Raw genomic sequence first — 50,915 nt, 5'->3', positions numbered from 1 at the left:
ATCGCCAATTTCCCCGTGAAATTTCTTATTTGGCGATCCACATATCCGCCAAATATCCAGGCAGGCCCGGCGATGGCTCTTTAGCAGTCAGGCTGCAAGCGGCCACAAATCCTGCTTTATGCTAATTCTTGGGCGTAAAATCCGCAAGGGTAGGCCCCCAAAACCCCTGTTGGGCGGGTAAAATCTTTCCGGAGGGCAACTGTCACAAGCCCACTTGGCTTGGGTATAATGATAGTAGTTTGACCAATCCCTTTCCACGAGGCGTTACGATGATTCGCAAAATTGTCACCTTTTTGGTCCTGGCCACCTGTTCCAGCGTCAGTCTGCCGAGCTTGACCCCGTCAGCCTCGGCGCAGGTCTTTTTTCCGGCGCAGCCAGTCTTTGTTCAGCCAGCGCCCGTGTTTGTGCAACCGGCTCCGGTGGTGTGGAGCGCGCCCCGGCGGGTGACGACTTTTTATAGCCCCGCGCCCGTCGTCGCTGGGCCTGCATTTGTAAGTCAACCGGCATTTCCGGTGGTCCAGGCGGCCCCCGTGACCACGTTTTATGCCCCGCCGGTTCGCCAGACAACGTTCTTTGCCCCCGCCCCCGTTGTCGTACAACCGTCCCCGGTCTTTGTCTCGCCCGGCGTGGTCAACAGCCGCACCGTCTATCGCCGTGGCTGGCCGGTCCGCAGTACGACCCGCTGGGGCTGGTAGGGGGGTACGTAGTAGGCACCGTCCCGGTGCCGTAAACTTCTTGGCAAGAGACGCTACGAAGCAGGCACCGTCCCGGTGCCGTAAACTTTCTTGGCAAGAGACGCTACGAAGCAGGCACCGTCCCGGTGCCGTCAACTTCTTGGCAAGAGACCGTACGTAGCAGGCACCGTCCCGGTGCCGTAAACTTTCTTGGCAAGAGGCGGTACGTAGCAGGCACCGTCCCGGTGCCGTCAACTTTCTTGGCAAGAGGCGGTACGTAGCAGGCACCGTCCCGGTGCCGTCAACTTTCTTGGCAAGAGACCGTACGTAGCAGGCACCGTCCCGGTGCCGTCAACTTCTTGGCAACAGACGCTACGTAGCAGGCACCGTCCCGGTGCCGTCAACTTCTTGGCAAGAGACCGTACGTAGTAGGCACCGTCCCGGTGCTGTCAACTTTCTTGGTAAGTGACCTTAGACAAACAAAGCCGCCAATGGCAGCGGCGAATGGTCGGTATCTGAGTCTCAACAAAAACACGGACCTGGTAAGACGGTAATTATTCTAATGATTTTTCAAACAGCCTTATAATGGCGTTTTCCGTATCACTAATTACATCATCTATTAAAAACATTTTGTCTCGCCAATCTCACGCCCAATTAACCCCTACCACCCGCAAATTCTCACTTCCCGGCCCGGTGCTCATATCGGCGGGGCACCCGGTTCGATAAAGATTCCAGGGACCCGTGCGCGCCAGTCGCGTTGTTGACAAACGTGCCTTTGGCCCCGTTTTGGTCAGTATCTCGCCCCGACTCGGCATACCAGTAACACCACCCAGCCGCCCATTCTTAATTTTTAATTCCTAATTCTTAATTGAACCCCCCCCATGATCGTCATCGTCGGCTTTATCGTGGTGATCGGCTCGGTCTTGGGCGGCTTTACCATGGCCGGGGGAGAGATTGGCGCGCTGATCCACCCGTCCGAAATTGTCACCATCGGCGGGGCAGCGTTTGGCGGGATGCTGGTGAGTTCCTCGCCCAAGGTCGTGATTGATCTGTTTAAGATGATACTCGCCAGCATGGGGGGGAATCCCTTTAGCAAGGCGGCGTACCGCGATCTGATGATGTGCATGTACGACCTGCTCAAGACCGCCCGCCGCGAGGGGCTGCTGGCGCTGGAATCGCACATTTCGCATCCGCATGACAGCGCGATTTTTCAAAAATATCCCCTAGTGGCCAAGAACCACCACTTGTCGGAATTTATCAGCGGCGCGCTTTCAACCGTGATCGACGGTTCGGCCAGCCCACAGCAGCTTTCCGCGATGCTGGATAAAGAGCTCAAAGTCATGGAGGACGAGCACCATATTCCGTTGATTGTACTAACTAAAACCGCGGACGCCCTGCCGGGGTTTGGGATCGTGGCGGCGGTGTTGGGCATCGTGATCACGATGGGGGCGATCAGCGGACCGGTCGAAGAGATCGGCCACAAAGTCGGTGCCGCGCTCGTGGGGACGTTTTTGGGGATTTTGATGTCTTACGGTTTTTTGGCCCCCTTGGCCGCGCAACTAGAACTGCGGGGGATGGCGGAATTTGCATTTTTTCGCACGACCGCCGCGATCATTTTGGCCTTTGTGGATAACGTCCCCCCCCGCGTGGCGATCGAGCAAGCCCGCCGCGGCCTGACTAGCGATGTCCGACCGAACCGCGAGGAACTGGACAAGATGCTGGCCGAGGTGGACGCGGCGGGGAAATAGGCGGCGAGATGCGGGGCGAGGGACGAGGGACGAGGGGCGAGTGGTGGGAGGTGAGAGACGGGAGATGGGAGATGGGAGGCGGGAGATGGGAGACGAGAGACGGGAGACGGGAGGAGAGGGATAAAATTTGGCGAGCGGCGGACGTTAGTCCGCCGGTAAGTGCTGGGGGGCGGAGGGGCACGCAGAGAGAGTTGTAGGAGGCGACTCTGTCGCCGAATGGCACGCTATAGAATTTTGTATTGATTTCGCATTTCGTAATTCGCACTTAGTCATTGAATTAACAGAAGGCACGACTCATGGCTGGAAAGGGGGGGGGAGCTTGGAAAGTGGCCTACGCCGACTTTGTGACGGCGATGATGGCCTTTTTTATGGTGATGTGGCTCGTTTCCCAAAATAAACCGGTCAAGGAGGCGGTCGCCCAGTATTTTAGCGATCCCTATGGAACGAAAGATCGGCCCGCGGGCAGCCCTTTGCCCCAGTTTCGCAAAAACCTGCATCCCGGCGGCAGCCGCATCAAACAACAGACCAAAACCAATAGCTCGGCCGAGCCAACCGACAAACCCCCTCCCGACACAATTGTGATCCGTGGTGACAGCCTGAAGGTGATTCCCCCTCTGATGCCGTTCGCGGGCCAGCGATCCAGCGTCGGCACGATGATCCCCTTTGAAGAATTCTCCACCGAACTCACCCCCGACCAGCAGCGTCAACTGCAAGCCTTTACGCCACTGCTCTTGGGCAAGACCAACCGCATCGAAATTCGGGGGCATACAGGACGCCGCGCGCTTCCCGCTGACAGCGCACACGGCAGCTCCTGGGAATTGGCCTATGCCCGTTGCGACACGGTCATGCGGTTGTTATTGGAGGCGGGGATTGATCCGCGCCGGATTCGCCTCAGCCAATCGGCCAGTTATGAACCGCTGCCGTTTCAATCCAACGCCGAATGGCTCAACCATAGCTCGCGAGTGGAGATTTACCTGCTCAATGAGTTGATCGAGGATGTCAGCCAAGCCCACGCGCCAGCGGGCGAACAGGGAAACACTCATGAGTCGCCTGCCCACGGAGAGGGGCATGGCCACGAAGCGGAACATGCGCACGAAAAGGGACATGGGCACGCGTCTGATGACGGACATGGGCACGCAGAGGGACACACCAATGCGGCCTCCAGCGGGGAGCATTCCCAGACTGATCATTAAAGTGGTGGTCTATGGTTGCCAAATTTGAGATTTTTGGATTTCAAATTTGAGGTGTTAGGGCGGAAAGTTTTCCCTTGCGAACCGCCTCCCTTGTTCGGAAATCCACGCTCCGCCGCGTGTCGCGGCAAACCATCGATTCCACACACGGTTTGAATCTCGTCACACCATCACACTGTTTGGATTTCATCACACGGAGTGTGATGAGTACATTAATGCCGAAAGTGCTTGATCCGCTCTCCCCGGCTGCCAATTTCGGTCATCGCCTCGATGCCAATGTCGATGTGCACATCAGACCAATTATGGGTCACCAAGCGGTCGGATTCCTCGGTCTTGACCCCATCAGGCGTCGTGGGCACATCAGAGACCAACAACAACGCTCCGCGGCTGATTTCGTTATAGTGGCCCACGATAAAGATCGTGGCGGTCTCCATATCGATGCCAATGCATGTCAGTCGTTCCAACCGCCGACGAAACTCTTCATCATGTTCCCATAAACGGCGGTTGGTGGTGTAGATGACACCGGTGCGGTATTCTAAGTTGCGCTCGACGATCCTGTCCGAGACAAACTTGTGCAGCTTGAATGACGGCAACGCGGGGACCTCGGGCGGAAAGTAATCGCTGCTGGTCCCTTCTCCCCGGATCGCGGCAATGGGCAATATAAAATGGCCGATTTCCGTGGATTTCTTTAGCCCCCCGCATTTCCCCAGAAACAACACCCCCTTGGGGGGGATGGCCGACAACAAATCCATAACCGTGGCGGCATTGGCGGAACCGATGCCAAAGTTAATCAGCGTCAGTCCGGCGGAATTCGTCACCGCCTGCATCGGGCGGCCATCCCCATAGACCCGCGCCGCAAACTTATTGGCAAACCGTTCCACGTAATACTGAAAATTGGTGAGCAGGATGTACTCGCCAAATTCGGCCAGCGGCATGCCGGTATACCGCGGGAGCCAATTACGGGCAATGTCCAGGCGGTCTTTCATGGGTTTTCCCCGTCATGGCGGATAGAGTGGGGAGATATTGGCAAGGAGAATGGCTATCCCGCCAACGCCTCCATTTCATCCCTGCATTGAATCGGGCCACCGGCAAAACCGCAAGAGAAGTTTGCCCCGCTCCACGAAGTGCCGCCAAATTTTCGGTCATGACCGGGAAAGCAGGTTAGGCAGGCTTTGTTTCATTGTCATTTCCGTCATTCCAAGATTCCCACTCGCGAACACCTTCCGCTTCCAAATGTTCAAAGCGGGGATTTTCCAGGATGGGACCGGTTACTTGGCCCGGCAAGTGGTCTTTTAGCTTTCCCGCAAAGGCGGCGATCATTTGATTCCAGCGATTGATTTGCTGGACCAGCTTATCGAGATCACGGTGATCCCAATAATCACTCTCGTCGACCACCCGGACCTGCATGCCGGGGATTTGACCCGCCCGATCAAAAATGGCCACCAGGCCCAGATGGCAGCGCAAAAAATTCTCGATCCCGCCATGCCGCGGATCGCTGGCATATTGGGTTTTACAAAAGCCGTTCCAGAACCAAGAGTACTCACCGTTTGCCCCGGGTTGTTCATCAAAACGCGCCAATCCAATTTCGGCGGATTCGCTCCCTTCACCGGGATCCGTAACAAATGCGTGCAGTTCGCGCAACGGAGTTTTGATTTTGTGCAGATAGCGGATGGAAAAAATACCGATAAATCCGCCGGGATACTCCTCGTCCGGCGGCGGATCAAGGACCGTGGTAACTTCCAAGAGGGTCGGGAACTTTTGCTGTTCCGCCGTTGCGAATAATGTTTCCACCACGGTCAACGCGGCCGCGCTGGTCCCTTGAAACTTAAATTCAAAATGGATGGTTAGTCCCATAAATGTCCGCCAGCATACTCAGGAATGATCCTCGCTGCTGGTTATTAGACATTTCACCGGGGATAATATCCAGTTATTTTCGCCGTTCCGCGGCTAAACATTCCGCCGGGGTAATGATGCCATCCCCATTCGCGTCAATTCGCATGAATTCGGCCGCTTTTTCGTTGCTGTAACTCGCCGCGTATTCCGACATGCTCACCTGGCCATCGCCATTCGTGTCATTACGCAAAAAGTAACCGGGCAACCCCTCGGGCAGGCGTTCCGTCGGGGTCAAATGTCGCAACGGTTTGCCATTGGCCCCCACACTGGGCTTGCTGGCATAGCCTCCGCCCCCCCCATAACCGCCGCCACCAGGACCAGGACCGGCCCCCCCCCCTCCCATTCCTTCGCGGCTTTTTTCAACCAGCCGATCAGTCAACTCATCATGGGTGATAATGCCATCTTTGTTGTAGTCGGCATTGGAGGGATCGCCGCGAAATTTATCCCATTCCCCTTCGGCTTTGCTCAGGACATCATCTTTATTTTTGTCGTATTGCTTAATCATACTGCGGGCGGCTTCTTTCGTTTTTTCCCGGCGTTCGCGATCTTCTCGCTCACGGTCGCGTCCCGGCCCGGGCCCGCCCCCCGGTCCACCCCGAGGTCCTCCGGGTGCTGGATTGCCGGGGTTGGTAACGACTTCCCGGTTTTCACGATCGCGGTTTTCACGGGGGCCATCGCGGTTTTCACGATTTTCCGGGGGTGGATCACGTCCCACGTCAGATTTGTCGGCGGCGGCGCTCTGGAGCGCACCACCAAAACCCTTTATTTCTGGTATCTCACGTGCCACGCCAAAACCCGGAACTCCAGGAGCCTCTCCGGATGATTTGCGTTCAGATTTCTTTCCCCCTCCCGACCCACTCTCGCTAGCGTTATCGCGGTTGCGTTCGCGATCACCGCCCCACGGTCCACCTTCGCCGCCGCCAGGTCCACCACGGCCTCCCCAGGGGCCACCTTCGCCGCCAGGTCCACCACGGCCTCCCCACGGTCCACCTTCGCCGCCACCCGGTCCACCACGGCCTCCCCAGGGACCTCCGCCGGGACCGCCACCTCCCCAGGGTCCACCACCTCCGGGCCCACCCCCCCCCGGTCCGCCACCAAATCCTCCTCCTCCTCCCCCCGCATCAATATTCCAGCGGCCTTCCTTGACCATGTCGTTTTTATAACGCAACATGACCGTTTTGGCCTTGGCAATGGGTAGGGAAGCCTGATTTTGGCTTACTTGACGGTCCTTGATTCCCCGTTCAATGGCGTTTTTTAGGGTACGCCCGTTGGCGATTTCCTCTGGTTCTAGCATCCCGTTTTGGTTTTCATCCTTGCGGGACAAGTACGTATCTAAATCCGCATCCTGGGCAAAAACCGGTGCTGGCCCCGCGCTTAGGAAAAACAGCAACGTGGCACCCATCAGACCCAGGTAATTCCCCCACATGGCGTCGGGACCAGTGAAAAACAGCCATTTGTTACGTGTCAGCATGGAAATAAGCAATAAAAAAATGGATTTTTCGCGTGGACGGAAAGCATCAGGAAGACATATTCAGAGAAAACTCATCTAATTTGATGATAATTTAACCCCGCGCGCCGAGGAAAGTTCCATTTTATGATAATTCGCGCTTTAGGCCGGATAATGTCAAATTATATCGGAAAACCGCGAAACCTCTGATTCACGTGGGTGTTTATCAGAACCAGAGTGGCAAACATGCCCTTAAACTTATCGCATTTTCCATTAGCAGGAGTTATTTATGTCCGCACGCACGTTCGTGTTAAGCGTTGCTATCGCCTGTGGCTTGGCATTGGCCAGCCAGAGCGCAGTTTTTGCCCAACCTGGTGGTGGCCGGGGCTTTGGCGGGCCTGGCGGCTTTGGGGGGTTTGGGGGCCCTGGGGGAGGATTTGGCGGGCCTGGTGGTAACAATGTGATGCTGCTGCAGAACGAACAACTGCAAAAAGAACTGGCCATTACCGAGGATCAAATCGCCAAAATCAAAGAAATTGGCGAGGAATCCCGCACCGCCATGCAAGAGGCCTTTGGCGACATGCGTGAAAAAATGCGCGACGCCAGTGACGAAGAACGCCGCACCATGATGGAAGACATGCGCAAAAAGATGGAGCCAAAGACTAAGGAACTGCAAACCAAGCTAGAGGGGGTGCTGGATGACAAGCAAAAAACCCGCCTCAAGGAAATCAGCATCCAAATGCAGGGCGTCCGCGCGTTGCAAAACCCCGAAGTGGCGACCGCTCTCAAAATCACTGACGAACAAAAGACCAAGCTCGAAGAAATTAGCACTGAAATTCGTGAGGAAATCAGCAAGTTATTCGGTCGCGGGGGTCCTGGCGGACGGGGTGGTCCGGGAGGGGGCGGTCCTGGCGGCGGCAACCGTGAAGCCATGCAAGAACTGCAAAAAGAACTGGAATCCCGCTCGATGGCTGTCCTGACTGACGATCAAAAATCCAGCCTGGAAAAAATGAAAGGCGCTAAGTTTGAAATGGACTTTGCCCAATTTGGCCGCGGCGGACGTGGTGGTCGGGGTGGTCCTGGGGGTCCCGGCGGACGTGGTCCCGGCGGAGGTGAAGGGGGTGGTCCTGGCGGTGGCGAAGGGGGTGGTCCCGCACGGCCCCCGGTCGATGGCCCGGAACTCTAATCTCTCAGACTAAAACTTAGCCAACATTCGCGTTGTAAACTTTGCCACCGGTCTAGGGCACCTACATGCTCTGGCCGGTGGTTTTTTTATTTCACGGGAATTTTTATATGTGCAAAGTTTGTCGGTTGGAATTTGAACATCTGGCTAAAAACCTGTAAAATTCGCCGCATTTCCGGGGTTCAACCGAAACTGGCGGGAATTTGCTTGGTTAATTAGTATGAATATGAGAGAATTCCTGTTGGGGATATGGCAAAAATGACTTAGCACGCGCGACACAGCCCTTGCTATTGCATCTAAGTCATTAAGGGATTTAGGCTTAATGCGATATCCCGCCTAATTCGCGAATTTGCTATGGGGATATTATTCTGCCAGTTTGGTCAGATTACCGTACGGGGGGGAGAGAGACTTTCCCTCTGGCCATGAGTCCCCAGCGGAAATGATTCCCCGACGTTTGCGACACGCCTGCACGTTTCGCGACGCTGCACCCCGCCGACCCCCACCCACCTTTTTTAATAAGTGTATCCGCCATGGAAGCCGGAGAAATCCTGCTCAAACGAGGATTGCTGGACACGCAGCAGGTCGCACAATTGCGAGCCTTGCAGCATAACGGCACGCGCCTTGATCAAATCGCCGTGGAAAAAGGGATTTTGACCGAGGAACAAGCCCTGCGCGCCATCGGAGCGGAGGTCGGGCTGGATTTTATCGACTTGGCCGAGGCCAAATTTGACGAATCGCTGCTGGCCAACTTTCCCGTAAAATTGTTGCACCGTCAGGCCCTTTATCCCATTCGGCGGGAAAACGGCAGCATGATCGTCGCCACCAGCGACCCGTTTGACCTGTATCCGCTGGACGAACTGGGGGCTAGCACCGGATTAAATATTATTCCCGTCCTGGCCAGCCGCGCCGAAATTGCCAAGCTGATCAAATCCCGCCTGGGCGTTGGCAGCGAAACGGTAACCAACCTGATCGCCAATACCGATGAGCAGGTGCAGTTGCTGGAAGACCTGGTCACCGACGGGTCGGAGCTATCCAACGAAGCCCAAGAACCCTCCGTGGTGCGGCTGGTAAACGAAATCCTCATCGAGGCGATCGAAACGCGCGCGAGCGACGTCCACCTCGAGTCACAGGGGGATGGGCTGCATATTCGCTACCGGATCGACGGTATCTTGAACACCCAACCCACGCCGCCTGAGCTATCACGATTTCAGGCGGCGATTATCAGCCGCCTCAAAATCATGTCGCGGCTGAACATCGCCGAAAAACGTTTGCCGCAGGATGGCCGGATCCAGCTGAAGATCAAAGGACGCGAAGTGGACGTGCGCGTTAGCGTCATCCCGATGATTCATGGCGAGGGGATCGTCATGCGTATTCTGGACAAAGGACGCATGGAATTTTCCCTGCGCAAGCTGGGCATGGGGCCGGAACTGTACGCCCGCTATCAAGAACTGATCCGCCTGCCGCACGGAATCATCCTGGTTACGGGACCGACTGGCTCCGGCAAAACGACCACGTTGTACAGTTCGCTGGTGGAAATTCGGGACGACACGACCAAAATCATCACGACCGAAGACCCGGTCGAATACCAACTGCCGGGTATCAACCAGATCCAGGTCCATCCCAAGATCGGCCTGACGTTTGGCGCGTCGCTACGCAGTATCTTGCGGCATGACCCGGATATCGTGCTGGTGGGGGAAATCCGCGATTTGGAAACGGCCGAAAACGCCATCCAGGCGTCCTTGACCGGGCACTTGGTCTTTAGCACGCTCCACACCAACGACGCCGCCGGGGCCTACACTCGTTTGGTGGACATGGGCGTGGAGCCATTTTTGGTATCGAGCACGGTAGAGGCCGTCATGGCCCAGCGGTTGGTTCGGCGGTTATGCCCCCACTGCAAAGTCCCTTATCAACCGGCGGCCGATGAAATGCCGCGCGACTTTCCCTGGGAAAAATTTCGCGAACTGGGCCAAACGTTGTACAAGCACGTTGGCTGCCGCTTATGCCGGAACCTGGGCTACCAGGGGCGGTTTGGTATTTATGAATTACTGGTCAATAGCGACCGCATTCGGCAGATATCACAGGAAAGGATTGGCACGCTGGCGATCAAGCAGGCGGCCCTGGCCGAGGGGATGCTGACGCTGCGTCAAGATGGCTGGCTAAAGGTGCTGGCTGGCGATACATCCGTGGATGAAATTTTACGCGCGACCAAGGGAGACTGAGTCAAATGCAGAAGTATGAATGAAGAATGAAGAATGAGAAGAATTGATAAGCGTGTTTATCATTACTCCACCGCTCCAAACTCCAATACTCTAAACTCCACTCCTCCAATTCACCGCCGATGCCATCGGCGGCTTTGCTTCCCCCCACTCCCCCGTTCCCCATCCCCTGTTCCCTGACCCCTCGCATTTCCCCGCATGCCCGATTTTGCCTATATTGCCCGAGATAAGTCAGGTCAGCGCGTGACCGGCACGATCAGCGCCGCCAACCAGCGGGAAGTGCTGGCGACGCTCTCGACGCGCGCGCTGTTTCCGCTGCATGTCGATACCAAAGCACAACAGGTCGCGCAACAGGTCGCGGGGCGACGGGTCAAGCCGCAGTTGATGGCCACGTTTTACAATCAACTGGCCAGTTTGTTAAAAAGCGGCGTGCCTCTATTGCGATCGCTGGAGGTCCTTAAAAAGCAATCGACAAATCCCGCCCTAACAGAGGTCCTCACCCAGGTGCACGCCACCGTGGAAGATGGGACCAGCCTGGGGGACGCGATGGCCCGCTATCCACGGACATTTAGCGACATGGCGATCAACATGGTCCGGGCGGGGAGCGAAGGGGGTTTTTTAGAGGACGCCCTCAAACGTGTCTCCCAATTCACCGAACAACAGGCCGACCTAAAAAGCCGCACAATCGGCGCTTTGGTTTATCCGCTGGTACTGATTAGCATCGGCCTGTTGGTGGTCGCGGGGCTGTTGATTTTTATCGTTCCCGGTTTTGAAGAGCATTTTAACCGCCTCCGCGCGAAGGGGGCCTTGCCCCTGGTGACTGAAGTTTTACTCTACATGAGCGGCTTTTTGGCTAGTTACTGGTGGCTGATCGCGCTGGTGATCATTGGCGTGGTCTGGAGTATTAAGCACTATTTTAGCACGCCCGCTGGAAAATATTTACGCGATAAATGGTCAATTCGCATCCCCGGGGCGGGAGGGATATTACTGAACCTCAGTGTGGCTCAATTTTGCCGCGTGCTGGGGACGCTATTGCACAATGGCGTACCGATTATCCGCTCATTGCAGATCAGCGCCGAAGCGGCCGGCAATCAGGTGCTGACCGCCGCCATCAACGCCGCCAGCGAAAACATCACCGCCGGGCAATCCCTGGCCAAACCCCTCACCGCCAGCGGACACTTTCCCCCCACGATTACCGAGATGATCGCCGTAGCGGAAGAGTCCAACACGCTGGATACGGTGCTGGTGGAGATCGCCGACGGAGTGGAAAAGCAGACCTGGCGGCAACTCGACTTGTTTATCAAGCTCTTGGAACCGCTGCTGTTGGTCGTGCTGGCGGGGTTGGTCCTGTTTGTGGTGGTGGCGTTGCTCTTGCCGATGTTCAAGATTTCGGCGGGAGGATGAGTCAAAGTAAGAAGTATGAATGAAGAATGAAGAATTGCGGACAGTTGTATCGCTGGAACTTGATTCAACTTACCAACAAGTTAATACTTTTTTTTGAGGAGCAAGAGACCATGTCGCGTGATCGTCAAGTTCGTTTTCGTCAGTACAGCTTGTATCGCGGGGGTTCCCGCACACACGCGCGGCGGGCCGCGTTTACGCTGATCGAAGTTTTGCTGGTCCTGGCGATTTTGGTCATTCTGGCCGGGATGGCGATCGGCGTGTACACCGGCGTGCAGGCCGGGGCCGACATCGACAACGCCAAGATCGAAGTCAAAGCCATCGCCGACGCCATGCTGCTGTATAAAACCCGCCACAAGCAATGGCCCGAAAGCCTGGATGTGTTGGTCAATGTACCCAGCGGGATGGATGTCGCCACCTGGCGCGGACCGTACCTCAACAGTGTCAAACCCGATCCCTGGGGCAGCGACTACATCATCGGCCAGCCCGACCAGTATGACAGCAAAATCGAAGTGCTCAGCGCCGGTCCCGACCGCAGCCAAGGGACCGAGGACGACATTTCAAGTTTTAATTAAGGGCCTTGTAGGAGGCAACTCCGTTGCCGATACGTACCCGTTGCCGATACGAAGGCACAGAGTACACAAGGAAATTCACAGAGCGGGAAGATCTGTGGATTAAGATTTTTTAGCCACGGATTTTCACAGATGATACGCGGATATTTTCAGTAGGAATCTGTGTTAGTTCAGTGCTGAAATCCCTTAAGAAATCCCGCTTTTGGCATTGTAAGGATGATCGCTTTGTGAACCGCCGATGACGCTGATATGTTTCAGAACTTCCCATCCGCGCAAATCAATTCAATTTGTGTAACACCACGGGGTCGGGAGTCTGACGCGGTGAATACGCTTTTGGTAAACAGGCTTGATCGCGGAAGACTCCCGACCCCCTTTAGCTTCCGTGTTTCCTCCGTGTCAATCCGTGGCTATAAGAACTTTTTGCAATGACGACAACAATGATGAATCGGGCCGTTGGCCCTGTCAATTTTGTACAACGATTTACCTAGGGCGACGCTGCGCTTGCCCTAGGCTGAGATAGGTCGGGCCTTTGGCCCGCAAAGAATCAAATGCCTTTGACCCGCAACTTACAACGCTCTTGATATCCAAGTCGAATTCTATGCCCCACCGATCACGCCCTTACCAGTGCAGGACTTCCCGCTCGGCGTTTACGCTGGTGGAGCTGCTGCTTGTGGTTGCGCTAGGGGTAATTTTGGTTTCCTTGACGTTGCCGGTCCTCTTTGGCGTGGCCAGCTCGGCCCGGTTGGGGTCCGCCGCGGACCAACTGCGCATCGCCATGTCCACCGCCCGCGCGCGGGCCATCACCAGTGGGCAGGCCCATACGTTGACGTTTGGTCCGACCGCCAGCCAATACTCGGTTCAGCCACTGAGTGGCTTTACCGATAGCGTCGAGGCCAATCCCGGCACCCAGGTATTTACAGAGCAATTTACCCTGCCGGATGGTGTGACCTATGCCGAACTAGCAAGCGTGGAGGATCAACGCAGCTCCACCGCCGCGGCAACCGCCGAAGGGGCCAACGCCGCTAATCAATCCGCCACTGGCAGCGGGAACGGCACAAACGCCGGTACCGGCCAGCAACTCTACTTTTATCCCGACGGCAGCACCTCCACCGCTGAAGTCCAGCTTGTCAACGAAACCGGCTTGGCGATCAAAATCCAGTTGCGCGGTCTGACCGGCACAGCGCTCGTGTCCGAAATGTACGCCAGCGGCAATCCTCCCGCGCCAGCGGCCACGGGGGGGAATTTATGAATCCATTCTCCCCGCCAGCACCCTCCCTGACGCTTGACTTGACAACGAAACGGTCAACTTTGCTATCCAGCACAAAACCGCGATCCATCGCGCGCACGGCGGGTTTTTCGCTGTTGGAGGTCCTCTTGGCGATTGCCATCCTGGGCATGTCGCTGGTGGTGATTAGCGGTTTGGTCATCGGCGGGCTGCGTAATATCGAATCCTCTCAATACGAGGTGCAGGCAGCACTTATCGCTGAAAGCAAATTAAGCGAAATCGCCAGCGGTATCATGCTGCCGGAAAGCGTCGCGAATGCCACTTACGAAAACGACTCGAACTGGGTATACACCGTCAACGTCGAACAGACCGATGTGGCTGGCCTGCTAACTGTGCAGGTGATCGTGGCCCGCAATGTGCCGGACAACCAGCCTAATTATCGCGCGGTGCTGTCGCAGTGGATGTGCGACCCCGCGGTGGTCGAGCAGGAAAAAGCCGATCGCCAGGCGGAGTTGGACGCCATCGCCCAGCAAAAAGAAAGCGCTGCTAGCTCGAGCGGGTCTTCTAGTTCCAGCGGCGGTTCCAACACCGGCTCTAACTCTGGCGGAGGATCCTAATCATGCGCCGCACGAACGCTGGTTGGACGCTGTTGGAGTTGATGTTGGGGTTGGCCCTGACCGCCATTGTGCTGTTGGGCATCAATACCGCGATCAACGTTTATTATACTTCCCTGACAAAGACCCAGGCTCAGGCCGAGCGTGATCAATTGGCGCGGGTGCTGTTGCGGCGAATGGCGGATGATATTCGCGCGACAGTGCAATTTCAAAAATTTGACACCAGCGGCTTTATGGGAGCGGCGGGGGGGTCGGCCTCATCCGTCCAGAGCGCCCTGGGAGCGGCAGGGGGCAGTGGAGGCACCGGCGCTAATGCGGGGAGCGGCGGCAGTGGCTCCGGTGGCTCCGGTGGCTCCAGTGGCTCTAGCGGAGCAAGTTCCAGTGGAAGTGGTTCAGCAGGTAGTGGGTCAGCGGGCAGCGGGTCAAGTAGTAGCGGTTCAAGTAGTAGCGGCAGTTCGAGTGGGGGCAGTCGTTCCAGCGGCTCTGGCGGTAGTGGCAGTTCTGGGAGTGGGAGTGGGGGGAGCGGCGGGAGCGGTTCCGGGAGCGGCGGTTCCAGTAGCTCTGGTGAGGCAGAATCGGACGACACGACACCCCCGGTCCCCGGCGTGTATGGCGATGCCGCCACCTTGCAACTGGATATTTGCCGCATCCCCCGACCCGACGAATACCAGGGCCTAGGGACGGCGGGGCAGGGGGGAATCGCCAGCGATGTCCGCACCATTACCTACGCCATTACCACGACCGAGACCGACGCGACACCCGGCCTGGTCCGCACTGAGCAAGGCCGCGCGACGACTGTTTTTTCCCTGGAGAACGGCAACACCCCCGCCAGTAACGGTCAAAATCTGGCTTCGGAAGTGACCGAACTCGAGTTTCAATATTTTGACGGGACGCAGCTTCTATCCTCCTGGGATACCGAAACCAACGGCGGCCTGCCGATGGCCATTCTCATTCGGATGGTTGTTTCCTCCCCACGGCTGCAAAACCTGGGGACGGACAATGACCCCACGGATCCTTACTCCACGACAGATAACGGCAACGATCCCGCCACTGATGCGGATTCCGCCGTCTTTTACCTCACGGTGAATTTGCCCGCGGCGATCCCTCTGGAAACGAGCGAGGAATCCGGCGAATCGGGTAGTGGCTCCACGGGCGATGGCAATTCGAGTGGCAGCAATTCTAGCGGGAGCGGCGCCTCATCGGGTAGTTCCAGTGGCTCCGGCAGTAGTTCTTCCAGCAGCGGTCGTTCTAATAGCGGCTCTAGTAACAGCGGCCCGATGGGTGGCGGCGGACCGATGGGTGGCGGTGGTGGTGGCGGACGTGGCGGTTCGGGCGGCGGCGGTCCAGGAGGAGGCGGCCCAGGAGGAGGCGGTCCAGGAGGAGGCGGTCCAGGAGGAGGTGGTGGCAACCCGGGTGGTGGCGGCTCCGGCGGGGGTGCCCCCGCTGGCGGTCAACCCATGAGTACACCCATGACGGACACCGATATGACGGGAGGCATGTAGAATGCCCATGTATGGCAATAAAAAGCGTCGGGGGGGCATCCTCATCATCGTGCTGGTGGTGGTGGTCATGCTCTCGCTGGGAGCGCTGACATTTTCCCAACTTTCATTTACCGAACTGCGGGCGACGCAAATCAGCCAGCGGCAGGGACAGGCCCGCGCGCTGACCGATTCGGGCGTGGAACTGTTAAAAAGGCTGCTGGTACAAGAATCGACCGCTTTGTTAGAAGCGGGGGGCCTTTATGACAATCCCGATCTATTTCAAAACCGCATCGTTTTGCCGGGAGAAACCGCCGCTAACCAAGGGGCGTTTTCGATCGTTTCCCAATCCATCGAAAATGGCGAAGTCGCTGGCCTGCGTTATGGGCTAGAGGATGAATCGACCAAGCTTAACATCAATATCCTGGCTTTTGCCGACCAGCAGCAGCCCGGCGCGGGACAAAGCCTGCTGATGACCCTGCCTGGCATGACCGAGGATCTGGCCGATAAAATTTTGGATTATCTCGACGAGGACGACAGTCCCCGCGAACTGGGGGCCGAGTCCGACGTCTACAGCGCGCTGGATCCCCCTTATTCCTGCAAGAACGCCCCGCTCGAGACGATCGATGAACTGTTGCTGGTGCAGGGGGTTACTCCCGAATTGCTCTACGGGGCGGACACCAACCGCAACGGCCTGATCGACGAAAGCGAAGCCGCCAATCCCCGTATCTCCGACACGGCCGAGGCCCCCGCCGAGGCGGACCGCGGCTGGGCGGCCTACTTGACGCTTTACAGCCTGGAAGGCAACCTTCAACCGGATAAGACGCCCAAGATCGATCTGAATAGCGACGATCTGCAGACGCTTTATGACGACATCTCCACCGCGTTTAACACGACGTATGCCACGTATGTGATTGCCTATCGCCAGAATGGACCTTACACGGGTAGCCGGGCTGGTTCGCAACAATCCAACGCCCCGCTGGACATGAAAAAACCCTCTAAAGTCAAATTTACCAGTATATTGGATTTGATCGGGTCCAAGGTGCAAATTAGCAATGAGATGCAGGCGGCCAGCGGTCGGGGCGGGAACTCTGACAGCGGCGTAGTCTTGGAATCCCCTTTTCCCAACGAGCCAGGTCTCTTGAGCGCGGCGTTGCCGGACTTTTTGGACAAGGTCACCACCAATTCCGCCGCCACCATCCCCGGGAGGGTCAATATCAACCAGGCGTCGGAAATGATCCTCAAGGGGATTCCCGGCATGAGCCAGGAAATCGTTGAGCGGATTCTTTCCCGCCGGACGGTTGACCCGGCCAGCATGAATCCCGCCCAGCGGCACGAAACCTGGCTATTGTCCGAGGGTTTAGTCACTTTGGACGAAATGAAAACCATGATGCCGTTTGTCTGTGCCCAGGGAAGCGCTCATCGTGCCCAAATTATCGGTTTTTTTGGGGATGAAGGCCCGGCGGCCCGGGTGGAAGCGATCATCGACACTAGCTCCGGGCTGCCCCAGCTAGTATTCTGGAAAGATATGAGCCATTTGGGCCGGGGATTTAGCTTGACGGACCTGGGAGCGGCGGCGCCGTGAATAATTAAATATTAAGAATTAATAATTTACACGGATTCCACTCCTCTTAACTCCATTTCTCCACTTCTCCCAACTCCATCCTCCAGCACCCTACATGTCCAAACTTTTAGCCCTGGAATGGGACGATCATGAAATCCGTGCCGTGGCGGGTTCTCCGCGCGGAACGGAGTTGGTGCTGGAGCACATCTGGCGCATGCCGCTGCCGGTGATGGCCACAGCCGGGGATGGCGTGCCCAACGGACCGGTGACGCTTGCGCCTGAAGTCCCCGCCTCCACCATCACAAATGCCCTTAAACAAGCCATTGCCGACCGTGGCTTGCGCAAGACGCGCACCTTGGTCTCTATTGGTCGTTCAAATCTGGAATTAAAGGATTTGTCGCTTCCCCCTGCGCCGGACGAGGACCTACCCGAACTGGTCCGGTTTCAGGCACTGCGCGAGTTCAATAACTATGCCGAGGATTGGCCGCTTGATTATTTGCCCATTCCCGGCGACCCGGCCCAGCCGCGCAGCGTGCTGGCTGCGGCGCTCCCCCCATCGGCCCTGCAGGCAATCCGTCAAATCTGTCATAACGCGGGCCTGCAACTGGATAGCGTCGTATTGCGTCCCTGTGCCGCGGCCAGCCTGGTGAATCAGTGCCTTCCCGACCAGCGCGGCGTACGGTTGCTGGTGGATATCTTGGCGGAGGAAATTGACTTGACGGTCCTCGTGGCCGAGACTCCGCAACTCATGCGGACCGCGCGGCTGCATCCCGAGCTGCCACCCGCGGAATTACAGCGCGCGCTGCTTAACGAAATACGCCGCACCCTGGCTTCCGCCTCCAACCGGTTGCATGGGCGGCGCATCGATAGCGTCATTTTGTGCGGTGACGACCAGCAGCAGGCCGAGTTGGCCAAACTATTGGAACAAGAACTAAAGCTGCCCATTACCACATTTGACCCCTTGCGGGCGGTTGTGACCACCCCCGCGCAAGAACGCGAACTACCCGCGCAGCATAGCCATTTTGCCCCGCTCATTGGCTTGCTGGCGGGGGCCGCGCGGGAAACGCGGCCCTTATTGGACTTTTTGCACCCCCGCCAAAAACCCGTCCCCCAAAGCCAATCCCGCGTTTGGGCGTTGGCGGGGAGCCTGGCCGCGGTGGCCACCCTGGCGCTGGTGGCGCTAGGTTGGTGGAAACTTTCTTTGTTAAGCGGCGAACTGTCGACTTTAAATAAACAAATCAGCACACTCCAAAAGAATGTCAAGCCTAACGAGACTTTCCTCAAGGAAACCACGGAGATTGACACCTGGCTGACGGCGGATTTGCCCTTGATTAAGGAACTGAGCGCGCTTAGCCGTTTATTGCCCCCCGCCAAGGAGCTTAAGATAACTCAACTCAATTATTCCGCAACCAAAACCGGCGGCGTTTTGCGGCTCAATGGCGTGGTCAATGATCTAAAGCAAGTCCAGGCGGTCGCCCAGGCGATTGAAGGCCTAAATCAGCAATCAGAACCAACCGCCGTAAACACGGCATCTGCGACAAAGTCCTCACCAACCACCCCCGCAACCGCCCAGGCCACACCGTCCACCCAGGCAGGCACCCCCAACCAAAAAAATCCGCCCGGCAGAACTTTAGCGGGTCGGGCCAACGCCGCTCCCACGCGCCGCTATTTGGTAAAAATCGATAGCACTGACGCCGACACCACGCACAAGGGTTACAGCATTGCTTTTAAGCTATCCGTGACTATTGATAATCCCAGCCCGATCACCGCTCAATTAGGGCCCGCCGCCGCTAAGTCGCGCTCCGGCACAACCGCCAACACTCGGCCAGTTCCGGGGAGGACATCATGACCCAGCGTGAAAAGACCCTGGCACTGCTGGTGGGAACGCTCTTTATCGCCATTGTCGGTTACTTTGGCTACACCTGGTGGCAAAAGCAGATCACCACCCAAACCCAGGCGATCGCCGCCGCGAAGACGAAGCTGCGCGATTTGGAAACGCAACAAGGCTACGTTAATCGCGTGCGCAGCTTACGGGAGGAATGGCAGGCCACGGCACTACCCGCCAAGTCCCCCTCCGCCCAAAACCTTTACCAAAATTGGCTAGCCGAAGCGGCCAAAACCGCCAAGCTGCGCGATGTCAACATCGTGGGCAAGTCCGCAGGTTCGTCCAAAAATGTTTTTGAAAAGGTGACTTATGCCATCAGCGGGCAAGGCTCCTTAGAACAAATTGGAAGCTTTTTGTACCAGGTTTCCTCCCCCGAACGAATGCAGACCATTCGGCTGTTAATTGTGGAACCACAAGACAAAAGCAGCGAACTAAAAATTAAATTGGATCTGGAGGCGTTACTTCTAAATGGCGCTACAGGCACCCAACTGTCCGAAAAGAACAAGCCTGATTATCCCGCCAACTCGGTGGGAGAACTGGTCAAGCGTATTCAAGAGCGCAACCTCTTTGCGGCATACACTCCCCCACCCGTGATTGTTGATCGTCCCCCTCCTCCGCCCCCACCTCCCGTTCCTCCGCCGTTTGACACCCGCGCCTACACCAAGCTCGTGGGCATCCTGCTTATTGACGACCGGCCGCAAGCCTGGATTCGCATCCTGCCCAAGGATCTCAAGCTGGAGCTTTTTGAAGGGGACGAGTTTGAAATTGACAAGCAAAAAGGACAAGTGACCAAAATCGACGTGGATAAGAAACTGGTGGAATTTACCATTGGGGGCAAATCCCTGCTGGTTAAGCTGGGGGATACCCTGGCCGAGCCGCGCGGAGACCGCGTGGGCCGGTTATAAATCGTAGGTCCCGTCCGCCGGACGGGACTGGGTGGGAGTAATGGTGTTTAATCCCGCACCTGCTGGACAAGCCAGCAGAGGCACCCGTCGGTAACGGTCCGTGATCAACTGCGGATGCTGACAGACGTTTACTCTGTCAATTCTTTGCCAAACCCGATTTACGGCTCAATTGCCAAACTGGCGGGCTTTGCCGGGAACATTGCGAAAGCTTTCCGTCAGTAACGCCTTGGCATCAGGGGCTTTGGGGGAAGCTCCACCTAAATTATTTCTTGGAGTAGATTGAGTTCCCCGACCGTTGCCCGCTAGATTGCCCGAGCGCGTGGGCTTCTTTGGCTTGAATTTCTTTTTAGTAGCCGTTGAATTATCTTCATCATCCTGGTGATGACGACCTTGACCAAATACCTGGGGATTGCCCAGCACGGCGGGGGGTACCATACCTAGCGGGTTTTGCCTTTGTCGCGCCAGTTCTTGTTCTCTGGCCATCCTGTCAACCGCTTCTTGTTGTACATTTCGCAGGTAAAGATGAAACGCTTGGCGAAAGCGCTCATATGAAACAGGGGTTTCCTTACGCAAGTCCAACGGCGCGGGGGCTAATGCGAGGATTTCCGCGGGGACATTTCCACTAGAGACAAATGCTATCGCATTTCTGGCAATACCGGGTTGGATTTTCAGCAGTTCTGCTTCGCTTAATTGCTGATCATGGTTTAAGTCCGCATTTTTAAAATGCCGCTTGGCGGCATTATCCACGGCGACCAACGTGCCCGCCTGGCCCACCTGTAAAAAGCAGAGGGTGCAGAATAAGCTGCTCAGGAACGTAAAAAATCGCGAAAATCCCATATTTCCCACCAAAAGTACGGCAATTACCGGGCAAATGATACTACCTGTTCCGACTGTCCCAGCGTGAGGTAGTGGCAGAGGCGGACAGCTAGTTTAAAAAAACATGCCTGCAAGCACTCGCTACTCGGGAATTCCCCGAGTTTTGAAAAACAACGAACAAGGGTTGAACCGATCGCGGCACAACCTAGGTAAGCTCTAACGCCGCTAGCATGCCAAATTGCAGGGTCTTTGACGGGCGGGCCGATGATTGGCAGTAGCACCGGCCTGCACCGGCTGGATGCTATCGCAAATTATCAGCGGCTATGGACTCCGTTTAAAAAAAACGGCAAGCGCGCCCGCGGGCGCGTTCCCCGGCCCGCGCCTGTTTTGCATCACCGCCGATCCCGGACAGCCATGCGCATGCTTTCCCGCTATCTTATGTGTCAAGGTCCCCGGTTGGCGTTGGGTCTGTGTGGCATGCTGCTGTTGCTCAAGGGGCCTTCGTCCCCAGCGGGGGAAATCTCCGAGGCGCGGCACACGCCCCTCGTGCGGGCGGTGCAGACCGCCGCCGAGTGCGTGGTGAATATCCACGGCCAAAAAACCATCACCGCCGCCGAGGATCCCACCCTGCGCAATGAAGGACCCCGCCGCGTCAATGGCATGGGAACGGGAGTCTTTATCGATGAGCGGGGCTACATTTTGACCAACCACCATGTCGTGGACGGCGTCAAACGGATTGAAGTGACCCTCGCGGATAAAACCACGCATATCGCCAAATTTATCGCCAGTAACGCCGAAGAAGACCTGGCCGTCATTAAACTCGACCTACCCTACCAGGCGCGGGTTATGCCGCTGGGGACTTCCAGCGATTTGCTGGTCGCCGAACCGGTCATCGCCATGGGGAACGCCTACGGCTATGAACACACCGTCACCCGCGGAATTATCTCGGCCCTGCATCGCGACGTGCAAATCAGCGACACCCAAAGCTACTCCGACCTGATTCAAACCGACGCCAGCATCAATCCCGGCAACTCCGGCGGACCGCTGCTGAACGCCGAGGGGCAGCTCATAGGCATTAACGTGGCAGTGCGAGCCGGAGCGGCGGGCATCGGCTTTGCCATTCCCGTGGATAAGGCCCTGGACGTGGCCGCGGAACTGCTTAACGTCGAACGAATGGAAAATCGCTGGCATGGCATAGAGGCCAAGGGAAATTCGAGCGCGCCGGGAGGAGTTGTAATCCAATCCGTCCAAAAAGGAAGCCCCGCCGCCGAGTTAGGATTGCAGCCGGGTGATCAATTAATTAGCGTGGAAAATCAACCCATCCAGAGGGCGCTCGACCTGGAACGGGCCTTGATCGGACGAAAATCCCTCAGCGATGTCAAACTAGTCACCCGCCGCCAAGACGAAACCCTCGAAAAACGACTCACTCTTGTCCCAAAACCCAAAACCGCCGAAGACACCGATCAACACTGGCAAGTACTGGGCATGAAGCTAGTCCAGGCTCCCGCCCAGTTGTTCAAATCAGGCCAAACCCGCTATCGCGGCGGTCTGGCGGTCAATGCCGTGCGTCCCGATAGCCCTGCGGCCAAGCAAGGGATTCGCAAAGGGGACATTTTGGTGGGGATGCATGTCTGGGAAACGATCAGCCCGGAAAATGTCGATTATGTCATTAATCGTCCCGACTTTGCCGAGTTTGCCCCGCTCAAATTTTTAATTATGCGGAATGGCGAAGTGCTGTTTGGCCATCTGCCGGTAACTATTAAACGCTAGCACCGCGGGATGACGCTAAGATGGCTGGAGAGGCGGCGGTATAAGCACACAAAGGTAATTTTCAGGCACTTTTTCGCGATTTATGTTGGGGTAACGTTAAAATTCGACCGAATTGTAGCAATGGCCTATCTTCCCCGACGACATTCGCCGTACAATTCCGCCGTTTGCAATACACCCTCCGCGCGTGCCATAATGCTAGCGAGGCCCAATTTGGCCAATTTTGCCGCTGATCAGCCCGGGCCCCGCATGGCGGGTGTTGCATGGAATTCGACTTTATCCAGTGGCTACGGAGCCGGCTGCCGCCTCACCCGCGCTTGCGGTTGGGGCCCGGTGACGACGCAGCCCTACTCCGGCTGGTGCACCAGCGGGAATGCGCCGTCACTGTCGACCTCCTCAGCGACGGAGTCGACTTTGACCTCGCGTCCTGCGACCCGCGCCGCATAGGCCACAAGTCTCTGGCGGTTAATCTGAGCGACCTGGCGGCCATGGCCGCGAGACCCGTGGCGGCGGTCGTGGCGCTCCTCTTACCGCAGGCCAACAACCCCGCAGATCTCGCCCGTGAACTGTACGAGGGAATGCTGCCCCTGGCGGAGCGTCATGACCTGTGCATCGCCGGCGGCGACACCAACACCTGGCACGGCCCCTTGGTCATCAGCATCACCGCGATTGGCGAAGTCCCCTCCGGAGGAGGACTCTTGCGTAGCGGCGCGCGTCCCGGCGACCGAATTATCCTAACGGGCGATTTTGGGGGCAGTATCCTGGGCCGGCATTTGGATGTGGAACCGCGCGTTGCCGAAGCGCTCTTTCTCATGGAAAATTTTTCCTTGCATGCCGGTATCGACTGTAGCGATGGACTAAGCCTGGATTTATGGCGCATCTGCCAGGCTAGCCAGTGTGGCGCGGTTGTGGATTTAACAAAGGTACCCATCGCCGCCGCCGCGTATAAACTGGCCCAACGGTCATTGACCCGTGAGGCCCCAGAGTTTAGCAAAGAAGCGCCGCTTTCCACGCGGGATGCGGACCGCGCGTTAGAGCACGCCCTCTCCGATGGTGAAGACTTTGAACTGATCTTGGCAGTGCCGCCGGACGCCGCGGGGGAGCTGATCTCGTCCCAGCCGCTGTTGCGTTTTTCGCTGGGGGGAAAGAATTATGCAGGCCCGCTGTTAAGCGATATCGGCGAATTCGTGGCGGAGCCGGGACTGTGGTCAGGTTTACCAAATGGCCCGCGCACGACGCTTCCTCCGCGGGGATACGAACACAGGTGAAGCGAGAAGTATGAATGCTGAATGCAGAATTCCACCGCACCAGCACGGGACAACAATGTACTCTTCTCAGTCCCCTGAGAAGCCACACCACAGTATCAGCCCACCCGCGTTAGCAAGGGACATATGACTCCAGCCCGCCGCGTCAGCTAGGGACAACCACCCCAAGATCTCAAATCTCAAATCGTTCTCCCTCCCCCATTCTTCATTCTTAATTCTAAATTCTTCATTGCCATGCTTCTCCCCGACGAAGCCGCCACATTCGACTTCGGCAAGCAACTCGCCGCGCGGCTCTTTCCCGGCGCGGTCATCGCCCTGGATGGCCCCCTGGGCGCGGGCAAAACCCGCCTCGTCCAGGGAATCGCCGCGGGCGTGGGCATTGACCCCGCCACAGTCACCAGCCCCACATTCACCCTGGTGCAGGAGTACCCGCTCCCCCCCGACCAACAGGCCGCCCGCGGCATTGGCAAAATCTTTCACCTGGACGCCTACCGCGTGAACAGCCCCGAGGAATTTTGGGAGCTAGGCATCGAGGAGATGTTCGCATCGTCCAACTGGACGATCATCGAATGGGCCAGCCGCGTCCGCATGTGCCTGCCGCGAGAGTATCTGGGCGTGGAGATTCTTCATTGTGGAAAAAATGAGCGTAAAGTTATCAGCACGAATGGATGGATAATTTTCTAGTTGAAAGGCATGGCATCTAGAATTACTCCTGTCAAGTATTATTCTTTCTAATGTATTTACAGTTTTATTTCCTTGCAATTTAGAATAAGTTCGATTAAATTCTTTGTGGGTGAAGTGACATCATCATAACTATCAATCGAGACGACGCTAATGCAAAAATTAACCATCATTTTTTTCGTCAAATTCCATCTCTTCTGTGGATTGCTGCTTTATTCTTTGGGATTACCAAAAACTGCTTCTAGCGGTGAAGCACCTTACAATGTCTCTTGGATTAAACAAATTGGAACTAATGCGGATGATTACAGTTATGGAGTTAGTTTTGATAGATTGGGGTTTACCTATATAACTGGTAGAACTCATGGCGATCTTGCTGAAGTCAATTCGGGTGATAGCGATATTTTTTTAAGCAAGTATGACGAAATGGGTAACTTGCAATGGTCGCGACAGTTTGGAACAACACAGCTTGATGAAGGTCATAGTATTTCTACTGACGGAATTGGAAATATCTTTATTTCAGGTATTACAGGTGGAACACTTCATGGTGCAAACTTTGGTTTTAGAGACGCTTTTTTGACCAAGTATGACGCGGCAGGAAATCTTACTTGGACGAGGCAGATAGGCACGGAAAAATATGATGACAGCACGAGCGTTAGTGCTGATGGCTTAGGTAATGTTTATGTATCGGGAACAACTCTAGGTTCATTAGCAGGTCCTATTGGTGGTATCACTGATGCCTTTATCTGCAAGTATGACATTTCAGGAAATTTAGCTTGGGCTCGACAAGTTGGCACAACATCTAATGAACATAGCTGGGGCGTTTCTGCCGATGGTGTTGGCAATGTATATCTTACAGGTTTTACTGATGGAGCTTTTGGTGGACCATTTTCAGGTGCAAGAGATGCGTTCATCACTAAGTTTAGCTCAGATGGTAATCTTATTTGGAAGCGTCAAATTGGAACCGCTGATTATGATGACAGCTATAGTGTAAAGGCTGACGGCATGGGTAGTGTTTTTGTTTCCGGGAGGACGAGAGGTTCACTAGATGGCGGAAATTCTGGAGATTTTGATGCATTCTTGAGTAAATTTGATCAAGATGGAAACTTACTATGGTCAAGGCAATTGGGTTCTAGCCAATACGATTCTAGTAATGGAGTCACAGTTGATGTTCTTGGCAATGTGTATATTTCTGGTATAACCGAAGGATTAGTTGGCGATCATAATTTCGGTGCGGCAGATGTATTCATATTGAAGTACGATCCAATCGGCAACCTTATTTGGAAACATCAGCTAGGCACAAGAGAAGCAGATGATAGCTGGGGTGTATCGGCAGATTTATCAGGTAATGTATATATTTCTGGCTATACAGCTGGTTCACTTGATGGATTAAATTTGGGGCGTAGTGATGCGTATATTGCAAAACTGTCTCCACAAATCCCTGAACCAAGCACATTTCTACTTTTAGGATCGATAGCATTGCCAATATTAGTGTACTTAATTATAAGTAAAATTATTGTAGCGACTAGAAGAATCTAGTTGACCTCTCCGCTCACGGCAATTCCCGAATCCTCAAACCGCGAAACTCCACCGACGCTCCTTCGGATTCCAGGCAAAGGTAGCCCGTTTTGGGGTCGCACTCGGTCCCACCGGAGACTTCTTCGCCATTCACCCACAGGCGAACCTCGCCGTTGATCGCGCGGATATAATAATGGTTCCATTGATCGACCCCTTTGCTTAGGTTCTTGCGCGGAAAGCTGCGTTCGCCGCCGGGAGAGACCGGGGCAAATGGCTTCATCCGCGCGCTCCCCACGGGAAATACGTCGCCATTGGTCGTGAACCAGTCGGCCTTTTTGCCGGTCGCTTTTTCAAACTGCTCGGTATAGCCGTGGTCCAGCACCTGCACCTCGATCCCGCCGGGGGGAAGGCTGCCGGGCTTGAGATCTTTGAGTGCCTCGGGAGCCGTCCACACAAAGATGCCGCTATTACCGCCGGACTGCCGATGCCGCCACTCGGCCACCAGTTCAAAGTTGGTGTATTCCTTTTGGGAACGGATTACGCCCACCGGCTGACCCGTGCAATGCACCTCTCCATCCTTCCACATCCAGGTGTCGGGCGTGCAATTTACGTTTGTGAAGTCGGCCTCGCCCAGGGTCTTCCAGTCCGGCCCGGTGGCGTCGATGAACGCGCGGGGGGCGGGTGTTGTGGTATTTGGTGGTGTGGAGTTTGGTAATGTTGTGGTGACTTGATTGGATAGGGGAATATCCGCTGCGTGTGAAATAGAATATCCCGCTATGGTCGTAGCCAGACAATAACAGGCAAGAATGTCGCGATAGATAACAAAGTCGAACAGTTGGGATTTCATGAGGGTGCGGGGATGGAGTTGAGCGAGCATTTTGGTATGAACCGCACATCACCCTAACACACCCCGTGGCACAAAATCAAACATGCGGAGGAATTTTTTAGATAATTGGAACCGGAAAATTCATTGCTTTTCCGTTTTAGTGGTAATTTCCCGCCAACCTAAAATCTTCCCGTAACATTTTCTCCCTACCTGCGCTTTTCAAGTTAGATAGGCAGAGCGCCTTGGAAATTCATTCGGCGCCGCAGCGAGTATTTACCGACTTACTACTTTGATTAACCTGGTTTCATCATGCCCACACGACTCACTCCGCGAATACGTCATTTTGAGACATTGGAAGACCGCTATGCCATGGTGGGCGATGTGGTGGCTGGCGTTGTCAATGGCACGCTGCTGTTGTTTGACGGCGATGAAAACGTCTCGTTCCGCGTCTCACAATGGGGAGATGGATCGATACGCGTCTCCGGCGCGCCGGGGACGACTATTAACGGCAGCTTTTACGCTCAGACATTTTCGGGAGTAACCGCGATCTCCGCCATTTTGGGGAGTGGTCATGACTCAATCGTTTTTCATAACCTGACCATCCCGGGAGCAATTCAAGCCTATTTGGGAGCGGGCGACGATAACATTACCCTACGGGGCGTGAGCGCGCAATCGCTGTTAATTGAGGCAGGCAACGGGCAGGATGAGATCGAGATCGGGTATCAAACCCCGCTTAACGATCCCAATCCCGTGCTCTTTTCCCAGTTCAATAATTTTGCCTTGGGACTGCAGATTGACGCGGGCGCGGAATTTGACGTCATTAACCTAGGATATACCAACGTATTAGCCGGTGAACTGCTGATCGAAGGGGGCGCGGGAACAAGCTATATCAAACTCTACAATGTCTATGCGGGCGGAGAAGTTACACTGCTTCCCGGCAGTGACGATGGGTTCACGCAGATCGGTTACCTTAACGCCCAAAAATCGCTAACGATTTATGACGACACGGGCAACGACCTGGTTAGCATGTTCGCTTCCGCTGTGCAACAATCCACCCAGGTGACGGATAATTTTGGCAGCGACACAATCGCCTTGGCGGTATTTGTATCGCCCAAAATCTGGATTGATAGTGATCACAACGGAGGTACCGGCACGGACTTTGTCAATCTAGATAATGTAATCAATCAAACCGAACTGCGAATTCGCCAAGGAATGGGAAGCAATATGACCCAGATTAGCGGCAGCAATCTCGGCGCGGCGCGGCTGGAAGGAAATAATTATCATGTTGACAAGCTCAAGATCATCGGGTCGACCTTGCAAAGCCTGTACGCCGACTTTGGCAACGGGAATGACGAATTCTGGCTGGAAAACAGCACTATAGCCCATACGTTGAAGCTTTATGGCGGTTTGGGATGGGACAAGCTGGTCTGGAAAAACTCCATGTATCTGTCGCAGTTGTTGACCATGAGCGGCTTTGAATCGCAATTTTATATTTAGTCGTGTGTGGATAAGTCTAAGTTTGTGGGATTTCGGGGAGAATGTGTTCCGCCCAACCAAGCAAGAATCGGCATTGTAGTGTCTGCCGCTCGCCGAACTCCCCTTTCCCGTCGCACCCCTCTGCGCGTCGCGCTTAACCACTTTATTTCCTTAGTACCCCAACTCCAACGCACTTACTTTGACACACTCCCACGCGGGGCTCGCCGAGGCTCGACACCCTAGTAAAGTCAGAGTATGAATGCAGAAGTCAGAATTAGATTGCAATTATTACGCCTACTTCATTCTATTTCTCACTTCACGCACGGGGGTTCGCCGAGGCTCGCCCCCCCACCCTCCTGTCTCTCGTCTCCCGTCTCCCGCACGGCACCGGGACGGTGCCTACTACAATGCTCACGGCACCGGGACGGTGCCTACTACTATGCCTCTACTGCAGCGCCGCCGGGCGTTCTCCCACGGTCACATCCAGGGTCAGTGGCTGGCCATCTCGCAGGATTTCCACCGGCACCTTGGTCCCCACCGGCGTGCGTGCGACCCAGTAGCTTAGCATTCCCGGTTCGGTGATCTCGCGCTGATTCCATTTGCGGATGATGTCATATTGCAATAGCCCCGCCGCCGCCGCGGGGGACTCAGGCGCGACCGCCGTGATCAGCGCTCCCCGCAGGTCGGATTCGTCCTTGACTATCAGCGGCTGTTTCAACTGCCGGGCAATTTCTAGATTAAGTGGAGCTAGCCCCACGCCCAGGTAGCCGTTTGACACCTTTCCCGTGGCGCGAATTTGCTCATAAACCTGCTTGGCCACGTTACTGGGAATCGCAAAGCTGATCCCCTGGTACGTCGGCCCTACGATCGCCGTGTTAATACCGACGATTTCCCCCTGAATGTTGACCAGCGGACCGCCGCTATTACCGGGATTGACCGCGGCATCGGTCTGCAAAAACTCTTGATAGCGCGAGCGTTCATTCACTCCGCGACGGTCCTTGGCGCTGACTATTCCCTGGGTCAATGTGCCATCCAGGCCAAAGGGATTTCCCATGGCAAAGACGATTTCCCCCACCTCCAGCGCGTCGCTATCCCCCCAGGGGGCGGCGATCAGGTCGCTGGCGTCGATCTTGAGCACCGCCAGGTCGTTCTTGTCATCGGTGCCCACGACCCGCGCGGAGTAGCTCCGCAGCGAATCGCTCAGGTGGACCGTCACGCTTCCCGCTCCGGCCACCACGTGGTAATTTGTCACAATATAGCCCGCCGGGTCCACAATGACGCCACTCCCCTGGCCCTGCGCTTGCTCCATTCGCGGACCAAACAATGCGGTTAGCTCGTCATTGCCGCGAATATCCATTCGCTTGGTATCAATATGGACCACGCTCGGCTTGAGGCGTTTGGAAACCAGCGTGTAATGCTTGCCCAACTTGGCAAATTCAGGTTGCCGCATCAATTCTGTCAGGGCCTCGTTCTCGCCCAATTGACCCCGATAGCGAATTTGCTCGATTAAATATGGGATTAGCAGCAACACCACCAGGCCCACGAGCGCTAAAAGCAACCAGCCCAGGATAGGACGATGCTCTTGATTTGCGGCCAGGGCGTGGGGGGAGGTCGCCGACGGGGGAGGGCCCCCCGGGGAAGGTTGCCGTTGGGTAGGGAATTCAGTCTCGGCCGCGGGAAATGACATGGGCGTATTATCCAAGGGAGATAGTAAGGCAAAAAAGAGGTGTTTTTGGCCATTGGTGGTGGAATTGTCGACTGGATCGGGACGGGAGAATGACTAAATTCCGCCTTTGCCCGATTAATCTAAGTTACCCCACCACGTGGCTGGTACGCAATTCGCGAAATAAAGTTCGTGCTGGTTGTAACGAATTTCCGCGATTCACGCTAAGTCTAATTGAAGAGGTGGTTACAGTAACCGACTCTCATACAAAAAAATTTCTGGCCATAGGAGTTCAAGCCATGAAACGTTTTGCTCGAATTTTGACCATGTGTGCGGTGTTAACGATGGGTGCCCTGACCGTGAGTTCTTCGGCCGAGGCGAGCGGCTGGGGTGGAGGATACGGCGGCGGCTACGGCGGAGGTTATGGACAGGGCGGAGGTTGGGGGGGTGGATTTGGCGGTGGTTATGGCGGCGGGCACTGCGGCAGTGACGGGTGTTTTCCCCGTCCGTATCCGTTCCCCCGGCCCTATCCCATGCCGTATCCTCGGCCTTACCCTCAACCGTATCCACAGCCGTGTCCTAGTCCGTTTCCATATTAAGGAAGTAGGTCGGATCATGATCCGACACCACCTAGCGATTCATAACCGACAAAAATGAGGAGCTATTATGGCTGGCGGAACACGTTCCGCTCTACTACTTGTCGAGTTTAAAAACGCAAACACGGCCACACAGCGCAATGCTTTGTGGCCGTGATTTTTTTAGGGGGCAGGCCGAAATAGTCGAAATTAGAGACCGCGCAGCAGTACGTATTGTAGCAGGCACCGTCCCCGGTGCCGTGGAGCAATGTAGCAGGCACCGTCCCGGTGCCGTGGAGCAACGTAGCAGGCACCGTCCCCGGTGCCGTGGAGCAACGTAGCAGGCACCGTCCCCGGTGCCGTGGAGCAATGTAGCAGGCACCGTCCCCGGTGCCGTGGAGCAACGTAGCAGGCACCGTCCCGATGCCGTGGAGCAATGTAGCAGGCACCGTCCCGATGCTGTGGAGCAATGTAGCAAGCACCGTCCCGATGCCGTGGAGCTATGTAGCAGGCACCGTCCCGATGCCGTGGAGCAATGTAGCAGGCACCGTCCCGATGCTGTGGAGCAACGTAGCAGGCACCGTCCCGGTGCCGTGGAGCAATGTGGCAGGCACCGTCCCCGCTGCCGTGGAGCAACGTAGCAGGCACCGTCCCGGTGCCGTGGAGCAATTTGGCCGTCACCGTACCAGGAGCCGCGTTTGTTCTTTATTGTGAGACTTGATGCGAATTTGCTCACCACCCCCGGGGTCGGGAATCGTTGGCGCTAGAAAACATCTCGTTTTTTCATCGCATGGCCGCCAAGGATTCCCATCCCCCTGGCGCGGGAAACCCTGAGGGGGTCATGAGTCCTGGGCGAATGGCCCAACACGAGATACGCGCTCGCACCGCACACGACTCCCGACCCCAGGCTCCGCCGCTGCGCGGCTGATTAATCATTCCGCTGCGCGGCACAACATTTCCCAAGGGGATTGGCGGAACACGTTCCGCTCTACAATCTAACCAAAAGCCAAAGTCCATAAACCCATAACAAACTACCACCACGTGGTGGCAAAACACGTTCAGACCTACGCCGCTATCCATCCGGATCGTTAAGCAGTTCCTGCAATCGCTGGCGCAGGTTTTCGGGATATCTATCCAGCCAGGTTGAATCAATCAGCCCCAGCGAAATCATATCTTGTAAGTGAACTTGGTCTTTGCGACGAAAAGCATTCAGCTTCATCCGCACCAAGGTCTCGAGGGCAACTGTCTGAAAGTTGTTGGCCCGTGCCGCCGGTTCGATATCGGGGTTCGGCTCCCCCCCTTTCTCGATATTTCCGACCAAAAACACGTGCACCGCGTCACGCGCTGACGCGTCCGGATGTTCGACAAACATATCCAGGCCGGCCGTGTTGCGGTGATAAAACCCAGCCGCTGTCATGGCGTGAGTCATGGCCGCCAAGTCGGCCGGGCGAACGAGGATATCCACATCCTGCGTGGTGCGCAAGGCCGCCTCGTCAACTTGAGCCACCCACGCGCGCACCGCATGGCCGCCAATGACGGCATACGGCACTTGGGCCTGCTCCAGAATCGTGACCGTTTTTCGCAGGCGTTCATTGACCCTTTCCACGGCTCGCTCCATTCGCGCCCAAAGCTCTTCACCGGTAATCTTGAATTCAATCATAGGATCGTACTCCATGCATATACTAGCAAGAAACAGGATTACGATAAAGCTGAATCCGACAAGCAATCATCATCCGGGCAGCGGGTGAAACTCTCTTGGTACGCGGTAGTATTGCGGTATGGCCAAGGTTCCGTAGGTCGGATCATGTTCCGACATGGCAAACACGGTTCTTTTACCCAAATGCATCCCCACCTTTCGCGGGATGGCGGAACACGTTCCGCCCTACGCAGCTAATCCCTCCACAACGCAATTTGAACACCGCAACCAACCTTAAGCGATTTTTGACAGGGATTATTCCGTCTGTAGAATGAAGACATCGCTTTTACAGTTGGCGGTATGCTTAATATCCCTGTGAAGAGCGTGACTAAACTTTTTTAGGTGTCAAATACTAAGCATGCGCCCTCATATCCAGAAACTCATTACAGACGTTGGATTAGAAAGAGCTGCAACACAATTATTGGATGCGGCTTTACCCGCAATTGGCATAAGCGGCAAAAAGGTCCTCTCGCCATGCCGCATAGGTTCGTCAAAAATTGGCGGTCGGCCTTCATTGCCAATCACATTCGAATGGCCAACACACAAAGGTCGAAAGCTAGACTTTTTATTGCAAATTAATCTAGCCGATGTGGCACCTCTGGATGTCCAAAAGTTATTGCCTGCCTCCGGCCTATTGTCATTCTTTTACGATCTCGATAGTCAACCCTGGGGATACGATCCTGCCGATTTAGGGGGCTTTAAGGTTATCCACACCACAGAAATGCTTATGCTTTCAGAGCACGAGATACCTAATCCAGATTTTCCCATGCCCGAATGCGAGTTGACATTCCATTCGGTGCTAACTTTGCCGCATTTCGGCTCTCGAGCCGCGTACAAGTTTATTGAATCTGTGGGGCTGTCTGAAGCCGATTATAATGCTTATTCTGAATTAACTTCGAAAGTTGAAAAACTTTCACACACCGTGGATGGTATGGGTAATCATCATTTATTAGGACATTCCGCAAATGTGCAAGGTGACATGCAACTTGAGGCGCAGTTAGTTACCAACGGCTTGAACTGCGGCAACTCCAGAGGTTACGAAGACCCCAGGCGTAAAATCCTGGAAGCTGGCGCTGAGGAGTGGTTACTCCTGCTGCAACTTGATTCCGATGATGTAAACGGATTTATGTGGGGTGATTGCGGCATGTTGTATTACTGGATACGGCGCGATGACCTCATGAATCAACAATTTGAAAATGTTTGGATGTCGCTCCAGTGTTACTAAGTTCCGTGAGCTGGATCATGATCCGACACAACTTAGCTAAGATCTACAAAACACGTTCTGCCCTACGCTGCTCTGTCAACCAGTCGTTTTCGGATGAATCCGTAAGACGCTAGCCCCCGGTCAGAGCGGCAAAGACCGTGGGCTAGCGACCAGCGGCTGATCCGCCTATAACTCCAATCCTTAACCTTGACACGGCACTCGTCAAAAAAATGCTACGGTACATCGGATGGACACTTATCGGCGCTATAGGTGGCTGCGCGCTAGGGATCCTCGTGCCTGCGGCGATCTGCTTATTAATAGTCCTGGCCAGCAGGGACGCGAACGGTATTGGCACTCCCTTTGCTATCTTGACAATTATCACTGCCCCTTTAGGTTTGCTGATCGGTGCCTTGGCGGGGCTACACCAGGGCCGCACGGGCAACTGGCGCGGCTTGTTACACGCAACCACGAATCAGCAGGCCCCCAGCTCCGCCTCCCTGGAGACGCAGTTCAAGGAGTTTGAGCGACGCCTCTTGGACCTGCCGGAGGATGCTGTCCGGACCGCCCGCGGGAAATACCTGAATCTGCGAGTTTCCGAATTCCAGAATCTCAGGCCCAACTACGAACTCTATGCGATCTTGCTGCTGTCGAGTCTGCTCATTCCCTTCTTGATTTTTGTCCCCATCAAACTCGCCTGGAATTATTTTCACCAACGTAAAGTGATGCGCGACCACATTCAGCGGCTAGCGCAGACTTGGTCCATGCGTGACTTTTCGTTTCCAGCTTAACCCTCCCTGCGACTCAATATTTTTGAGTCTTGCTATTATTTTGTTCGCTTTTGGCGTGTAAATTGCTCCCTCTTGAAGCAGGCCGAAAATCCTGCACGCGAGGAAAGCATGTTGCGAGTCACCCTGACATTGACCCTATTGCTTTATGCCGCGAATCTAGGGGCGTGCCCCTTGTGTGATTCCGCCACAGGAGCCCACGTGCGCGCGGAACTCTTTGGCGACAATTTTTGGCCCCACCTGCTCGTGACACTATTACCGTTTCTTGTCCTGGCGGGAATCGTCCTGGCGATCCACCGTTATGGCTCTCTACCGGATAAATCCCTCCCAAGCCAGCGGCACCTAACAGCACCCAGGGGTCATTCCCTGGCTTCCGCACAGCCACTTTCCCGCGCTTATCATGACCAGTAACCCCCTTCGTCAACCGCTGATCACCGCCGGAATAGTGTTGGGCATAGGCCTGGGGGGCTTTGTGGACGGCATACTGTTTCACCAGATACTGCAGGTGCATCAGATGCTTTCGGCCAAATATCCTAAAATTGGCGTTGATCCCCAGACGGCGATCGCCAACATCGAAATCAACATGTTCTGGGACGGCCTATTTCATGCGTTTACCTGGCTGATGACCGTGCTGGGCGTGGCGCTCTTGTGGCAGGCCGTGCGGCTAAAAAAAGTTCCCTTATCCACCACAACGCTGGTTGGCTCTTTACTTTGCGGCTGGGGGCTATTCAATCTGGTGGAAGGAATCATCGATCATCATCTGTTACACATTCATCACGTCACCGAGACCGATGGCCACTTGCTGTGGGATTTGGCATTTTTGACGTCGGGTGTTATATTGATCTTAATCGGTTGGGGACTGATTCACGCGGCCCGGGGGGATCAAGTAGCCCGATAAGTTAATTGAGCATTTGGTAAAGGAATGTGTGCAGGGGTATGGTTTCTAAAGATTTAGGGACGTGCCGAAATTTGTATCATGACTCCATTCGCCCTGGGTTGAGCGAAAGTTGTGTGGAGTCACCAATTTCTACCCTCGCTTTGCCACAGTATCCCGCCGATACCATCGGCGGCTTTGTTGTTCGCGTCCCTCGCCGCATGTTCCCTGATCCCTTGCTAACGCTGCGGGCTGAGGCACCCCGCGACTCTCGCCTCTCCAAACTCCATCCTCCAAGCTCCATCCTCCAAACTCCAAACTCCCCCCTCACCCCAGACTCCCAAACCGCGCTGGCACGCGCAGCGCCTGGTTCAACCGCCGCAGGTATTCCCGGCGGGGGATCTCAATGGCCCCCAGGCTAGCCGTGTGGTTCGTCAGTTGCTGGATATCGACTAACTGATACCCTTGCCGCCTAAGATGTGGCAATAATACCGCCAGCGCCACCTTCGAAGCGTCCGTCATATAATGAAACATCGATTCCGCGGCAAATAACCCGCCCACGGATACGCCGTAAGTCCCCCCCGCCAGTTCTCCCGCATGCCAGACCTCCACGCTGTGCGCATGGCCCAACTGATGCAGTTCTCCGTAGGCCGCTTGCAGTTCCGCCGTCAACCAGGTCTCTCCCGTCCGGTCCTGCGCGGTGGCGCAACCATGCAGCACCTGGGCAAAGGCCTGATCGCTGGTCACGGTAAACTTGCCACTGCGCACCGTGCGGGCCAATCGCCGGGAAACATAAAAGCTGTCAAATTCAAAGATCGCCCGCGGATCGGGGGACCACCACAACATTTCGGCGTGATCCGGCAATAGCGGCCAGGGAAAAATGCCATGCCGATACGCATCGAGAAGCCAGGTGGGAGTGAGCTTTCCGCCAATAAAGACCAAACCTTGCGGATCGGCCCAATCGGCAGGAGGAAAAAAGCGGGAAGGAGCGGTCGTGGCCATAAGTCACAAGCTCTTTTGTAGCAACAAAGGAAAAATCCCAGTGTATTGGTGGCAATTCGTATAAGTGTAATGCAAGGGGCTGGAATTAATCGCAGGTAAAAAATGACCGCAAACCTATTCAGCATAAGCGATTAGATTAAAAGTAACCTTCTGATTTTCGTAACCTTTTTGGCTATCGTGACATATTTCAACATAAAATCGCTCTGTTGATGAGTCTCCCTTGCCGTAAAGAGGGGGAAATTAATTTTTGGATCGTCATTTTCAGACTTGGTTAACTGCTGGCAAAGATAAAATTTGCTTGCAAGTTTGTTACGCAGCAGAAATAATGCAGGAATTGGAAAAATTGTCGCCGGGATGGCTGAGCAACTGGCTGTTGTAAGTTGAAAAGCCCCTGGTGCAATTTTTCCTACCCGCCGGAATATGTCTGCCCGCCAGATAGTTGCCTACCAGATTGTATAACGTCCCGCGCGAGTTTTTCCAGAACTGTCGCCGGGGTTATATCCGTAAAAAACAGATTGATTCGTGTTCTAACTGATACGTGGGAGGAATGACCATGCTTTCAGGATTCAGGATGTTGCCAAGCGGTTTGCTATTTTTGGCAATAGCAATGTCATTTGCCGTTCATGATACCGACCTACTGAGGGCGGAAGATCCAGTCCCCCCTGTGCGGACCGCGCCGGGACTAGGGGATCCCGGCGAATTACAACAAATCACGGTGGAATTTGGCCTGCCTAGCGCGGACTCTTTTACCCTGGCGGGGCGGGATTCGCGGCAGCAACTAGTGGTGACGGGGCATTATAGCTCCGGCCAACTTCGCGACTTTAGTCGTCAGGTGGCTTATTCAGCCGAGCCGGCCGATGTGGTCACAATCGACTCCACGGGGTTGGTCATGCCGGCCAAAGAAGGTCAAGCCACGATCAAAATCCAGCACGCCAGTGGCAAAACAGCCACCACGCGGGTAGAAGTTAAAAACTTGGTTCAGGATGTGCCGGTCAACTTTGCCAACGAGGTTGTTCCAGTTTTTACCAAGTATTCTTGCAACAGCGGCGGCTGTCATGGCAAGGCCAGCGGCCAAAACGGCTTTAAACTCTCTTTGCTGGGCTTTGAACCACGCGAAGATTTTGAGCATTTGGTTAAGGAAGCGCGTGGGCGGCGAATCTTTCCCGCCGCGCCCGAGCGGAGCCTGTTACTACTAAAGGCGATTGGCGCAGCGCCGCATGGCGGGGGAGCGCGCATCGAACAGGGTAGCCCCGGATATCGCGTACTCAAGCGTTGGATCGACCAGGGAATGCCATATGGCAAGCCTGAGGATCCCACCGTGGCAAAAATTCAAGTCACGCCCGCCAGCCGTACTCTTGGCCCCCAGGCCGAACAGCAAATCACCGTAACGGCCCACTACACCGATGGCACGACCAAGGACGTGACAAATCTGGCGCAGTTTGACGCCAACGATCCCGAAATGGCCAGTTGCACACCGTTGGGGCTGGTAAAAACGAACGATCTGACCGGCGCGGTGGCGATCATGGCCCGCTTTCAGGGACAAGTGGCGGTGTTTCGGGCGATGATTCCGCTGGGCGCACCGGTTGAGAATTTACCCCCCAGTAAGAATTTCATTGACGATTTGGTTGCCGCGCAGTGGAAGCAACTAGGCATTCCGCCGTCCAAGATTTGCGACGATAACACGTTTATCCGCCGAGTCTCGATCGATATCACGGGCCGCTTACCCAGCATTGCCGAAACCGAGGCTTTTATCGCCGATGCCGACCCGGCCAAGCGCGAGAAGCTGGTTGACCGTCTGTTGGCCAGCAGCGACTACGCGGATTTCTTTGCCAATAAATGGAGCGCGGTCCTGCGCAACAAGAAGCGGCAAGAATCGCAGACACGGGGGACATACCTGTTTTATGCCTGGATTCGCCAAAGCCTGAACGAGAACAAGCCCTATGATCAGTTCGTGCGAGAGATCATCGCCGCCAGCGGCGATGCGACCGATCATCCCCCGGTGGTATGGTACCGCGAGGTCAAGGACTCGATTCAACAACAAGAAGACACAGCGCAACTGTTCTTAGGCATGCGCATTCAATGCGCCCATTGCCACCATCATCCCTTTGAAAAGTGGAGCCAACAGGACTACTTTAGTTTGAACGCGTTTTTTAGCCGGGTGGGACGCAAGCCCGGGGCGGTTCAAGGGGAAGATAAGATATTTCACCAGCGCGGACTGGCGCAATCAACCAACACCAAGACCGGCGCGGCGGTCAAGCCCGCGGGACTGGACGCGGCCCCGATGGACCTGACCGTTGAACAGGACCCGCGCCACGCCCTTGTCGATTGGATGGCCGCGCCGGACAACAAGTTCTTTGCCCCGGCGCTGGTCAATCGCTATTGGAAGCACTTTTTTAGCCGCGGTTTGGTCGATCCCGAGGATGACATGCGGGTGACCAATCCTCCCAGCAATCCCGAATTGCTCGAGGCGCTCGCGCAGCACTTTATTAAAAGCGGCTTCAACCTCAAGGATCTGATTCGGACGATTTGCCTGTCGAATACCTACCAACTCAGCTCCGAGCCTAACGAATGGAACGGCGCTGACAAGCAAAGCTTTGCCCGGTACTATCCCAAGCGGCTGAATGCCGAGGTGCTGCTGGATTCCATCGACACTGTCACGGCTTCTCCTACGAAATTTGGCGGTTTGCCCGAGGGAATCCGCGCGACGCAATTACCGGATACCGGGGTGAATTCATACTTTTTGCAGGTCTTTGGCAAGCCCGACGGCGCTAGTGCCTGCGAGTGCGAACGGACCAACGACGCCAATCTGGCACAAAGCCTGCACTTGCTAAATTCCGGGGAAATCCAGGCCAAACTGAGCAATGCAAACGGCCGGGCCAATAAACTTGCTGAAGATAAAACACTTTCCCCTGAACAAAAGCTGGATCAGCTGTATTTAGCCGCCCTGGCCCGCAAACCGAATTCGCAAGAACTCTCCATTGCCAAAGCACATTTGGAAAAAATCAAAAACGACAAGATCGCTTTCGAGGATTTGATCTGGGTGGTGCTTAACACCAAAGAGTTTTTGTTCAATCACTAATCCTTCCCTTCGCCGGGAATGTGAGCCTAGTGGAATACGGTGGTGCACAACTGCCGTATTCCCGGCGACTCTGCCATATTTACCAGCCGCGTTACGTACTCGCGGCTCCCGCCACGACATTGCCCCACTCGTTCCATCCGCCCGACCCTGAACGACAGGAGGTAACGCGATGATCCGACTTGCCCAACTGCTGCGCCTGTATTTAACAATGCCCAATATTTTACAATTTGCACCCCGAGCCCCGCGCTTTTATCCTCCACGGGCCGCGTTGAGCCTAGGTTGGTTAATGTTTTTTGCGCTCACATGCCCGATGCAGCTTTGGGGGCAGTACTTTACCACGCAATTGACGTCACTCGCCCCCTTTGGCGGCAAGGCCGGGAGCGAGTTTGAGGTGCTCATCGCGGGAGTGGATCTGGATGACGTCCATGAATTGCATTTTAGCCATCCGGGGATAACCGCGACGCAAAAAATGGCTTCTCCTTATTTGGACAAGCCCCCCGCCCCCGTGGAAAAACAGTTTGTGGTAAAAATCGCCCCGGATGTTCCCCGTGGATATCATGAAGTGCGGGCCAAAGGGGTATTTGGCCTGTCTAACCCGCGGACATTCGTGGTTGAGACGCATCCCGAGGCGGCCGAAGTGGAACCCAACGATAAGCGGGACCAAGCCCAGGAAATTCCGCTCAATACCATCATCAATGGCAAGGTCGAACAAGAGCGGTCCGACTTTTTTAAGTTCAAGCTAGCCGCGGGACAACGGGTACTCATTGAATGCTTGGCCTATCGGGCGGATTCGGCCCTGGATGCCACCTTGGCCCTGACGAATGAGGCCGGTACCGAAGTCGCCCGTTCCAATGACGCTTTGCGCCGCGATCCGCTGCTAGACTTTACGGCTCCCGCCGATGGCGTTTACACCCTGGAACTATATGACTTTTTGTTTCGCGGGGGCGAAAATCACGTTTATCGCCTCAATGTCAGCACCGCGCCGCGGGTGGAATTTATCGTGCCTAATAGCGGATTGGCGGGGAGCACGGCCAAATACACTCTGTACGGCCGAAATTTGGCCGGAGGAACCAAAAGCGCGGTCAAAGCGATCGATGGCGCGATCCTTGATCAGATTGAGCAAGAAATCACGCTCCCCCCCGCGCCGGCCCCTTCCACCGCTCATCAAGAACTCTTACTCGAACCGCAGGACGCCGGGTTGGACAGCCATCTCTACCGCGCCAACCTGGCCAATGGACAGGCCAACGGCGTGCAAATCTTTTTCGCCCAAGTCCCCGTTTCCCTCGAGACCGAACCCAACAACGATGCCGCCACCGCGCAGACGATCGCCGTGCCCGGCGAAATTGCGGGGCAATTTCAGGCCCGGGGTGATCAAGATTACTTTACCTTTAACGCCAACAAGGGAGAAACCTGGTGGATTGAGGTGATTTCAGAGCGGCTGGGCCAATCGACCGATCCCTATTTGCTGGTGCAACGGGTCACAAAAAATGAACAAGGCCAAGAAAGTGTCCAGGATTTGGTCGATTTGGATGATCCCCGCAAATTGGAACCTGAAATCCGCGAATTGATCAACTTTGATTTTTCGTCCAGCGATACCGTGTATAAGCTGACCGTGCCCGAGACCGGCGCGTATCGCATCCTGGTGCGGGACTTGTATTATCAATCGCGCGGCAATCCGCAGTTGCAGTACCGCCTGATCGTCCGGCCCGCCACGCCCGACTTTCGCTTGCTGGCCGTGGCCGAACCCCCCCGTAATCAGCAAAACGCCAATCAGGTGACGCTTTGGTCGCCGGTGTTAGGCAAGGGCTGCACCCAGGGTATCCGCCTGTATGTGCTGCGGCAAGATGACTTTTATGGGGATATTCGGATCAGTGCCGAGGGACTACCCGCCGGTGTCACCTGCCCGGAAATTGTCGTGGGAGGAAACTGCCAGGTCGCCAACCTGGTCCTTAAATCCGCCGACGATGTGCAACCCTGGACTGGACCAATCAAGATTGTTGGTCGCGCACAAATCGGCGACAAACCCGTGGAACATCCGGCTGCGGTTGGCTCCTTGGTCTGGGGCACCCAGGATCGCAGTCAAATCCGTAGCCGGGGCCGTTTGACCGGCGATCTGGTCCTCTCGGTGAATCCCGGCGAAAGCCAACCCTTATTGGCGGATGTGGGTCCGGGCGCGCTGGTGGAAACCAGTCGCGCTGGCCGGATGGAAATACCCATCAAGCTCAACCGCCGGGGCGAGTTCAAGGAAGGGGTCAAAGTGCATGTGGGCGGGTTGCCAAAAGGCATCCGCATGAATGACGTGGACATCGGCGGCGACAGCAATGAAGGCAAAGTCCTTCTGGAAGTGCGCGAGAACGCCGTTCCGGGGACTTACACTTTTGCCCTGCAACTGGGCACAAATCTGAAGGATTATCGCCGCAATCCCGCGGGAGCCGAAGCCGCCGAAAAACGGAAAGCCGCTGTATTGGAAGAGTTTAAGGTCGCGGATGAAAAATTTCAGCAGGCCCAGCAGGCCAAACCCGCCGCCGACCAGGCGCTGCAAAATCTTGAAAATATGATCCGCCAAACCGGCGACGCGCTCAATAACGCCAATCAAGCCGTGCAACAGGCACAGGAAAAACTCAACGCCGCCAATGCCGCGCTGGAGGCCGCGACCAAGGCCGCCAGTGAAAAGCCGGATGATGCCGGCCTTAAGGGAAATCAGGAAAACGCTGCCAAGGCCAAGACCGAGGCTGAAACCGCACTCACGCAGGCCACCACAACTAAACAAACCGCCGAAAAAGCCCATCAGGACGAATTAGCCAAAAAGCCTGCGATGGAGGCAGCCAAGGCGGACGCGGAAAAAGCCGTGACCGAGACCCAGCAGCGGCGGGCCATCATTGAGAACGCCAAAAATACAACAGTCTCGCAGGCGGATCAATTAATCAATGCCGCCAAGCCCCGCAATTTGCCCGTGGTGCTCTATAGCCAACCGGTCACGGTCAAAATCGCCGAATATCCCTTTAAGTGGACGCTGGAAAAAACCACCATCGAGCTCAAACCCAAGGAAAAGGTGGAACTTCCCATCAAAACCGAGCGGTTCTATGGGTTTAACGAGGAAATTCGTTTTCGCATTGAAAACGCTGACAAAAAAGGACTTAAGAACGCGGAGGTCGTGATCCCCCGCGATCAAAATGAAGGAAAGCTGATCCTGGAAGCACTGGACGCCCCCCCACCGGCAGAGCACCAATTCCCGGTCCTCATGCGGCTCAATTGGAACGGCGTGGAACTGAAAGGGGAGCAGATGATCACCGTAAAAATTTTGCCCCCCTAATACCCCCTGGCTTCCTTGTTATTAACTTTGGCTTACGACTCATTTTTATAGCGACCACTACTATGGCAGCCACTCCAACTCAAACTTTGTTAATCAAGGCTTTGGCGACCGCGTGTACATTGTTGGCATGCAGTATCCTGACAATCCCCCAACCAGCAACCGCCGCAATTGACGTTGCCGCTGTCCAACGCGACAAGCCTGTGGAATATGCCGAAGTGGCTAAAATTTTGCGACAGAACTGCCTGGCCTGCCATAGCGGCTCCAATGCCGAAGCCAGCCTGATCCTGGAATCTCCCGCCGCCATGCTCAAAGGGGGGGACAGCGGCCCGGCAATCGTGGCTAAAAATAGCGGTGCCAGCCTGCTGTTCAAATTAGCCGCGCATCAGGACGAGCCGGTCATGCCCCCGGCCGATAACAAAGTTAACGCGCGAAACCTGACTCCCGAGGAACTTGGTATTTTAAAATTGTGGATTGACCAGGGAGCGGTGGGGACAGCGGAATCCGCCATCCCGCTCAACTGGCAGCCCTTACCCGACAGCATCAGCCCCATTTTTGCCGCGGCTATCACGCCCACGGGGGGAATTTCGGCGGTGGGCCGGGGGAACGAAATCATCCTGGTACAGACAGCCTCGGGGAGGGAATTGACCCGGTTGATCGATCCGTCGCTGGCAGCCCAGGCGGGGAGCCGGGGAAATATCGCCCATTTGGATCTGGTGCAATCGCTGGCATTTCATCCCCAAGGGGAACTATTGGCCAGCGGAGCCTTTCGCGAGATCAAGCTCTGGCGTAAACAACCCGCGGCTAAACTGGCGGAGATTCCCCCTTTCGCCGAGCAACCCACCAGCCAGGCGATCACATCCGATGGGAAATTTGCCGCCTGGGGCCTGCCAAACGGCCAGGTATTGATTTATGAACTGAATCCTTTAGCTCTCAAACAGACGCTCTCTTCCCACCAGGGTGCCGTGACCGGCGTGCGGTTTTCTCCCGATGGAACCAAGCTCTACACCGTCGGTGCGGATAAGCAATTATGCGCCTGGAATGTGGCGGATGGAGCTGCCGTCGGTAAACTCGAAACCCCCGCCCCGATCCATGCCCTGGGCGTCATCAATCAGGGGAACGAGCTGCTCACCGCCGAAGGGGATAATGTCATTCGCATGTGGAAAGCGCCGGTGTTGCCCCCACCCGCCGAACCGCAAAAGCCAGAGCACGAATTTCGCAATCATGGGCAGTCGGTCCTTTTACTGGACGCACACCCGGCTAGCCGCGTGTTTATTTCGGCGGATGGCTCGGGAAGCGTGCGGGTCTGGAGTTTAGACGATAAAAATCAAAAACTTGAATGGAACCAGGGGGGGCCGGCGACCGGCGTGGCGGTGAGCGCGGATGGTAAATTCGTGGCCTCCGCCGGGGAAAATAACATTGTCAAACAATGGCAAGTCTCCGACGGGCGGCAACTTCCGGAACTTAAGGGGGATTCGCGCCAACGATTCATCGTGGCCAAGCTGGAACGGGACTGGAACTTGGCAAAAAAACGAATCGAGGACCAAAAACGCGACCTGCAAGGGGCGGAGGAACTGGCCAAAAAAGAGGCTGACGCCGTCCCCAAAGCCAAAGAGCTAAAAACCGCTTCCGAGAAAACACTAACGGAAAAGAAGGAAGCGATCAAACAACCCACGGAGGAAAAAGCCAAGGCTGACGCCGAACTGGCCGCCGCGCTCGAAGCACAAAAGCCCTTGCCAGAAGCACTGGCCGCCGCGGAAAAAGAGTCCGCCGCCGCGCCTGATAACAACGAACTCAAGGAAAAAGTTAACCAAGCCAAACAAAAACTGCAACAAGCCGACGAGCAGGTCAAACAAGCCCAAAACCGGGTGAAAGAACGGATCAACGCCCTGCGACAACCGACAGAGCAACTTAAAAGCGCGGAACTGGCGTTTGCCTCGGCGGAGCGGGGAATCGTCGCCGCCGAGCAATCCGCCGCCAAGGCCGCCGCCGAGGTGGAAACAGCCAAGCAGGCCGTCACCACCGCCGAAGCCGCCGCCACCGCCAGTGAGGCCGCCTTTAACACCGGCAAAGAGGCCGCCGGCAAGACCGATCGACCCTTTCGCGCCGTGGCTTTCAACTCTACAGGCAGCCTCTACACCACGGGCGATGACGGATTATTGCAAGCCTGGAATCCCCAAACTGGCGAATCGTTGGGCGTGTTGCTGACCACGCCATCACCGGTGATCAAGCTGCAAACAATTGAGAATGGTGTATTGGCGCTAACGGGCGAAAAATCCGCGGCTTTGTGGAATACCCAGGAAAAATGGCAATTGGAACGGACGATTGGCAAACCGGATGATCCCGCGACTCTGGCGGATCGTGTGTTGACCCTGGAGTTTAGCCCGGATGGAAATTTGCTGGTGTCCGGCGGAGGAGAACCCTCGCGCAGCGGCGAAATTAAACTATGGAATCCCGTGGATGGCTCGTTAGTGCGGCAACTTACCGATCCGCATAGCGACACTATCTATGCCGCGCGGTTTTCACCCGATGGACAACTGCTGGCCACCGGGGGGGCGGACCGCTTTGTCAAGGTGTTTGCCGTGGCCGACGGCAAGATCCAAAAAGCGTTCGAGGGCCACACCCATCATGTGCTGGGGGTTGCCTGGCGGTTGGATGGCCGGACGCTGGTGAGCGGCAGCGCGGATAACGCCATCAAGGTTTGGGACCTTAAGTCAGGCGAGCAACTGCGCACCATCCAGGGCTTTAATAAGGAAATCACCGGGCTGGCATTTGTCGCCGACACCATGCGGGCAATGGTGGCTTGTGGGGATGGCAACTTGCGACTAACGAATGTCGACAGCGGCGGCAACGAGCGGCAATACGGTGGAGGGGGGGACTTTGTGTATGCCGTCGCGGTTTCGGCCGATGGCAAACGGGTCGCGATTGGCGGGCAGGACGGCCTGTTACGCGTATACGACCCCGAACGGAACGAGCCACTGGTGGTGTTTCCGGCTCCGTCAAAGTAAACGTAGTGGAACTTGCAAAAGTTCCTAATGCCCGCAGCGTCAGCAAGGGACATGTGCGAACACAACAAAGCCGCCGATGGTATCGGCGGAATGTGGGTTATATGAGTGGGACGTAGAGCAGGGGGCCAGTGACTCAGCCCGCAGCGTCAGCAAGGGATTATTGTCCCTACCGCACCCCACTGGAATTCTGGCGAATTCCACTGCAGCACGTAGCGGAACTTGCAAAAAGTTCCGAGAAGGCTGCGGAATTCTGGTGAATTCCGCTACCCTACCACGCCTTCGGAATTCTGGCGAATTCCGCTACTTTCTGGCGAATTCCCCTACCGGGGTTATTCAATCCTACTGCCCCACCAGGCGCTGGCGTTCTTCCTCGAACGGGAATTCCTCATACGTCAAAAAGCCGTACACCTTTCCCGCCATCGACAGTGTCTGCGTCGTGCTGCCGGTGCTGGGCTGCAATGCCTTTTTCTCTTCGTTGGCGATCCGATTTTGCTGGCCCGCCAATTCCCGCAACCGCTTTTGCAGGGCTTTGATCTGAGACCCGTATTGGTTGACCACCGCGTCGCGCTGCGCCTGCAGTTGATTGACCTGCGCAAGCGCGCTATTCAGTTGCGCTTGCAGCGGCGCCAGGGTGGCCAGCACGCCGCGACGCTGATTTTCCAACAGGCGAATCTGGTAAATCGCCTGATCGTATTCAAAGGGGGTCAAGGCATTGGCCGCCGCCACGGACCAATAACTTAGCGAGCCATCAATATCGATTAGCTGCACTTGAACGGCGTTATAGTTTGCCTGGGCGGCGGCCAGTTGACGCTGAGCCGGAGAAAGTTGTTGGTCGATCTGGTCCAACTTAGCGTTGGCTTCCGCTTGCAACTGGGAAAGTTCGGCCTCGCGCTGTTGTTGTTCAGCGGCGGCATTCACTTTTTGTTCGGCTAATATGACTTTTTGCTGTTCCTTCCGCTGGTTTTCGGCGACGATCGTTTCCGCTTTGGTAATTTTCAACTCTTCGTCGCTGGCGGCAAATTTTACGGTGATTTCCTTGACACCTTCGTTAAACCAGTTGCTCCCCGTCGCGCCTAGCCGCCCCGTGAGCTTGATTTCAGCCTCGCGCAGTTTGTCCGCGTTGACATCCTTGGCCGCCGGCCCCCGCAAATAACCGTACACCCTCCCCAAGAATTGGCAATAACCGCGGGCCTGCTCGCGGGGGAGGGGGGGTTGCCGCTTTTCAACCAGCTTATCCGCCAGTGATTGGGCCGCGACAATCGCCGCGGCATAGTTTTTTTGCAGGGTCAACAACCACACCCGCGCTCGCCAGGTGGGCAGATGCGCCGGATCGACCAGGATGATTTTTCCGCTGTGGGCCAGGGCCTCGTCAAACTTTTTTTGCCGCATGAGCGTCAGCAAATAGGCATAATCCAGTTCGGTATCGCCCGCATGTTGGCGCAAGAGCCGCGCATAGGTCGCTTCGCTCTGTTGCAGTGCGGCCAGACTGGGCTGCCAGCCAGCATCCAATAATTCCCGCAGTTCCGCCACGCTCACCTTGGTCGGCTGAGCCTGCGCCAGGACCATTCCTTCCCCCAGCACCAGCAAAATGGCCAAAAAGCAACTTTGATTGGATAAACAGTTTCGCGGTTTGGGTCGCATGGATCGCACTCCTGCCAAACTATTCTGAAAAAATTGCGGCAAACGGGCCCGCGTTGACTGTACCTAGCGGAATGGAACCGCCCCGGCGGACAAGGCATGGGAAGCCACGCACATCCCAATTGATTCACTGCAATATGCTCATTGGCTGGGCAGTTCTTATCATATTCCTTTCTCTCGGGGGAATCCATGCGAGTGTCCACCCCCCCGGTAAGGGGAAAGTTGAACCAACCCGCGCGGTTACGCCTCCCCTAGGCAAATTTGCGTAAGAATGTCAAAATAAAGCACTTTATCGGCTATCAACAGCTTTTTGGCGCCAATAATTTCATTTTATCCATTTGATCATGAATTGGCTGGCCCACCTGTTGCTTTCCGACCCGCCGATCGAATGCCAGATGGGCAATGTGCTGGCCGATGTCATCAAGGGGCATGATCGCCGCGATTTAGGCCCCTTGTACAAGCTGGGGCTGCGCTGCCATCGCGAAATTGACAACTTTACCGATTCACATCCCCTCTTTCAGCTCAGCGTGGCCCGCTTGCCCGCTTGCTGGAGCCGCTTTGCGGGAATTTTGGTCGATATTTATTATGATCATATATTGGCCAAAAATTGGGCGAAATACTGCGGGGAAACGCTGGAACAGGTGACCGGCCAATTTTATCAGGCGGCCAGTGAACGACTGGCCGAGCTTCCTCCCTTTGCCCGCGAAGTGCTGTCGTCAATGATTCGTGTGGATCGGCTCGGCTCTTACCAATGGCTGGGGGGAATTCAGGACGCGCTTACCAAACTGAGCGCGCGCATCAGCGAACGTGTGGGGCGGGCAATCGACCTGGCCCCGGCGATTAAGGACTTGGAAGCCCTTGATGCCGCCTTGACGGAAGATTTTAGCCAGTTTTTTCCCGCGCTGGTCGAACATATCTGCCAATGGCGTAAAGACGTTTTAGCTACCGCCGATCCCACTTTGCCAGTGCCTTTCCCAGATAAACCGCCCGCTGCCGCAACCTGAGCGACGGTCTGACCAGCGACACATTTCGATTGGCGGCCTTAATTACTCTATGAGCAATATTTTTCGCTTTTCCCGCCGCAAATTTCTAGGCCAAGGAAGTGGTTTGGTGGCCGGGGTTTTTCTTTCTGGCAAGGGGATTACTGCCCAGGTGACGGCGGGCGTGCCTGGCGAACTGCCCACCAGGCTAAATGACGCTTTGCCTAATCATTATCAAGGCCTGGAACAGGTCGCAAAGGACTTTCAACAGCGGGTCAACGCGTCTGCGGCAACGTTGGCCGTCAGCCGACACGGAAAACTGTTGCATACGTTCGGATGCGGCACTCGCGATCAGGCGGGTAAAATACCAGTCGCGGGGGACGACTTGTTTCGGATTGCCAGTATCACAAAGCCCCTCACCCATGCCCTGTTGACAGAATTATTTGCCGTCAAAGTCCTGTCCCCCCGAGATCTGGTCATGGCCAAGCTGCCGCCGGATTTGGCTGGGATTGCACCCGCGGACAAACGCTGGGAACAAATCACACTCGACATGCTCATACGGCACACGGGGGGTTGGGACCGGGATCAGACGGAAGATCCCATGTTTGCCGGGGAAAAAATCCGCCGCGAACTAAAACTTACTGATGAACCTACGCCGCGTGAGGTTGTGCGATACATGCTGGGACAGCCCTTGCAATTTACTCCGGGAGAGCGGACGGCGTATTCCAACTTTGGATATTGCCTCTTGGGACGCGTGATAGAGGCAGCGACAGGGGGAACATATTGGCAAGCCCTGGAAAAATATCTGTTAACCCCGCACCGGATCAGTTCTGTGGCTTTATCCCGCAGCGATCCACAAAGACGGCCACCCCGGGAAGTGGAATATCCCCCCGCGGCGGATGGGCTGACAATGGAACTTTTTGACGCGCACGGGGGATTATCGGCGTCCGCGCCGGCCTTATGCGCGGTGTTCAGCAACTATTGGATTTCTGGCCAGCGCCGCCAACCCGCGGATGATCCCCAGGATTGGATTTTTTTCGGTTCCTTACCTGGCACCACCGCCGTGGTCCGGCAAAGCCAGAATTGGGATTTGGCCCTGCTGTTCAACAATCGCCGTGATGAGCGGATCGATGCCGACATGCAGTCTCTGCAGGCAGAGCTCGACCGGGCGATTGACCAATTTGCCCCCCCGGATCAGGCTGAAGGACCATAAATGAAATAGGCTTCGGACTTTACATAAGAAGCAAACTCATTCCCGCAATCCACAAAGAGATGCCATCGACCTAAGCCGTTTGCAATACCTTTTCGGGCAACTCATCCGGCAATAGCCGCGCGATTTGCTCATAGCGATAATCAAAAATCCGCTCCAGGGTCGACTTGACGAACAGTCCGTGGGCCAGGTTTCCCAACAGCCAATAGGGCATTTGATACCGGACGCGGTCGATCATCAGCACCCCTTCGGGGACTTCGTAAAATTCATGCGTGTGATGCCAGAGCTTGTACGGACCACGGGCCTGAGTATCGCTAAAACGACGCGGTGGGTCATAACTTTCGATGATGGTCCGCCAGCGAAAGGTCACGCCGTACAGCCGCAGTTGATAATCAATCACCGCCCCGGGATGCATGGGAATCGGTTGCGGAGAGAGTATTTTGAAATGCAAAAAGGGAGGGGTGATCACCTCTAAATTTGCCGCATCGCTAAAAAAGGCAAACACCTCTTCCAGCGGGCGGCGGATCAATTGGGTGCGAATAAATGTATGCGTGCGGGGCATAGCGGTTTGGATAATCGGAGGCGGTTTTAATGCGTCATTACCTATATAATTAACCGCAAGCTCCACCCTGATTTAACTAGGCCGAATGCGACGGGACCGGACGTCGGGAGGGGGCTGATTTGCCCAAAATCACTTCGGCCAGGGCCGACTCGATAGTGGGATACAAAAACTCGTAACCCGTTTGATTGGCCACTTGCGGCACTACATGCTGTGAGGCAAACAATATCTTGGCAAATTCGCCAAAAAGTACCCGCAGGCCAAAATAGGGAATTGGTAAAAACGCGGGACGATGGAGGGCGGCGGCTAGGGCTTTGGTGAATTCCGCGTTACGCACGGCATTTGGCGCGACCGCGTTCATCGCTCCGGAAATCCCCTCGTGCTCCGCCGCGTGCAAAAGCAGTCCGGCCAAATCATCGATATGGACCCAGGGCATCCACATTTTTCCATTACCCAGCGGTCCTCCCACTCCCCAGCGAAAGGGGGGAAGCATTTGCGCGAGCGCGCCGCCATTTTTACCCAGGACAATGCCGATGCGGGCCGTCACCACCCGAATACCAAGTTTTTCCGCCTGCAAAGCGGCTTCTTCCCAGGCAAGGCAAACCTCAGCCAGATAATCACTGGCCGGCGGGGACTGTTCGTTAAGAATCTCATCCCCCCGATCCCCGTAATATCCCACCGCCGAGGCCGAGACCAGCACACGTGGCTTTTGCGCACATTTTGCCAAACCGGCAACCAAATTGTTTGTGCCGGTGACCCGCGTATCGCGGATTGCTTGCTTGCGGGCGGATGTCCAGCGACCGCCAGCCACAGACTCCCCGGCCAAATGAAACACCACATCCGCCCCATCCAAGGCAGCGACCGGCGCGGGCTCTTTTAGTAAATCCCATCCCTGGCAGTTCCCGGCCAAATCGCCCAAACTTTGGCGGGCTTTGACGGGATTGCGGGTTAAAACTGTTGGCTGCTCCAACAATCGCAATAACCGCGGCCC

General features: G+C 55.7%; 39 protein-coding genes. 28 read left to right on the top strand and 11 right to left on the bottom strand.

The window, feature by feature from the left end:
* Nucleotides 1-269 precede the first annotated feature (269 nt).
* From SFX18_03610 to SFX18_03600, 3 genes are all read left to right on the top strand, one after another.
* On the top strand, nucleotides 270-695 hold the full coding sequence (locus tag SFX18_03610) for a hypothetical protein (protein ID MDX1962214.1): 426 nt from the start codon (nucleotides 270-272) through the stop codon (nucleotides 693-695).
* A gap of 860 nt (nucleotides 696-1,555) precedes the next feature.
* The gene (motA, locus tag SFX18_03605; GenBank protein ID MDX1962213.1) at nucleotides 1,556-2,422 is read left to right on the top strand and encodes a flagellar motor stator protein MotA; all 867 of its coding nucleotides are present in this window, start codon (nucleotides 1,556-1,558) and stop codon (nucleotides 2,420-2,422) included.
* 296 nt (nucleotides 2,423-2,718) lie between these two features.
* Nucleotides 2,719-3,615 carry a flagellar motor protein MotB gene (locus SFX18_03600; GenBank protein ID MDX1962212.1) on the top strand — a complete coding sequence of 299 codons (897 nt, stop codon included), beginning with the start codon at nucleotides 2,719-2,721 and terminating at the stop codon, nucleotides 3,613-3,615.
* Nucleotides 3,616-3,824: 209 nt separating this feature from the next.
* Here SFX18_03600 and SFX18_03595 read toward each other — a convergent pair whose 3' ends face one another.
* The 3 genes from SFX18_03595 to SFX18_03585 form a co-directional block, all read right to left on the bottom strand.
* Nucleotides 3,825-4,598, bottom strand: a complete 774-nt coding sequence (locus SFX18_03595) for an AMP nucleosidase (GenBank protein ID MDX1962211.1) — start codon at nucleotides 4,596-4,598, stop codon at nucleotides 3,825-3,827.
* A 175-nt stretch (nucleotides 4,599-4,773) separates the two neighbouring features.
* Nucleotides 4,774-5,466, bottom strand: a complete 693-nt coding sequence (locus tag SFX18_03590; protein MDX1962210.1) for a hypothetical protein — start codon at nucleotides 5,464-5,466, stop codon at nucleotides 4,774-4,776.
* Between the two features lie 73 nt (nucleotides 5,467-5,539).
* On the bottom strand, nucleotides 5,540-6,976 hold the full coding sequence (locus SFX18_03585) for a hypothetical protein (protein ID MDX1962209.1): 1,437 nt from the start codon (nucleotides 6,974-6,976) through the stop codon (nucleotides 5,540-5,542).
* A gap of 265 nt (nucleotides 6,977-7,241) precedes the next feature.
* Here SFX18_03585 and SFX18_03580 point away from each other — a divergent pair, with 265 nt between their 5' ends.
* The 10 genes from SFX18_03580 to SFX18_03535 all read left to right on the top strand — a co-directional run bounded on the left by SFX18_03580 (nucleotide 7,242) and on the right by SFX18_03535 (nucleotide 19,995).
* Complete coding sequence (locus SFX18_03580; GenBank protein MDX1962208.1) at nucleotides 7,242-8,138, top strand: hypothetical protein; 897 nt, start codon at nucleotides 7,242-7,244, stop codon at nucleotides 8,136-8,138.
* Nucleotides 8,139-8,665: 527 nt separating this feature from the next.
* Entirely contained in the window at nucleotides 8,666-10,354 is a 1,689-nt protein-coding gene (locus tag SFX18_03575) for a GspE/PulE family protein (protein ID MDX1962207.1), read from the top strand.
* A gap of 195 nt (nucleotides 10,355-10,549) precedes the next feature.
* Nucleotides 10,550-11,755 (top strand): type II secretion system F family protein, encoded by a 1,206-nt coding sequence (locus SFX18_03570; GenBank protein ID MDX1962206.1) that lies wholly within the window; start codon nucleotides 10,550-10,552, stop codon nucleotides 11,753-11,755.
* A 110-nt stretch (nucleotides 11,756-11,865) separates the two neighbouring features.
* Complete coding sequence (locus SFX18_03565; protein MDX1962205.1) at nucleotides 11,866-12,327, top strand: type II secretion system protein GspG; 462 nt, start codon at nucleotides 11,866-11,868, stop codon at nucleotides 12,325-12,327.
* 595 nt (nucleotides 12,328-12,922) lie between these two features.
* A complete protein-coding gene (locus SFX18_03560) occupies nucleotides 12,923-13,573 on the top strand; it encodes a hypothetical protein (GenBank protein MDX1962204.1) in 651 nt (216 codons plus the stop codon).
* Entirely contained in the window at nucleotides 13,570-14,166 is a 597-nt protein-coding gene (locus SFX18_03555) for a prepilin-type N-terminal cleavage/methylation domain-containing protein (GenBank protein ID MDX1962203.1), read from the top strand. Before SFX18_03560 ends, SFX18_03555 begins: the two co-directional genes overlap by 4 nt.
* Before the next feature lie 2 nt (nucleotides 14,167-14,168).
* Nucleotides 14,169-15,665, top strand: coding sequence for a hypothetical protein (locus SFX18_03550; protein ID MDX1962202.1), 1,497 nt, complete (start codon nucleotides 14,169-14,171; stop codon nucleotides 15,663-15,665).
* A gap of 1 nt (nucleotide 15,666) precedes the next feature.
* Nucleotides 15,667-17,226, top strand: coding sequence for a type II secretion system protein GspK (locus SFX18_03545; protein ID MDX1962201.1), 1,560 nt, complete (start codon nucleotides 15,667-15,669; stop codon nucleotides 17,224-17,226).
* Nucleotides 17,227-17,320: 94 nt separating this feature from the next.
* On the top strand, nucleotides 17,321-19,054 hold the full coding sequence (locus SFX18_03540) for a hypothetical protein (GenBank protein MDX1962200.1): 1,734 nt from the start codon (nucleotides 17,321-17,323) through the stop codon (nucleotides 19,052-19,054).
* Nucleotides 19,051-19,995 (top strand): hypothetical protein, encoded by a 945-nt coding sequence (locus SFX18_03535; protein ID MDX1962199.1) that lies wholly within the window; start codon nucleotides 19,051-19,053, stop codon nucleotides 19,993-19,995. Before SFX18_03540 ends, SFX18_03535 begins: the two co-directional genes overlap by 4 nt.
* A 165-nt stretch (nucleotides 19,996-20,160) precedes the next feature.
* Here SFX18_03535 and SFX18_03530 read toward each other — a convergent pair whose 3' ends face one another.
* Nucleotides 20,161-20,832 (bottom strand): hypothetical protein, encoded by a 672-nt coding sequence (locus SFX18_03530; protein ID MDX1962198.1) that lies wholly within the window; start codon nucleotides 20,830-20,832, stop codon nucleotides 20,161-20,163.
* Nucleotides 20,833-21,225: 393 nt separating this feature from the next.
* Here SFX18_03530 and SFX18_03525 point away from each other — a divergent pair, with 393 nt between their 5' ends.
* The 4 genes from SFX18_03525 (at nucleotide 21,226) to SFX18_03510 (ending at nucleotide 26,060) form a co-directional block, all read left to right on the top strand.
* Nucleotides 21,226-22,581 carry a trypsin-like peptidase domain-containing protein gene (locus SFX18_03525; GenBank protein MDX1962197.1) on the top strand — a complete coding sequence of 452 codons (1,356 nt, stop codon included), beginning with the start codon at nucleotides 21,226-21,228 and terminating at the stop codon, nucleotides 22,579-22,581.
* Between the two features lie 260 nt (nucleotides 22,582-22,841).
* Nucleotides 22,842-23,846, top strand: a complete 1,005-nt coding sequence (gene thiL / locus SFX18_03520) for a thiamine-phosphate kinase (protein ID MDX1962196.1) — start codon at nucleotides 22,842-22,844, stop codon at nucleotides 23,844-23,846.
* A 231-nt stretch (nucleotides 23,847-24,077) separates the two neighbouring features.
* Complete coding sequence (tsaE, locus tag SFX18_03515) at nucleotides 24,078-24,527, top strand: tRNA (adenosine(37)-N6)-threonylcarbamoyltransferase complex ATPase subunit type 1 TsaE (protein ID MDX1962195.1); 450 nt, start codon at nucleotides 24,078-24,080, stop codon at nucleotides 24,525-24,527.
* Between the two features lie 150 nt (nucleotides 24,528-24,677).
* On the top strand, nucleotides 24,678-26,060 hold the full coding sequence (locus tag SFX18_03510; GenBank protein ID MDX1962194.1) for an SBBP repeat-containing protein: 1,383 nt from the start codon (nucleotides 24,678-24,680) through the stop codon (nucleotides 26,058-26,060).
* A gap of 13 nt (nucleotides 26,061-26,073) precedes the next feature.
* On the opposite strand, the gene SFX18_03505 is transcribed toward SFX18_03510, so the two are convergent.
* On the bottom strand, nucleotides 26,074-26,916 hold the full coding sequence (locus tag SFX18_03505) for a DUF1080 domain-containing protein (GenBank protein ID MDX1962193.1): 843 nt from the start codon (nucleotides 26,914-26,916) through the stop codon (nucleotides 26,074-26,076).
* Nucleotides 26,917-27,174: 258 nt separating this feature from the next.
* Here SFX18_03505 and SFX18_03500 point away from each other — a divergent pair, with 258 nt between their 5' ends.
* Nucleotides 27,175-28,362 (top strand): hypothetical protein, encoded by a 1,188-nt coding sequence (locus SFX18_03500; GenBank protein MDX1962192.1) that lies wholly within the window; start codon nucleotides 27,175-27,177, stop codon nucleotides 28,360-28,362.
* A 424-nt stretch (nucleotides 28,363-28,786) separates the two neighbouring features.
* Here the strand turns inward: SFX18_03500 and SFX18_03495 are convergent, their stop codons facing one another.
* Entirely contained in the window at nucleotides 28,787-30,028 is a 1,242-nt protein-coding gene (locus SFX18_03495) for a trypsin-like peptidase domain-containing protein (GenBank protein MDX1962191.1), read from the bottom strand.
* 275 nt (nucleotides 30,029-30,303) lie between these two features.
* On the opposite strand from SFX18_03495, the gene SFX18_03490 reads away from it, so the two are divergent.
* Nucleotides 30,304-30,603, top strand: coding sequence for a hypothetical protein (locus SFX18_03490; protein ID MDX1962190.1), 300 nt, complete (start codon nucleotides 30,304-30,306; stop codon nucleotides 30,601-30,603).
* A 1,048-nt stretch (nucleotides 30,604-31,651) separates the two neighbouring features.
* Here SFX18_03490 and SFX18_03485 read toward each other — a convergent pair.
* Entirely contained in the window at nucleotides 31,652-32,239 is a 588-nt protein-coding gene (locus tag SFX18_03485) for a hypothetical protein (GenBank protein ID MDX1962189.1), read from the bottom strand.
* A 394-nt stretch (nucleotides 32,240-32,633) separates the two neighbouring features.
* On the opposite strand from SFX18_03485, the gene SFX18_03480 reads away from it, so the two are divergent.
* From SFX18_03480 to SFX18_03465, 4 genes are all read left to right on the top strand, one after another.
* A complete protein-coding gene (locus tag SFX18_03480) occupies nucleotides 32,634-33,500 on the top strand; it encodes a YwqG family protein (GenBank protein MDX1962188.1) in 867 nt (288 codons plus the stop codon).
* A gap of 272 nt (nucleotides 33,501-33,772) precedes the next feature.
* Nucleotides 33,773-34,267, top strand: a complete 495-nt coding sequence (locus SFX18_03475) for a hypothetical protein (protein ID MDX1962187.1) — start codon at nucleotides 33,773-33,775, stop codon at nucleotides 34,265-34,267.
* A gap of 108 nt (nucleotides 34,268-34,375) precedes the next feature.
* Entirely contained in the window at nucleotides 34,376-34,675 is a 300-nt protein-coding gene (locus SFX18_03470) for a hypothetical protein (GenBank protein ID MDX1962186.1), read from the top strand.
* Complete coding sequence (locus SFX18_03465) at nucleotides 34,665-35,162, top strand: DUF2243 domain-containing protein (GenBank protein MDX1962185.1); 498 nt, start codon at nucleotides 34,665-34,667, stop codon at nucleotides 35,160-35,162. Before SFX18_03470 ends, SFX18_03465 begins: the two co-directional genes overlap by 11 nt.
* A 303-nt stretch (nucleotides 35,163-35,465) precedes the next feature.
* Here SFX18_03465 and aat read toward each other — a convergent pair whose 3' ends face one another.
* Entirely contained in the window at nucleotides 35,466-36,140 is a 675-nt protein-coding gene (aat, locus tag SFX18_03460; protein MDX1962184.1) for a leucyl/phenylalanyl-tRNA--protein transferase, read from the bottom strand.
* Between the two features lie 607 nt (nucleotides 36,141-36,747).
* Here aat and SFX18_03455 point away from each other — a divergent pair.
* The 3 genes from SFX18_03455 (at nucleotide 36,748) to SFX18_03445 (ending at nucleotide 45,537) form a co-directional block, all read left to right on the top strand.
* Nucleotides 36,748-39,219 carry a DUF1549 domain-containing protein gene (locus tag SFX18_03455; protein MDX1962183.1) on the top strand — a complete coding sequence of 824 codons (2,472 nt, stop codon included), beginning with the start codon at nucleotides 36,748-36,750 and terminating at the stop codon, nucleotides 39,217-39,219.
* Between the two features lie 169 nt (nucleotides 39,220-39,388).
* Nucleotides 39,389-42,532, top strand: coding sequence for a PPC domain-containing protein (locus SFX18_03450; GenBank protein ID MDX1962182.1), 3,144 nt, complete (start codon nucleotides 39,389-39,391; stop codon nucleotides 42,530-42,532).
* 62 nt (nucleotides 42,533-42,594) lie between these two features.
* Nucleotides 42,595-45,537 carry a c-type cytochrome domain-containing protein gene (locus SFX18_03445; GenBank protein ID MDX1962181.1) on the top strand — a complete coding sequence of 981 codons (2,943 nt, stop codon included), beginning with the start codon at nucleotides 42,595-42,597 and terminating at the stop codon, nucleotides 45,535-45,537.
* 339 nt (nucleotides 45,538-45,876) lie between these two features.
* Here SFX18_03445 and SFX18_03440 read toward each other — a convergent pair whose 3' ends face one another.
* Nucleotides 45,877-47,178: a hypothetical protein gene (locus SFX18_03440; GenBank protein MDX1962180.1), complete on the bottom strand. Its 1,302-nt coding sequence runs from the start codon at nucleotides 47,176-47,178 to the stop codon at nucleotides 45,877-45,879.
* Between the two features lie 341 nt (nucleotides 47,179-47,519).
* On the opposite strand from SFX18_03440, the gene SFX18_03435 reads away from it, so the two are divergent.
* Nucleotides 47,520-48,179, top strand: a complete 660-nt coding sequence (locus tag SFX18_03435) for an ACP phosphodiesterase (GenBank protein ID MDX1962179.1) — start codon at nucleotides 47,520-47,522, stop codon at nucleotides 48,177-48,179.
* Between the two features lie 49 nt (nucleotides 48,180-48,228).
* Nucleotides 48,229-49,368 carry a serine hydrolase domain-containing protein gene (locus SFX18_03430; protein ID MDX1962178.1) on the top strand — a complete coding sequence of 380 codons (1,140 nt, stop codon included), beginning with the start codon at nucleotides 48,229-48,231 and terminating at the stop codon, nucleotides 49,366-49,368.
* A 70-nt stretch (nucleotides 49,369-49,438) separates the two neighbouring features.
* Here the strand turns inward: SFX18_03430 and SFX18_03425 are convergent, their stop codons facing one another.
* Together SFX18_03425 and SFX18_03420 are read right to left on the bottom strand one after the other, a co-directional pair.
* On the bottom strand, nucleotides 49,439-49,927 hold the full coding sequence (locus tag SFX18_03425; GenBank protein ID MDX1962177.1) for an SRPBCC family protein: 489 nt from the start codon (nucleotides 49,925-49,927) through the stop codon (nucleotides 49,439-49,441).
* 76 nt (nucleotides 49,928-50,003) lie between these two features.
* Nucleotides 50,004-50,915: TIGR01777 family oxidoreductase (locus tag SFX18_03420; GenBank protein MDX1962176.1), on the bottom strand; the 912-nt coding region annotated here is incomplete at its 5' end.

Source organism: Pirellulales bacterium (genome assembly GCA_033762255.1).
Taxonomy (GTDB): Bacteria; Planctomycetota; Planctomycetia; order Pirellulales; family JALHPA01; genus JANRLT01.
This window is presented reverse-complemented; position numbering and strand designations above follow the sequence as displayed.

Excerpts from the sequence above, each read along its gene's own strand:
- SFX18_03610 (MDX1962214.1), top strand. The coding sequence starts at position 270 with ATGATTCGCAAAATTGTCACCTTTTTGGTCCTGGCCACCTGTTCCAGC.
- motA (MDX1962213.1), top strand. The coding sequence starts at position 1,556 with ATGATCGTCATCGTCGGCTTTATCGTGGTGATCGGCTCGGTCTTGGGC.
- SFX18_03600 (MDX1962212.1), top strand. The coding sequence starts at position 2,719 with ATGGCTGGAAAGGGGGGGGGAGCTTGGAAAGTGGCCTACGCCGACTTT.
- SFX18_03595 (MDX1962211.1), bottom strand. The coding sequence starts at position 4,598 with ATGAAAGACCGCCTGGACATTGCCCGTAATTGGCTCCCGCGGTATACC.
- SFX18_03590 (MDX1962210.1), bottom strand. The coding sequence starts at position 5,466 with ATGGGACTAACCATCCATTTTGAATTTAAGTTTCAAGGGACCAGCGCG.
- SFX18_03585 (MDX1962209.1), bottom strand. The coding sequence starts at position 6,976 with ATGCTGACACGTAACAAATGGCTGTTTTTCACTGGTCCCGACGCCATG.
- SFX18_03580 (MDX1962208.1), top strand. The coding sequence starts at position 7,242 with ATGTCCGCACGCACGTTCGTGTTAAGCGTTGCTATCGCCTGTGGCTTG.
- SFX18_03575 (MDX1962207.1), top strand. The coding sequence starts at position 8,666 with ATGGAAGCCGGAGAAATCCTGCTCAAACGAGGATTGCTGGACACGCAG.
- SFX18_03570 (MDX1962206.1), top strand. The coding sequence starts at position 10,550 with ATGCCCGATTTTGCCTATATTGCCCGAGATAAGTCAGGTCAGCGCGTG.
- SFX18_03565 (MDX1962205.1), top strand. The coding sequence starts at position 11,866 with ATGTCGCGTGATCGTCAAGTTCGTTTTCGTCAGTACAGCTTGTATCGC.
- SFX18_03560 (MDX1962204.1), top strand. The coding sequence starts at position 12,923 with ATGCCCCACCGATCACGCCCTTACCAGTGCAGGACTTCCCGCTCGGCG.
- SFX18_03555 (MDX1962203.1), top strand. The coding sequence starts at position 13,570 with ATGAATCCATTCTCCCCGCCAGCACCCTCCCTGACGCTTGACTTGACA.
- SFX18_03550 (MDX1962202.1), top strand. The coding sequence starts at position 14,169 with ATGCGCCGCACGAACGCTGGTTGGACGCTGTTGGAGTTGATGTTGGGG.
- SFX18_03545 (MDX1962201.1), top strand. The coding sequence starts at position 15,667 with ATGCCCATGTATGGCAATAAAAAGCGTCGGGGGGGCATCCTCATCATC.
- SFX18_03540 (MDX1962200.1), top strand. The coding sequence starts at position 17,321 with ATGTCCAAACTTTTAGCCCTGGAATGGGACGATCATGAAATCCGTGCC.
- SFX18_03535 (MDX1962199.1), top strand. The coding sequence starts at position 19,051 with ATGACCCAGCGTGAAAAGACCCTGGCACTGCTGGTGGGAACGCTCTTT.
- SFX18_03530 (MDX1962198.1), bottom strand. The coding sequence starts at position 20,832 with ATGGGATTTTCGCGATTTTTTACGTTCCTGAGCAGCTTATTCTGCACC.
- SFX18_03525 (MDX1962197.1), top strand. The coding sequence starts at position 21,226 with ATGCGCATGCTTTCCCGCTATCTTATGTGTCAAGGTCCCCGGTTGGCG.
- thiL (MDX1962196.1), top strand. The coding sequence starts at position 22,842 with ATGGAATTCGACTTTATCCAGTGGCTACGGAGCCGGCTGCCGCCTCAC.
- tsaE (MDX1962195.1), top strand. The coding sequence starts at position 24,078 with ATGCTTCTCCCCGACGAAGCCGCCACATTCGACTTCGGCAAGCAACTC.
- SFX18_03510 (MDX1962194.1), top strand. The coding sequence starts at position 24,678 with ATGCAAAAATTAACCATCATTTTTTTCGTCAAATTCCATCTCTTCTGT.
- SFX18_03505 (MDX1962193.1), bottom strand. The coding sequence starts at position 26,916 with ATGCTCGCTCAACTCCATCCCCGCACCCTCATGAAATCCCAACTGTTC.
- SFX18_03500 (MDX1962192.1), top strand. The coding sequence starts at position 27,175 with ATGCCCACACGACTCACTCCGCGAATACGTCATTTTGAGACATTGGAA.
- SFX18_03495 (MDX1962191.1), bottom strand. The coding sequence starts at position 30,028 with ATGTCATTTCCCGCGGCCGAGACTGAATTCCCTACCCAACGGCAACCT.
- SFX18_03490 (MDX1962190.1), top strand. The coding sequence starts at position 30,304 with ATGAAACGTTTTGCTCGAATTTTGACCATGTGTGCGGTGTTAACGATG.
- SFX18_03485 (MDX1962189.1), bottom strand. The coding sequence starts at position 32,239 with ATGATTGAATTCAAGATTACCGGTGAAGAGCTTTGGGCGCGAATGGAG.
- SFX18_03480 (MDX1962188.1), top strand. The coding sequence starts at position 32,634 with ATGCGCCCTCATATCCAGAAACTCATTACAGACGTTGGATTAGAAAGA.
- SFX18_03470 (MDX1962186.1), top strand. The coding sequence starts at position 34,376 with ATGTTGCGAGTCACCCTGACATTGACCCTATTGCTTTATGCCGCGAAT.
- SFX18_03465 (MDX1962185.1), top strand. The coding sequence starts at position 34,665 with ATGACCAGTAACCCCCTTCGTCAACCGCTGATCACCGCCGGAATAGTG.
- aat (MDX1962184.1), bottom strand. The coding sequence starts at position 36,140 with ATGGCCACGACCGCTCCTTCCCGCTTTTTTCCTCCTGCCGATTGGGCC.
- SFX18_03455 (MDX1962183.1), top strand. The coding sequence starts at position 36,748 with ATGTCATTTGCCGTTCATGATACCGACCTACTGAGGGCGGAAGATCCA.
- SFX18_03450 (MDX1962182.1), top strand. The coding sequence starts at position 39,389 with ATGATCCGACTTGCCCAACTGCTGCGCCTGTATTTAACAATGCCCAAT.
- SFX18_03445 (MDX1962181.1), top strand. The coding sequence starts at position 42,595 with ATGGCAGCCACTCCAACTCAAACTTTGTTAATCAAGGCTTTGGCGACC.
- SFX18_03440 (MDX1962180.1), bottom strand. The coding sequence starts at position 47,178 with ATGCGACCCAAACCGCGAAACTGTTTATCCAATCAAAGTTGCTTTTTG.
- SFX18_03435 (MDX1962179.1), top strand. The coding sequence starts at position 47,520 with ATGAATTGGCTGGCCCACCTGTTGCTTTCCGACCCGCCGATCGAATGC.
- SFX18_03430 (MDX1962178.1), top strand. The coding sequence starts at position 48,229 with ATGAGCAATATTTTTCGCTTTTCCCGCCGCAAATTTCTAGGCCAAGGA.
- SFX18_03425 (MDX1962177.1), bottom strand. The coding sequence starts at position 49,927 with ATGCCCCGCACGCATACATTTATTCGCACCCAATTGATCCGCCGCCCG.